Here is a 57671-nt window from a genome sequence, read left to right as displayed (position 1 = left end):
ATCGTTGAACGTGCAGTTCGTTCGACCGTTTCAGCGACGGTTTCAAAAGGACTTATCTGGGTAAATTCCACTGACTTTAATTCGAGCGTTCGAGCGGTCAAAGTGCATGAGATTTTACTTAAGGAGTTTGGTTATACCGACTCTTTGATCTTGGAGGAAAGCCAGAAAGGAAAAGGGGTGAGCATTAGCGTATGTGACCGAGTGACGACTGTGAAACAGATGCGAGAAGATTATGCCTACGCGAAAAAAGAAGAGAGAAACGTTGAAACGACCGCTAAGCATCAAGCAATAGCGAAAGACCTTCTGACTAGCTTGTATGGCCAATAACACGGACTGAGCGCCGCCCATTACGACTTTAAATATTAAAAGGGATCTATTATGTCTGTACTTGCTAACTACTCTAATCACAGCCTTTTCTCAGTCGAAGAAAAAGATATCTTGAACCATGCCGCGAGCATTTTAAAATCTAAGTTGTTTGTGTCAGAGCAGACGCTACTCAATTCCCCTGAATTGGTGAAGTCATTTTGTCAGACTTCACTCGCTTCCAATGAAAGCGAAGTGTTTGGGGTGATCTTTCTTGATAGTCAGCATCGAGTTTTACGCACAAAAGAGATGTTTAACGGCACTATTGACGCCGCCTCCGTTTACCCGCGTGAAGTGGTCAAGGAGTCACTGGCCACAAATGCAAGTGCAGTCATTTTTTATCATAATCATCCCAGCGGTGATGCCACACCCAGCCAAGCCGATCGACGTATTACTCGACGACTGACTGACGCGTTAGCCTTGGTTGATATTCGAGTACTCGATCACTTCGTGGTGTCTTTTGAAGATGTGGTGTCGTTTGCGGAGCGTGGTTGGATATAACCATTAGTTAGTGAAAAATGTCTCTCATTCACGCCTATTCTGGCGTGAATGACTTCGGTAACGTAATGCAGTAAACTAAAGACAATTAAATAAGGTTTCTATTATGTCTGAATCAAGCAAAGTCACATTAAGCGTTGAAGAGCTGATCAACCTAACCGCTCATGCTGCCACTCAAGAGCAGTTAAATGATACGCGTAAAGAACTCGATCAGAAGATCGAAGCGGTTCGGAATGAGGTCCTGGGGGTTCGTAATGAAGTGAGTTCCCTTAAAAACCTCATTATTGCAACAGCCTTCGCGATGATTGCGACGGTAGCCGGTGCCGCGTTTTGGGTTGGTAGTCATATCAACGTTTAATGTTCAAATATGTTTTCTGAAATGCCTCTTATCCTAGAGGCATTTTTTTTGTCCTCGTTATGTCCTTCGATCGCTTCAACGCTCGCGCTAAAAGACGTTGAGCCAAAGGCTCGACCGCAAGCGGTCGTCAAGCTGGCTCTCAGTAGGGCTGTAGGCCCATTGGCTCGGTGCTTGATTGTATTGCTGTGTATTGATGTCAATTTGTGGTTACGTGGCTGATAGGGCTTAATTGGCGAGTTTTTTATGATGATCGTTTAAAGCGGATTTGAAGCACAGCGTCGTGATAAGGGCTTAACTTGGGCGTTACCCCTACGGGGCAAGGCTTTTCGCTTGTATCTTTCATCTATGGCCTAAGAGTGGCATCACCCCGGTGAGTCACTGCGTGCCGCCCCAGAATGTGCCTATCTAAGTCCCTATCTAAAAGGATATCGCTGCAATCCTGAACGCCTGCGCCTCGTCATTCTTCCTCGTTGCCGCTCGTCGTGCCTCCTCACTCCTTTCACTGACTGAACGAAAGAATCTGTAAGATGGATTTTGTTTTTCGCCTGTCTTTTTTCCTTTGATTTCTCATTACCGTGTCGCGGTCTTCCTGCTTAACGTCCCAAATCAGAACCCCCAAAACAAGGGTATATGAACGCTTCGCGCCCTTGTTTTGATGAACCGTGATTTTGGGTCGAGCAGTCAGGCGACAACGGGAATGAAAAATTAATCAAAGGAAAAACTTATGACAGACTCAATCCTTAATCCATCAACAGCTTCTAACGTTCAATCCGCGACAAACGTATCCCCGTTTGAGCCGTCAGGCTCATCCAAGAATGAATTTTTGAAGCGCTTCTCTGGTCATAAGTTGCGTAAAAATGCGAAGGCTAAAATTACGAAGCTGTTGGAATATGCTGACACGTTGATCTTAAAAACTCAGTCAATGGGGATGGATGATTGCTTTAGAAGTAATGAGCCTGTCACGATGGATAAATCCGAATTTTGGGATTGGTACGAAAAGAACTACAGCGACATGGTTATTTTATTAACCATCCGTGAAGGCGCTCTAGTGAAAGTGCAGGTCTGTGACTGTATCTATCATTTTTCTAATGATGTGGTGATGACGTTCTCTTTGGATGGAGAGGAGGCGCAAAGCACTATTATTGAGGGGGAATGCTCAGAAGTGGAGGGCACCGAAGAAGTGAAAGAGCCGGTGCAGCTTGCCCCGTTCGACCAATACGTACACCTGGAAAAGACCGCCGTTGTGAAGCAAGTGATTATTGATTGGAGTGAATCCAATTTATTATCTGATGGCAATGCGTACACCCTTGATGATTACAACAAAAAAGCAAGTCAAGAAGCTATGGAAGTGGGCCGCAATAACGGTTACACCAAGACGATGATGTATATCGAGTTTGATAATGGTGACTTGGAGCGATTTAGACATGATATTGATGCGGATCACCCAACGCTGAACCACTATTACGCTGCTGTGACTGAGACAAAATTGATGGGCTTGTCTAAAGTGCGCTTTACGTTTGAGCAAGTGACAAAGGCATTGATTGACGGTTATCTTTCCCCGCTTAACAGTGATGAGAAAAAGCCAACACCGCCACCACAAGATAACACCCGAAAAGTGGTAGCGCTGGGAGACTATCAAGAGCGACAAGAAGCGAAGCGCGATAGATTAGAAGAGCGTGCCGCTAAAGCTGAAGCGGTCTCTAATGAGCGATTTAATACCGCGAGTACATTAGGGAAAATGTTACCGTTCGGTCAGCCAATCCTGGTTGGTCACCATTCAGAAGCGAAGCACCGTAAACACGCGGAGAGCATCAATACCAACATGCGTAAAAGCGTAGAGGCTCAGGATAAAGCGGAATATCTGAGCCGTCGCGCTGATAGTGTAGGCTCTGCCGGTATCGCGTCAGACGACCCAGAAGCGGTTGAAAAATTGAAGAAAAAGCTCGAGGGTTTGATTAAAAGTCATGAACTCATGAAAGCCGTTAATAAGATCGTTCGCTCTAGTCATATGACCGAGGAAGACAAGATCGAATATTTGGTTAATACACACGGACAGACAGAAGAAAGAGCAAAAAAATTATTACGCCCGTGTGAGTTTTTTGGAAAGTTTGGCTTTGATGCATACGCACTACAGAATAGTAATGCCAATATCCGAACAACTAGAAAGCGTTTAGAGCACTTGGAAGCGTTGCATAACGAAGCGCCATTACAGGGTAACGGCGAGGCAATGGGGACGGCTTGGGAGCTGTACGAAGAAGAGGGCCGCATTAAGTTTTCATTTGACGGTATTCCAGCCGAAGAGGTGCGCAAAAAATTAAAAAGTAACGGTTTTAAATGGTCACGATACTCTAAAGCGTGGGTGCGTAAACTGACGCCCAACGCGGTCTTTGTGACAAAAAGACTCATTACTTTATTCGATTAAAACCGAATGAGATGCCTCTTAGCCTGGAGGCATTAGTTTCCTTTGTGATTTCCTTGAACGCTGTGGTCGCGCTAAAAGACGTTGAGCCAAAGGCTCGACCGCAAGCGGTCGTCAAGCTGGCTCTCAGGAGGACTGTAGGCCCATTGACTCGATGCTTGATTGTATTGCTGTGTATTGATGTCAATTTGTGGTTGCGTGGCTGATAGGGCTTAATTGACGAGTTTTTTATGATGATCGTTTAAAGCGGATTTGAAGCACAGCGTCGTGATAAGGGCTTAACTTGGGCGTTACCCTTCGGGCAAGGCTTTTCGCTTGTATCTTTTATCTATGGCCTAAGAGTGACATCACCCTGGTGAGTCACTGCGTGCCGCCCCAGGATGTGCCTCTCTACAGCCCCTATCTAAAAGGATATCGCTGCAATCCTGAACGCACTCCTCTCACTGCGTTCGCTACGCCTCGTCGTACCTCCTCGTTGCTTTCCCTACCTTTGAATAAGTTCGAGTAAGGCTTGTTTTCTTATGCGCCGATTTCCTTTCACTCGCATCATTTACGGGCTCGCAGGCTGTTAACCGTCTCTCCCCACAACCTGATTTGCAAGGGTAAATGAACGCTGCGCGCCCTTGCAAAGCAGAACGATGGTGAGAGAGCGGACAGCCAAGCGGCTCCGAAAAGTGATACTCAAACAAAAGGAAAATCCTCATGGCGCAACAAAATTCAAACCTAACTCTCTCTAATTCAAATTCAGTGACCAGCGTTTCGCCGCTGGAGCACGAAAGCTCACCAAAAAATGATATCTCTAAGCGTCTGCAACCAGTAGAGCCAAGTCGTGATGTTGCCCTATCAGGATCAACCTCTGTGGAAAATATTGTCGTGATTGCCGCTCATGTAAAAGCAAGAGCCAGGCATTCCAGTGTTTGGCTAGAACTGACGGTTTTATTCCCAGAAACAGAACTCAATAAGCCGTACTGGGGACAAGGCATCGCGAGAGGTCATGTGATTACTGAAACAAATAAGGTAGGGCTGAATAGTCGTGCTGTAGTCATAGGATGGGTGACAAACAACCATCAATACATCGAAACATAAAAGAGTGGATCATCCCCTTAATTATAAAATGGAGACTTAAAAGATGAAATATCTCTCACACTATATTCAAGACAAACAAACTCAGGCTTTTAATGAGGCAGGGGCGTTCTTTGCTTTTTCTAATCAACAGTTCGATGATGAAAAAAAAGAGGGCGTGAAATATGCGTCGCTAGGTATGGGGTTAATTTGCCCAGTTGATAATGCCAAGCAATTAATGACTCGTTTAGATTCCATCGCTCAAGAAGGGATCGCCGAAGATATCAAAGAGAACGGGAAAAAGGCGATCATTCGCCGTGAGTTATTTAATCACGAATGTTTCTACACAAATGATATTTGTGATTGTGTGGAAAAACTCGAAGGCTATGGCATTTCATACGATGAGATTTATGAAGTGTTTAATCACATTCGTAAAACGGAAGACGTTTATTAAACGTGAAAATTAAAGCGCCTTGATATTTGCTGTCTCAAATATCAAGGCATGTTCAATTACATCGGAGTTAGATTTAATGAACATTCTGAATGCTACACAAGATAGAGAAGAAACGAAAGCAAAATGTTACGTTTGTACGGCCGTTCCGTTTTCGTTGGGTAAAGTGGTCTATACGCAAGGTATTGAGCAGTTATTAGATAATAATGTCGGTGCTAACTTGTCGATTTATTTGCAGCGTCACCAAAGTGGAGATTGGGGAGAGACTTGCATTGAAGATAAAATCACCAATGACGAAGCAACCAAAACAGGCGAGAGAGTGATATCGAATTATACGATTTGTGATCAATCGGTTTGGATAATAACTGAACGTGACCGCAGCGTGACCACAATTTTATTACCTTGTGAATATTGATATCTCAATGGGATGGCATAAAATGAGAGTCCTATTATTAGGGCTCTTTTTTATGATGAAACCATTACTTTATCTTTCGTTGTTATCGCCGTGTTTCAGTTGGGCTTTTTGCTTTGAAGAGGCAGGGCGATTTTATAATGTCGATCCACAGCTTTTAAAATCCATCGCCACGGTAGAAAGTAGCCTAAAGCCGAACGCGTACAATGAAAATAAAAACCAATCCGGTCAAGTCATCAGCCGTGATTTTGGATTGATGCAAATTAATTCCCATTGGTTTGATCGACTATCCGAATTTAATGTGAATGAAACAAATATCTATAATCCTTGCTTTAATGTTCATCTTGGCGCATGGGTATTAAGTTCTAACTTTTCTAGTCATGGTTATAACTGGAACAGTGTCGGCGCGTATAATGCGGGTTTTTCCAAACGCACCGAGAACGCCAGAAAAATATACATCCAAAAAGTCCAATCGGTTTATTTTAATCCTAACGTTAAATAAAAGACCTTGCACCATAACGGTGCAAGGTCTTTAGCTTTTCCTCTCGCTTTCTTCCTTCAATTTCCAGATCCCCCGCATCCCTCGTTCGTCAGATTCATTCGCCACCTGGTCGGCTTTTGTCTTTCGCGGTCAGTTTTTCCCGTCGCTTTGATTAAGGAACTCAGATCATTCGTTCTGAGTTGTTGGTTAGTTGAGTTGGTGACCACACACCACGCCAAATCGAGGTTCGATTTGAATGGTTGTCTGTTGTAAATAACTGATAGTTAAGGTGTTAAGTTTTTCGCTTTTTTCATGCTGTGGCATTTTTGATCACGTTTTTTTGTTCAAAAATGCCCCTGTAAACAGGAGCTAAAAATGAAAGAAATGCCGCTTACTCAGCGATTTATCGAGCGTGTAAAGCCGACGTCGATCACACAAGAATACTATGATAGCAAGGTGTCTACACTGTATTTACGAGTCTACCCATCAGGAAGGCGAGTTTTTTTTGTTCGTTTTCAGAGTGACGGATTGAGAAAGAATTCTAAGATAGGCTGTGCGTTAGAGTGCTCACTGCGCCAAGCAAGACGCAAAGCCTTGCAGCTTGTTCATCAAGTTCGAAGTCCGACAATAGAAATATTACCCACAATAACGGTGCAAGCATTCGGACAAGAGTTTTTTAAGCGTTATCCACGTCACTGGAAGCCTCGTACTTTGAAAAAAAACGAAAGTGCTTTTCGTCTTCATATCGCTCCTTACCTTGGAGGTAAGGAGGTGAAATCCATTGATCGAAACGAAGTAGAGCGGTGGTTTGCTCAGTTAAGTCATGTGAAAGGCTCAGCTAACCAAGCGTTAGTCTTGATGTCGGTCATGATGCAGCAATGTGAAACGTGGGGTTATCGTCCTAAAAATACCAATCCTTGCCGTGGTTTCAAACGTTATAAAGCCGGAGCAGTCGAACGCTACCTTGATAAAGACGAATTACGCCAATTATGGGGGATCTTAGACTCGTTAGAGAAAGATAATCCAGATAAGGTTATGATTATTCGACTTTTAATATATACAGGTTGTCGCTCATCGGAAGTCAGAACCTTGCAATGGAAAGAGTACAGAGGTCGTCACTGGCATTTATTAGACAGTAAAACGGGGGCGAAAACAGTGTACCTTTGCACACAAGTCAGGGCTTACCTTGACGCATGGCAATCAGAGAGTGATTACCTGTTTCCGGCTCCTTGCAACACTCAACCCATATCGATAAACCAGTTGACTGAATTCTGGAGGAAAGTTCGCCAGTTAGCAGGGTTGGAAGGGGTACGCTTGCATGATTTACGTCATACCTATGCGAGCCTTGCTATTCAGTCGAAGGTGAATTTAGTCGTATTAAGTCACCTTTTAGGGCATGCGGAAACGGAAACTACCTTGAAGTATGCGCATTTAGGGCGTGAAGATGTGTGTCAGGCGGCCACGCATGTGGCGAGTGTGCTAGTGAAGGGGATGCGCTCATGAAATCACTGTTATTCTCATCGAAGGTGGTTCAATCACTTAACGCCAAAGCTCGCACGTATACAGTGTGGGATACCAATAATCCTGCGTTAGGGGTTCGGGTGTATGCGGATGGTCGTCGTTTCTATGTGACTTATTTACCCATTCCCAATAAGACGTTAGCGGCAGTGGGGCAATTCACCTTAAAGCAAGCCAGAGACCACGTACAAGCTTTGCAGAGCTCTTTTTTAGAAAAAGAGGCAAAACCTATACGGTTAATCCGTTTTGATGCGTTAGTGAAAGAAGAATGGACGGAGATGGTCTTAAAGGAATGGAAACCCAATACGCAAGTGGGAGCGTTAAGTGCCTTAAGAAAACATTTGTTACCAGAGTTTGGTCGTTATCCCGTTGGCCGTATTGATTCGTGTCATGTACACCGTTGGTTTGATGAGCTTAGTCAGAGTTACGCAGGGGCTGCAAATCGTAATCTTGATGTGCTTCGCTCTATCTTCAAATATGCGGTTAAGCAGGGCTACTGCATGAATAACCCTTGTGATGGTATCCAGCAAAACAGAAAAAAGAAGCTCAATCGTTTTTTGAGTTTGGATGAGTTGGCACGATTCCATAAGGCGTTGATGGTGGTTAGCCAACAAGGAGACATGGAAGCGTGTTGTTGTCAGGTATTAAGCTTGATTTTGCTTACAGGTTGTCGTATTTCGGAGGTAACAGGCTTGAAATGGTCTTTTATTAAAGGCAATGAGTGGTACTTACCAGACAGTAAGACGGGGGCGAAGGTGGTGTATGTTGGTAAGGAGGCGCAACAACTTCTTTTAGATATCCCAAAGCAAGCTTGGTCGAAACATAGTGAGACCCACGATGATGTTTTTGCTCCTTTGCGTCGTTTTGTGAGTCGTGCAACTAAGGTCGGGGTGATATGGCAACAGGTGAGAGCTTTAGCGAATATCGAAGATGTCCGTATTCACGACTTGCGTCATACTTTTGCCAGTTATGCAGTATTAGAAGGGTATCCTATTCCTATGGTGTCGAAGTTATTAGGTCACGCACGCATTTCATCCACGCTTCGTTATACACATGTAGATGATGCGCAAGTCTCTGAATCCGCAGAGAGAGTAGGGGACGTTATCACTGAAATCATAACCGTAGAAAGAGAAAGTCATTCTAAGGTTAAGAAGCGTAAATCCAGAGATCTTAAAGCCAAGCCAAAACCGAAAGCATCCAACATAGTGACCGACGAGCAGATAAGGGACATTAGAAATGAACTCGATTTTTTATCTTGGTAAATAATGAGCGAGTAAACACTATAAGCTGCCTAATTGGTGTTAGGTGGCTTAGGTGTTGAAAATTATTTTTGGAAAAAAATGAGTTTCAGGAAACCTAATATTAGCAATTCATGAATAACTTTTTATAAGGCAAATTTGCCAATTAATACGCCTTTGTACAGTGCGAATTTTGTCTGATTATGTTTAATGGTGCATATCTTATAAAATCAGTGCAACCTCTTGTATTTAGAGTTTTTATAATTGAAGTATCGCGAAATGGGTAAGAATTACATTTTTCGAGAGCTAGAGTGCCAAATGACGAAGGAAGAGGCCGCTGAACTGTGTTTTAAAACTGTGAGAACAGTCACAGGTTGGGATGAGGGAAATCCAATCCCGCCAGAGTGTAAAAGGCTTATGCGAATGGCCAAAGGTCGGAACTCAGCGTTAGTGAAGACTGGGAACAGTTCAAAATGTTATATGACAACATGGAACTGCCGACAGGCCAAGTAGTGAGGCCACAACAAAAATTAGCTGGAATTGCTCTTTTGGGAATACAGTCTGAATTAGAAATCAAGACTTCTACGTATTTGTTAGGGCTTGCAAGGGCGATAGCAAATATCAAAAAGTAGTATTAGAAAAGTGTGGATTTATTCGGGCTAGTTCTAAGTCAAATCAACAGTCACTCAAAAGCAAAGATTCTTACTGATAAAGTGCCATCGATTGGAACAAAGAAATACCTTGTTTGTTGGTTTAACCAATCCTCCTTTTTGGTCATATCAAGGAGAAATAAGAGCCGGACTCATTGAGTTCGGCTTTTTTTTTGCAAAATATCAATAAAACCATGAAATAGTAGGGTTTTATTTTCTATGCACTATTGAATAGCTGACATATAGCCCTCATTTAATCATGGATAAGGAGGTGCAACATGATGCATGACTATGCAATTTTTAATCACTCAAGAGCTAACATAGGCCGTTACTTAGGTATTGGCTCTATGGTTTTATCAAGCACCATTACTTCTGCTTTAGTGGCTGTTTCTACTTGGACAGGCAATGCTATGTATGCGGGAGCTGGTATTACTGCTGCTGTCATTTATTTGGGTTTTCACTGGTTCTTTAACCGAACGCTTTGGAAGCTAAAATGGTTTGAGATTCCAAACATTCAAGGTGTTTGGACAGTCGTAGGTGAAAGTTTACGCGAAGGCGAAAACCAAAGTAATCATGAAGATAATGTTAGATTTCATTGGAATGGTGAATTGGATATTGCTCAAAAATGGGAAAAAATATCCATTACACAAGAAACATCACAAAGTAAAAGTGAAAGTTATACAGCGACCCTAGAGAAGTGTACCAAAACTACTGGTGGTAGCGTTTTACACTATAGCTATAAAAATTTCCCGAAAACTGGCGAACATCATGAACTTAAAGGTCATGGCGGTTACTGTGAAATTACATTTGATGAAGCAGCAAAAACGGCTACCGCTAGCTATTTCAATAGTAGTGGCCGTCGTACTTTTGGCAAAATGTATCTTACAAAAAAGGTTGTATAAATGATTAATTTTGAAAACCGCCTAACTAAGCTGAAAGAACGACGTCATGGCAACTATTCTGACGATGTGTTGAAAACTCTTGGTGCGGAGTCGAGCAAAGCGACATTCGATAGTCTTCAGCATCTAGGGGAAAGCTACGAGTCCTTAGTGGAGAGCGCTCCAATAAAATATACAATCGGAGCTATGAGCCAAGTCGACCCTGAATACACAAAAATATCTAGACGAGAAGGTGAAAGAGTTGCTGATACTTTGACTGGCTTACTGGAGAATGACGGAAAAACAGTAACATCAAGAATGCAAGGTTCGGTTCCTCTTAATATACATATTAAAGGGCATTCGGATGTAGACATGCTTATGATTACAATGCCTGTTGTATTGGTACAAACTCCGAAAAGCCCAAAGGCTAGTTACTTCCCAGCTAGTGATTCTAGACCTATGGAAGATATCTTGAAGGAGTTACGTTTACTATGCGAAGAGCGATTAACTAACAAGTACCCGGCAGTAGATGTTGATTGCGGCAACGCTAAGAGTATAGCTATGGAAGGCGGTAGCTTACAGCGAAAGGTAGATATTGTACCTGCTTGCTGGTTCGATAGTATCGCGTATCAAGAGTCTCAGGATGAGGTTGACCGTGGAGTAGAAATTTATGATAAGAAAAATCATAAATTAATAGGAAATTCTCCTTTTAAGCATATGGATTTAGTTGAAAAAAAGGATGCATTTTACGGTGGTAACCTCAAAAAGCTTGTGAGGTTGTTGAAAAATTTAGTCGCTGACATGCCTGATGCAAAAAATGCACAAGCCAAAAAACTCTCGAGTTTCGACCTAGTTAGCATTGTGTACTGTATGGATGACTTGTTGATATGTAGTTCGTATACACCTTTATTATTAGTAGACCGTTTGTTGACTAAGCTAGACCAGTTCATCGAAAGTCCAATGTTGATCGAGTCTCAAAAAGTGCCAGATGAGTCAAGAGTCATTTTTGATAATGATTCTAAGATTACAGCACTCGGAGTAATCCGCGAAGAGATTCAATCTTTGAGGGATGCTATCTATAGCGATCTAACCGGCGGTTCTAACTTCTTCGATGCTAGACGACTTAGTGAAAAACGAATAGCAGTTTAAGTGTATGTGGAATGCTAAAATTGAGCTGCTATTTTAAATAGCTTCAAGGACAGGCCATTTAACACTCATAACTATGTCGAATTTACCCCCGTGATACAACACGGGGATTTACGATGAACAACATTAGAAGAATGGATAACTTCTAGTAGGGCAAAACCCCATAAACAGGATATGAATGAGTAAAAGCACTAAACAATCTTGGGGCTCTTTCGAGTTAGAAAGTGCCACGAGTCAAAATTCAGGTTCAAACGTGCCGAACGCAACAAGTTCATCGTCAAGCCAAGCAATCTTAAAGTCAGGGATAGGTAGGTCAAAGTGTTTTGCTAAATGAGCAACAATCCATTCCTTTACAAGCCCTGCACATGTTGCGCTGCTGCCTTTTACTACATATTGATTACCATCATCACCCTCGCACAAGTATGGGTTCGTTCTTCCTTGTGCCATTTTTCTAGTTATTGTTTCTATTGCTATCACGATAGTGTCACCAAATATAGTGAAGTTATAAGTGCTTGATTGGATATTACCACAACTAACTATATGAATTAATTAATCGTCTCTAAGGGTTTATTAACTTAATGTGCATTGGAACTCCATGCCCATTTTCTAACGCGGTTTTAGCATAATCTGAACTTTCAATTTTAAAACCATGTCGCTCGAAGTAGGGTATCTGTTCATTCGAAGAGGTCGTTAGGGTGATTTTACTAATACTATGCTCTTTGCAGTAAGATTTTATTGATTTTAGGTGTTCCTCGAACAACCCTAAAGATCTGAAGTACTGTAGAGCATATTCTCTATCCTGTGGCGGGACTGGTTTATAAGGGTCATAAAAACAAACATCCGCTATGAACAGGTCGTTGGGATACATACGACACAGTAGTAATTGGATAAAGTCCCGCGCATCTATCGTAGGATCTTGGATATTGGCATAACAGAAAGCTATATCTTGGATTACCTTACGCTTTATTTCTTTTTCAACTTTTTGGTAGAGAAATGGCGATTTTGAATCAAAGAGTGAACTAAGTTTTTTCGGGTTCACTTTGGCTTTCGATTCGACGTATGTCATCCATGCCTGGGCACCAATTTCGAATAAAATTTCAGGCTCTCGTTTAGCTATTTTTTCGACGTCACTTGTACCTAAAATTTCAAATTGTAGTTTAGAATCAAACTTATCAGATATCGCTTTTTGTAAAAAAACATCACTTAACTTCATGACGAACTCCTTGCACTATTAAAAATAAGACTCATATGGGTTTTCTGTCTCTAATTTGTCATAGCAGCTTCTACAAAAACATTTCCAGTTTTCAAGACCTTTCATATTTCCAAAATCTACGCTTTGCATTTCGCTTTCAAGCTCTAGTTCTGAACAATTTTCACACTCAACAGTAGGTTCGTAATAGCCACAGACATAACAAGTATCAATGGAACCTTCGATAACGAATGAGTCTTTTTTACATGCATTACATTCCCAGACTTTGTCGGTGTTAATTCCTTCATTTTTTATACGAGATTTTGCTCTTTGTTCCAGTTCATCGACATAATTATCGAGTTTCATTATTTCGTGAGCTAAAGGAAAAGGCAGATGAGAAATTATGTCTTCATCCAAGTGTTTTTGGCAGAACTCGGTATAAAAGCCAACTAGCGTAACAAAGTTTGATTTTATCTGTTCGATTGACAAATTGAATTCAAAATGAACAATTTTGTTCCTTAAATCTGATGCGGTTTTTATGGCTGAAAAGTCAGAAGCGTCTAATTTAACTTTTGATATGTTTTCTAAGCGACTAATCGCAAGCCACAGATCTACAGTATTCCTAGGTTTATCAATGTTTGAGTAAATCAATACATCTTGAGTCCGCCTCAAGCGTTCCTTTAAACAGGTTTCAATAGCTTGTACCAACAGTAAAATTGCAAACTTCCAATGTTCCTCTGATTTTTCTGCCTTTACAGCTTTCGATATCGACTCAATAAAAAAACTCTTTGAGTTTTCAAGTAGTGTCATTTTAAGTTTCGACAAATTCACCTCAGATTTAAATAAAGGACAACAATTGTTAGAAAGAAAATTTATATATTCAAGTGTGAAGAGGTTCTTTCTATTCATGGGATTCTACTAGAAATTTGATATTACGAACAATGACTTATATCTAAAAATGAAATGGTTTAGCCTAAATTATAGAATTCCGCTCTTTAGCTTGAATTCAGGGGAAAACTAGCGCGCAAGCTTGCAACTAGGGCAGAGTTGCGTAAGTGTTGATAGATAGGTCGAATTTACCCCCGTGATACAACACGGTATTTACAACAAACAGCATTGGAATAATTGATAACTTTTAATAGGGGAAAAGCTCATGAATAAGATGTGAATGAGTATCTGTTCTAAATGATAATGGGGCAGTAATTGGTTAGATTAAATAGTCTAAATTGTTTTTGGACAGAAACGAGCTAGATTAATTACTCGAATCCAGCTAACTCAGATTAGAAAAAGTAACTGAATTATAGTGCAAGCCCTAAATGGTTAGCTCTGTTAATTTGACCCTCATATTCAAAAATAGGGCCAATTCCATAACAAAATTCATGTCTGTTCTTAGTTATTAAGTGTAGTAACAAATTTAATTTACTACAATTTAGATTCAAATCGGGGGGAGGATTCCCCCCGTCCTTTTGTAATCTAAACCGCAGTATCTTCCAATATATTTCTAGCAGACCATTTCCACCGTATCACTACATATTCCTTTAAACAGTGTTTTAATACTTAATCAGCATAGTTATTTGTCTTTCCTTTTTGCCATCGGCTAACTTTTGAAGCTCTCTCAATTTGATGTTAATTCTAGAATCTCTAGTGAGGTTATTCTTCTTCAACCATTCTTTTAATAATTGCAATGTATCAATGTTTGTATTGATATCACAAACATCTACAAAGTTAGCTTTTATAACATTAAAAAGCGAGGACGTTTTGTTTATTTGTAATTTAAACTTGTCAATTAAATTAAGTGCAAGAATTTTATTATCCATGTTATCTTTCAATAGTTCCGTTATCAATATTTCAAACTCACCTTCAATGTCAATGATGTTGAAATTGCAAACAATGTTATTGTCCAAAGAGTTAATGAAAGACGCTTTAGCAAAATCAAGACTTTCTGCAATACGTTTTACAGAACGCTTACTTATATTGCTCCAATTAAGGAATGAAGACATTTTACCATGTGCTTTGCTAATTAAGGTTTTATCTTGCTGTTCAACTATTAAATATTCGATAAATGAGTCGTATTTACTTGTATCATCGTTGATTTTATTTAATATCAATTCCCATTGTTCAGACTCTGAAATGATGGCTATAGCTTTATACATATCGGAGTTTTCAAAAAATGTCACGTTGTCTGCTAAAATATTAATCAGTTCTGGATATTCCTCTACAGAATAAAGTAAAAAATCGTTATATGATTTTTGTTCAGAATCTACTTCATAAGGTGATAGATTAGCTAAAATGTTAACAATATTTAATTGATAGCTCCCTTTAAAATAGCTCTCTTTGTGTGCCATGTTAGTGAAAATATATTTAGCAATCGTCGTTTTAAAGGTAGGTAGTGAGTTATCAATTGAGGATATTTTATCAAGCCATTGCCACGGTAGTAAAACATATGCTTCATTACCAGGGTATGTATTAACTAATGAATAGAATACTGATGTCATTTGAGTGAGGTATTCTTCTGATAGATCATGTTTCACCAAGTCAATTATGTTTAAATAATCTAGATAGTGTGTTAATTGAACGTTATTAACTGCTAACTTAAGACCTGAGCTTTCAATCCAACTTGCAAGTTTGCTGCTATCATTATCTACTCCGTTTAGGATTTTTATGAATTCAAATAGTGCCGATGAAATCTCAGTGTTAGCCTGATTTTGATTAATATGAGTCTGCATTTGCATCAATAAAAAATGCATTAACTCTGATGAACTATCGGCATTCTTCTTAATTAAATCCCCTCTAACTATAAAGTTAGCGAGTGCCTTACTTTTCTCAAATTCATCCGAAGTAATAGGCTGATTAATCAAATTAGCTTTAAGGAATGAGGTGAACGAATCAAATAATTGAGTAGTAAAAGTATAGTTTGCAACTGTTTCGTGTGTATAAATAAAGTCGAAAATGAATTCTAAAAACTCTACGCTCGCAGTGCCAGTCCCTATACATTCTTTATACAACTTTAACAAACTCATAAATTCATCTGTATTTTTAGACTCAAAAGTATTAAGCGCATATGTATCTAATTGAGCAAATTGAGTAATTGCATTGAAGAGTAACTCCTTATTACCCGTAAATTCTTCTTCAGTTAAATATTTGTCAAATATTGTTTCTTTAATTAATCTAGAAACGTTTAGTAAATTATTTTTTTCTTTAAAATATTCTTGATGTTTTTTAACTAAGTGTATAAACCAAACCTGTAATTCTTCATTATCAAAGAGTGGCAAACTTGTAATAGCTGAAATGGTTGTGGGTTTATCTATTTCAATAAATATTGAAATTAATTCTTCAATTCCGTTTTCTGCACTTTCTGCATCACTACTGTAAGCTAAATACTTATGCAAATCATCTGTAAACCTTAGTAATATTTTTGGTGAAAATAGAGTGGTAATTGTTTTTTTATCAAGGGTTTTTAAGGCTTTAATGTATCCATCACGCTGTAAGACCTCATTATCTTCGTCAGCAGTAGGGATGTTAACAAAAGTGTTGAGTAAGCCGATAGTTGCTGCATCTACATAATTGGGATGTTTATCTATGTTTTTAATTAACATCATAACAATTTCAAATAACTTATCTGGTGAACAATAATCACTTATTGATTCTTTATCTTTACTTAAAACATCAAAGTATCGACTTTTTGCTTTACGGTTGTTAGAACTCGCTATAGAAAAAACTATATCTATCACTTCAGAATCAAAAGAATATAAGGTTTTTGGATTAATCCTGTCAAAGTGCTCAATAATAAAGTTCACTATTTTTCTTTGATGGAGAGGAGAAATTGATGAAACCAATTCCACAAGGCTTGGGATATATGTAGTAAAATCAGAACTATAACTTAAGTTGTCTGTGATTTTACTAATAACTTCAGATATCTCCCCCTTCTCGTTATTAATAAAATCATTTAACAATATCATATTTCTAGTTTTTAAAGCGTTTGACACTTTGTTATAAATTTCATTACCTACCACACCACTGTAAGATAATTCGTCCAAATAAATAAAAGCTTTAATTAATGAAGAGTCATAAATTTCTGTTCGACTGACAAACTCCTCAACTTCTAAATTAATAACACCACTTTTAATTAATCCTTTAAAGTATTGGTGTGCATATTTTGGAATGTTTTCACCTAAGTCAATAGATGTTGCTTCTGGGGCGACTAACTCAAAGTGATTTGTTCTTGTTCTAAAGTGATTAACAATCCAAGTTGGAAGTTCAGGGAACTTTAGGAGGTTTTTTTCCAATCCATAATAGATAGATAACATGTACACTCGGGCATATGGCAATATATTTTTAGAAATAGTGCCTACCCTTAATCTCCTTTCTTTTTTTTCTAATTTCAAAGCATGCTCAAGTTGCAAAGTAAAACGGTTGAATATATTGATCGCTTCACGAGGAGTCTTTATTGAGCTGGCAAGTAAAATATCAATTAATGAATCTAGTTCACCAGAGTCTTTAAAAAGATTTTTTAATGGGTGACATTCACTTTCATTATTTATTTTTGCAATCAAAAACTCTCTCAGATCTAACTGACTTTGTGGTGGAACACTTATAGTATGTGAGAATATTTTTGAACAAAAATCCTTTGCTTTCCATTGAACTTCTTTTTCATCTATTCCTTCTGATTTATCAATTGCAGATTCATAAAATGCGCGTTGAATATTATTTAAATCACATGGAATAATGAATATAGCTTTACCTAAGTCAATAAACGTTCGTAATTCATTTAAAGTATCAATAATTTCATCATTATGTTTCCTATCAACATCTTCAATAACAATAACTAATTTTTGACACTCTGGATTCCCATTGTGTTCACTTAAAATATTTCTGAAAACTGACTGTAACTGCTCTGTATTAGAGATGGAAGGGAGTGAAATTGTTCTCTCTGATGGGGTGATATGAAATTTAAAAAGTGTAGGCAAGCTTTTAAAAATATTCTTTGATAATGCTGAAATTAAGGATGTTGAAGTTAGTGATATTAGAAATGCTTTCACCGCAAATATAAAATTACTGATAATATTTTGTTCTATTGCGAAATCAATTATGCCAGCTAAAACTCCGACAATAAGACTGCCGTATAGAATGGTTTTTATAACCCCCAAAGTTAATAGCGTTGTGTACTTAGGAAGTTCTTTGATAAAACTTGCAATTCCTTCATCGAGTTTTTTTTGATTAACTTCTTTTTTGGTAAAACTTGAATACACTAAATCACTAAACTTTTCATCCAATGATGAAATTTCATTTTCATATACCAATGTTTCTAAGAACTTTTTGTCTCTAAAATCTCGATTTCTTTTGTTTGTTAACGCATAAAAAACGTTTCGAAACAAAGCGTAGTATGTATTTTCTTTTTCATGTCGCCAAATGTTGAAATGAATGACTTTTTTATTTGTAGAGCCGTTCCACCTTTCAAATAACAAATTTGTAATGGTTGACTTACCACTACCGTATTCTCCGTTCAAACATATACAGCTAGGGATATTATCTTCTTTAAATAGGCTATCAATTTTTTCGTCTAATAATTCAGAAATGACATCATGGGATAATTTGTCATCATTAACTGTTGAAACTGGTACCGTCTTGATTTGCCAACTACTTTGAAGCCTATTATTCATTGATGTACTCACTTAGAAGATATGAAAAAACAGTAGGAACTGTATGTAATCGTTCAAATAAAACACTATAAATCATTTAGTTACAATCTGATACTACTTAGTAATTGTTTTTACACAGGTTGTTAGTTCATTACTTGTACCGAATGATGTTAATGTTAGGGTGAGGTCGTGAACGTTTTCATACAGAGTCATGCGGTTACCCTGTTGCTAATGGGCTTTCGGATTATATTTGATTGGTCAAATATATATGAACAGAATGCGTTTGAGCTTTTGCACTAAGCAATAAAGGGGCAGAAATTAGATAACTCGTGCCTAGCTAATTACGGATTTAAAGCCAAAAAGTGATCAAACTTTATTGGAATCGAACAAACTATTTTACATCTGACAATACTTTTTTCGCGTGCGTTTTTCGTAACAAAGTGCCCCTGTAAGAAGAAAATTGGACGTTAATTCAAAAGTAGTGTGGTCAAATATACACCCCATCCCCTTTCAATAGGGGCTTTTTTTATGGATAATTCAACCTCTTAGCGAAAATACGAACCAAAGAAAAATAATTTATTTAGTGCCCCTGCGCTTTCAGTTTACCGCCACACACCACGGCACATTGATTTCAATGTGAATGGTTGTCTGTGAGAAATATAAAGACAATAAAAACAATAGCTTACGGTTGGTATTGGAGGCAAAGTAGAGCGTGAAAAAATTTTCAAAATCTCAACTAATTAGCCGCTAAAATCCCAGTGTAAAAATATGTAATCACATTGAATTATCATTTACGCCTTTCTGTGTAAGGGATTGTGGTGATTTAAATCTAAATTCAATGAGATTTAATTGAATTGTTATTTAACCCTTTAGCAGTAAGGTTGTGGCGGTTTTTTTGAAACTAAGTACAATGGGTTTACATTGAGAAATTATTGGATTTCATTGAGGTTTAAAGGTGGGCTTCATTGACATTCATTGAGGAGAAAAAGCTAAATTATGTCACGTTCTTACCCTTTACAAAGCTCCCTTCGAGGGAAGCTAGAGCAAGATTTTAAGAAATTCAGAGACAGAGAAAAGTTAAGTGATGCCGAGGCAACTCGTCAGCTTTTTACCTTGGCGTTGCGCATCAAACTGAATGACAGTGACGATGAGCGGCCGTCGAACCGTGAGTTGATGGAAGAAACGTATCGTAGAGTTAGGCAGGTACAAGGCGTGCTAAATTTAAATTTGGCACATAGCTTTGATGGGGAGGGATATTATAAGAATAAAGCGGATTCGATTGAGCAAAGAAAATCCAACACCGCTTTGGTTGATAAAAGTGTCGACGAGTATCTTGAAGGCGAAAAAAAAGGGTAGCCAGTGGCTACCCTTATATTATCGCTCTAACTCTCTGTCGATTTCTCTGTCTTCCCAATGGCTCTCTTTCTCTGAGTGATTCAATGCCATCTCTTGCTGAGGTGAATATTCTTTTGGTTCAAAGTGGTCGAGCGATTGGCTGTCGGTTTCTTTTTTCTCATTGTAGTTGAGGGTATCTAATTCGCTCTCTTGATGAGAAATATGTGGCTCACTTAATTCTACGTTATGTGCGCTGTTATCTCGCTCTAATTTGCCAATGCACGATTTAATGTCCTCTTTAAGATTATCGTCTGACATGAATTGAATGTCTCGTCCATTAAAGTTCTCGACGATTTTCTCAATGTTGTTCGGGTTTAAATCGTGGTTGCCGTGATTTAATACAATAATGATGTTCTGTCTCAGTTCATCGGTGGAGATGTTTTGAATGTCGTTCTTATGATTGACATTGATAATGTCAATCTGCCCTTGGGTTTGGTCTCGAATTAAAAACGAGTGTTCAATTGAGGTACTGATGATGGTGGTGTTTAAATTCTCTCCTTGATGGAATTGGGTTAATTGTTTGGACTTTGTGCCTAGGGTTCTTGGATTAATGTCTAGGGAGGTGTCTTTATTTCCTTGAGTGTCTAAATAGGTCACTTCAATGGCTTTAGTTTCACCTTCTTTATTGTGGATGTTGGTTAACATCGCAGGATGAAGAGATCTATCTTCGGATGAATAGACCGCTGGGTGGAACTTAACCTGGTTATTTTCAATGTTATTGACACCGAGCTTGTTTAAGTACGTTTGGGCCAGCGTGTTATCCATCGGTAAGCTTTGATTGATATAATCTTTAGCCCTTTCTTCAAACTGCGCAATATGCCTTGGGGTGGTGCTCAGTAATTTGTCGTGTTTATTGTTTTCCTCCAATTGATATTTATCTGGCTCATTGAGCATCTTGTGCGCTTCATTCATCGCGGCTTTATAATTCATTTCCTTATGACTCATGATTAGGTTAATCAATGCGCCTTTTTCGCCTGTGGTGTAGTCTTTAAAATACCCTCGATGCTCTCCAGTTAAGGTGACTTTAATCGCCGATTTACCAATGCCAAAGGTTAAATAATCCCGGTCTGATTTGGATTGATTCGGCTGGCCTAATAACTGAATGGCGAGGCTTTCGGTGTATTTGGGTAGTTGCGTATTGATGTGCTCCTTAAATGTGTTGTAGTCAAAGTCACCGCTTTTATTTTGGAATCGGACGTCCTCATGAGGGAGGGCATTACGGTTAAAGTAAGTGGTGTCTTTGGGTGGGATTTGGTTAAGGGTTTCTATCGCACTGGCTTTATGGCTCTCTTTAGAAAGCCAGCTTTTGACCAGTTGTTTGGTGTTGTCGGTATAGAGCCGAATGTGCTGACTGGCACGAGTCACATCGATACCGGCGCGTCTTAAGTTGGTCAGTGCGCCTTTGCTTTGTATCGCGCTAATGACGTGTTGATAGGTGGACCCTTGCGCCATGTCTGCGGTTCGACTGTAGGCGTAGTCCCAGTGCCCGTCTTTAAGCGCATTAGGGTTAAGGTTGAGTGTTTGTCCTGTCTTAGATTGAGCGATAACACGGTCTGTATTCGCTTGCGTGATGCGGTACTCCACGTTGGCTTTAATGCCGCGCTCTTTATCGGTAAAACGGGTGATGATTTTATCGCCGGTTGAAAGTGGCTTTTCTGACGTAGAGAACAGGGTGGTGAAACGGTGATCACGGTTACGCGGTAAGAACGGCCTTGTCTTACCTGTACTTGCGTCTTGAAGTGTTACTACGCCATGCTCAGAATCTACGTGAGTGATTGCCGCGAACTCACCGGGCTTGGTGCTCAGTATCAAGCCTTTTTGATACGGCATCATGGTGGTGAGCTCTTCCCCCGTCGCGCCGATTGAGCGTAGCCTCGTTGCGATGACGTTCTCTTTGCCTAATTCACTCTTTTTCATCAAACCGACACGGATGTGTTCGGTGATGGTGTCTCGCTCCTGGTTGGTGTACGCGATAATCAGTGTGTTGTCTCGCGTTTCGGGGGTGCGCTCTAAATAGTCTTTGGCGACCACATAAGGCAGCTTCTCTGTGGCGGTGAGCTGCGCTCTGCGTCGGTCTTTGTCGTTTTCATTCAGCGTAGAAATGACATGTTGACTGTTACCTTGAGTATCAGGGGCTTGCTGCTGGAGTTTATCCAGGGCGCTCTGTGGCTGCTTATCAATGGTGTTTTGCGCCGCATTAAGTAGATTATCGTTTTGCTGACGGATGATGTCGGTCATGTAAGCGGTATCGATGCGGCCTTGGCTTATGGCCAGCTCAAAGGGTTTGCCGGCACTGAGCGATAAAAGCTGCTCTTTATCGCCCAATTTGGCTGTTTTGGACTGACTGTCATTGACCAGCTTTGTGAACTCATCGGCTTGCTTGTTGCTGACCATGGAGCTTTCATCGAGAAAGAACAAGGTGTGTTGGTAGTCGCTGGCATCGCGGTTTCCTTGTCGGATGTCAGAGAGCAAACTTTCCAGGGTTTGCGCTTTCACGCCTTTGCTTTCGAGCTCTGCTACCGCTGCGTGTGTGGGCGCAAGACCGATGACACTTTGCTCTGGTTGCTGGCTGGCTTCTTTGACTAACTGGATAAGTTCAATGTTCGATTCAAGCATGGTGGACTTACCTGTACCGGCTAACCCTTGGATGGCCACAAAGCTGTCTTTGGTGGTTGAGATGAGGGTGATGGCGTCCTTTTGCCCTTGGGTTAGGCGAGGCTTGGTATCGAGAAAGTCTTGCACCTGCTTAGGCGTTGCAAAAGGTTGATGTTGGTCTTTACCCTCAGTGATATTTTGCAAGATGCGCTTTTCAGTCTCCAGCGCGGCTTGCGTCGTCCAGCGTGTGCCGTCACTGTACTCTGCAGAAAGGGTGTCGCTTCGCTTAGTCAGCTCTGTTTCAACCTGCTCTTTGGTAATAGAGCCACCGGCTTCTTCAAAGGCGTAACGCACCGCTTCCACCACTAAGGCTTTTTGGCTAAACGCCGCTTCTCGCTCTGAGAGGTGGTTCAGGGCAAAGCTGACCGCTTTTTCGATGAGTGGGGCGTTTTGCGATTTGGCCAGTGCTGACAGCGCCTGACTGACATCCTGCTTTAGTAAATCTTGGGTGGCGTCGTTTAGGTAGCGGTCGTTGACGTTTTGCGTCTGCAGTACACGCTCAATGGCTGACGGGGAGAGCTGCTCTTTTTCAAGTGCGCTTTGGGCTTTGTCTGGTTTGTCGGTGAAGATATCAAGGCGCTCTGTTTTTTCAGTCAGGTCGTTTATCAGGGGCTTAGATAGGGTAAACGCTTTGCCTGACAGCAAGGTATGGGCTTTTGGCTCAATATGGTGGGCGCCGTGAACGTAGTCGTATTGCAGCGGCGCGTCTTTTAGGCTCTCTAAGTTGACGCGCTGCGTTTCCCCTTTGCTCTCAAGCGTGAGGCTTTCTTTGTCAAGGTGAGTGACAAGGTAGCTTTGGTTCGCGTCCAAGCCAGCAGGGAAGTGTTTTCCTAGCGTTTGAAGGCGTTCGCCTTGGGCGATATTGAGACTTTGCGGTTTATTGATTTGCATCTTCATGTGCTTAAAGGCGCGACTGGACGGGTCAAAGGTGTGTGATTGTCCATCGCGTTTGCTGAGTGCGGTCATAGTGTTGCTCTCTTTGTCGATACTGGCGATGACAAAACTCTGAGGTTTGTTTTTCTCCCAATGGGTGAGTGTCATGCCGGGTTTGTAGTGTTGGACGAGGGGTTGTTGCGCTTTAGAGAGGTGGTGAGGGGTTTGAGTGAATAGGGTGGTTTCGTGTCTGGCGAGGGCGCCGGTATTTTTCAGTTGGCCCCGTATCGCTTCGGTTAACCGCCGCTGCTCGACGCTGGAAGTGGCAATCACTTGCGTGTTGGCTTTATCGGGGAGATCGGCGTACACCCGCGCTATCCTATAGGTATCATTGTCATGCAGTTTTACGTTGGTGTTGCTGGCTCGCTTGCCAACCCAAGAATGACTCTCCACATTGCCTTTTTGATACAGCGAGATAGCGTTATTGGCTTTAAATCCCTGACGGCTTGATACGCGGTTAAGCATCACCACTTTACTGCTCGATTGTTTGGCTTTATCGGTGAGGGCCAACAATTCATTGGCGCTCATCTTATTGGCGTCATCGATGAGCAAGACATCTTTATTGGTCAGCGGCGTATCGCTTTGCAATAAGCTGTGGGTGGTGTGGCGCTGCTCTGCTGAAAAGAGCTGACCGACCCAGGCGCTGAGAGTTTGGCTCTTGCGCTGGACGCTCTCCATGCCCTCAGTCTTGGCTTTCACGCTTTGAGAGACCAATTGGACACGTTTACCGCTGTGATTGCCTACATTGAGTAGCTGCTGCGCAATACCCTGTGATGAGCCGTGTACATTGACCACATGGAACTGTTTGGTGGAGTGGTACAGGTCGGTCAGTATACGCTGCTGGTTTTCAGGGATAGCGAGCTTGTTGAGCGTGTTCGATTCAACGTGGGTGCGCATGTGATGCGCCCGACCTTGGGTGCTGTCGATAAGCGCTTTCTCGTTATCAATTAAGCCTTTGGTGGTGTATTGCCCTTTTTGACTGAGTCCTATCAAGTCGCCTTGTTTAATCATTTCATCCGCGACTTTTTTGATATCAAGGGCGTTGAGTTGCACGCCGCCTTTGGTGAACTCTGAGGCGGTGAGTTCAATGATTTTTTCTAGGTGTAACGCGGTGCTGTATTGCCCTAGATGGTCAATGGCTCTGCTGATGGCGGCTTGGGTTTCACCAAGTGGTGGGGTGTTTTGCGCTTCTTTCACTTGTTGCGCCATGGTGACAAGCTCTGCGGGGTCATACCCTTGCTCTTTTACGGTGCTTTGCCACTGTTTGTTGAGGCTGTCACTGCTCTGGTAGGTTTTGCTTTTACGAGTATCGAGGGTTGCGACATCTCGCGCCGCGCGAGAGTCAAAGCCTAAATCGAGTGTGCGTTGGTCAATTTGTTGTTTGCGAGTGGACGACACATCAAGAATAGGCTGAGGGACACCGCTGATTTCGAACTGACCGTTGCCGACGCCTCGCGTGGAATAACCGAGGGTTTCTGCCTCTTTAGCTAATTGGCTCTGGTACAAGATCCCGTAGTATTTTTGGAAGTTGTAAATGCGCTCGCCAGTGCCGTTAATCACGCCCCCTTTTTGTTTTAGGCTGGATGCAAGCGTGCGAAGTTTTCCTTCTTGATCGCGCGTCATGTTAGCGGCTAGCGCGTGAGAGTGGACCTGTGGGTCGTTTTCACGGCTGGTCTTATGGCGCACGACTGCGAATATCATCGAGTCGGTGTTGTGAAACTCGCGTGCTCCCTCTTTGTTGATGGTAGTGAATTGTGCCACGTCTTTTTCTAGTTCTGTTAAGGCGAACTTCACTGCGTTATTGTGCGCTTCAATAAGTCGATGGTCGCCACTTACAAGCGCAAGAACGCTGACGGTTTTAGGTGCAGAAAAGGTCAGGTCGAAGCCCGATTTGTGTTTTTCTCGTTTCCCTTTAATGGTTTCACTACCTAGATTGCCAGAGAGCACCGATTCTAGGGTGGCTTGCTCTACGGGTTTACCCGCCAGTCCCGCTTCGATGGCCAGCTTGCCATGCCAGAAGGTGTTTTCTTCCTGGTCTTGCTCCTTGAGGTAGTCGTTATCGCCCGCGTCTTTTTCTAAAGAGACGTCAGGTAGGTCTTTGGGTTTTTCTTCGCTGAGGTAATATTTGGCAGCGCCAGAAGCGGATTTCAATGGGCTAATAGAAAGCATGAGTATTTTCCTTGTGCAACGCAATCGCCGCTAGCAGCAAAACTGAGCGGTGGTAATAACGGGAGACGGAATTACAAAGCCTTGCCATTGCAAGGATTTGAATAGTGATGATTCGAGATGATAAGGCTCTATGTACGTTTCTAGTGCACTATAACTAAATGTTTAGTGGTGACTAAGATTGAGTCAGTGCACTTTTTGACACGATGAATCTAGACAAACTCGATAACATGAAAATATCTAATAGACTTGGGATGCAATGACCTATTTCTGTCTTGTGTGGCTATCGACTATTTGGTGCGCTATTCAACCATATCGCCCGCTTCCATCTCTATTTCCGGCGAGATGGCTTGCTCTTCAATGGTGCGTTGCGCTTGCTCCTGGTACTCGTGATTGTCTTGAGCCTTTGACTCGACCATCGCTTGCACGGTGTCACTTTGCATCGCTTCTTTCATTTGGCTTGCCTCGTTGAGCATCTCTTCTTTTGAATCGAACTTGGCTTGTTGTAGGTCGAGAAGGGGTTGCTGCTCTTCTTTAGATAGGTGAAGGCTCGGTGCGACGCTTTCGTAGTAGGTGGCTTGGGCATAGGCCTCCTGCATAGGCTGTGACAATGTCACGCTACGTTTGTTGAAAGAAGGGCAGATGTCTTTCATGACATCGAACTCCAAATCCAGTTTAGTGATGAGATCGACACCTGGCGTGCGTAGGTAACACTGCAAATCATCCAAAGCTTGGATCTCACTCGGCGAGACCACCGGTCTTGTGACCGTTTGATGGCCCAATGACACGCCATCACGCAGCGTGTTCGCACCGTACGACACGTTTTCTTTAGAAATATCGACTTCTTGCTCCCCCAAGTCTTTGGAAGAGATTTGCGCCATTTGTGCGGAAGGAGCACGAAAGAAAAAGCGCGTGTTCAACAAATCAAACATCTCATCGGCGGCGTTCTTGCCATAGGTTTTCACCAACTGCGCGTACGATTGGATACCAATTAAGTAGCACCCGCCAAATTTTCGCACTTCGGCTATGATGGACCCCAATTCTGGCAGTTTGTGAAGGCTGGGCATTTCATCCATCAAGACCCAAATGCGGCGGTCTTCATCGGCTTCTAATCCTAAAATGGCGTTGGACGCGATAGCCAACCACATGGAGATGAGCGGCCTAAGTGACGCATGCTGCTGCGCGTTACTCGATAAGAACAAAAACCCGGTCTGCTTATCGTCTTGCACCCAGTCTGTAATAGAAAACTTCTTCTGCAGCGCTTGGTCTCGATGCTCATCATCAAGACCGTCTAAAAAACGCATGCTTTTCATGTAGGTGGCCAACACCGATTTGATGGAAATCGCGGTTTTCTTGATGTCCTTCGATGCCAGGGCGGCCGCCTCGGTGCCTTCAAGAAAATTACCCAACGCTTCAAGCTCACTGGTCAAAATTAAACTCAATAGGCGTGCGGTCGTCGCGGATTTATTGTCCTGGCTCATGCGAAAGGCGGTCGATGAAAAAATGGTGCGCGCTGAGTCAACCCAAAATGGATCACCATCGCCGTGTTGTGGGATGAGGGCCGCCGCCATGTTCTCAAAGTCAGGGGCGTCTTTCGCGTCGCACCACACGTCCCAATTCGCGCATCGAGCATCAAACGGATTCAATATGACGTCGGTCTCAGGGCGATAAAACTTACTGGTGAACACACACCCTTTGTCGTAAATGATGGCTTTGTCGCCACGCGCTCGTATCCATCGCACCAGTTTGCGGATCATCACTGATTTACCCGCGCCCGTGGTGCCATCGATGAGCAGATGTTGCACCTCAAACGATTGTTTGAGCAGCGCATGGCCATCAATCTTAAATTTAGAAATGGTGCCATCGCCATAACCGCGTTTACGGTTCACTTTAGCGCGCTTAATTTGCATCTTGGTTAAGACTTGTGGCTCAACCAGGCGAAAACCACGCACATGAAAGTCTTCACTCTGTTTCTCGCCTTGCTCTTTGAAAAAACGCTGCAGCAGATAAAAGATGAAGAATCCGACCAACATCGAAATGAGGTAATAGACTTGGAAGTTTCGCCACACCTCGGCGTGAATATCGAGAAGCACGACATTTTCAAGCTGAGACGCGAGCGTGGACTGGTAGCGCTCACCATCCCACACTGTGGTCACCAAGCTGTCTAATGGTTTGCCGAACTTAGCGTATAAAATGTTCCGCCAGTAATAGAACTCCCCCCAAAAGGCGTGACGCGGAGCTTGCCACAGTGTTAGTGCGAGGGTAGCCAATAACATCCCAAAACCAATGAACTTGATGAGGGTGTTGTTGACTTGAAAGAACATTCGAATGGAATGGAAGGTGACTTGGCCACCTCGGGTAAAATGGTTACTTTTCTTACGGGTACGCATCGTCGCTCCTTATTTAAGAGTTGGCGTTGAAGGTAAAGTGGTGAAATGAACGTGTTCACTGCCATTCAAAGGAAAGGCTGTGCTTACGCCATGATTTTCATTGGGGATTTGATACACTGTGCGACTGATTGGATAAACAGAGCGCTTTGATGAGTCAAAATTTAAAACACTACCTAGCTCTGGATGAGCTGGTTACCCATTCACTGCTGACGCTCTATTGCACTATGAGTCAGCAAGGCGGGTTTTGGACGGTCAAGAAACGCAATGCCTTCTTGGTGAAATACCTCAAACCGAAAGTAAAGCAGGCTCAATTCTCTGTGTGCAAAAACGACCTAAAAACCATGCTCAGTATTGGTCGCCAAACCAGAGGCAATCTTGAGCAAAAGTTGTGGACGGTTAATCAACTGAACCTTGAGTATCAGGCTCGATTGTCACAGGCGGATGAACTCTATCTCATGCTGACAGACCTCAATGAGCAGCACCAATTTCCTTCCGAGATCGACCATCCCGACAAAGCGAGCGAGGAGGAGATCTTGTACATGACCCAGTCAGAAATTGAAGAAGGGTTTGATAAAGACAATAACCAAATCAACCCCTTGGTGATGACTGTCAAAACGACGCGCCTCAAAGCGCTGATTGAGGCCGTGCAAGCCCAAGGTGTCTATCGCGTAGAAATCGAGCATGTGGATGATCATGAAGTGATTCACTTACTCTTGCATCGCATTTCCTCCCCCAAAAGTGAGTGATAAGCGCGTTGTTGGACAATGACCTCTTTATTTCTCCCCCTCTGTGCCATCTCAGCTTTTATATGAGACCCAGTTAACAAAGCATCACTACTTTCAAATGAATTTTGACACACACTTCGACAAGCATTATATATGCAGCCGCTTAGTCATATAAAAACTCAACAATAAATAGGCTTAACATGAACCCAATGATTAAAACATTACTGAACATTCGCACTTTGCGAGCATTCTCTCGAGAATTAACTTTTGAGCAGCTTGAAGACGCACTGGATAAATTAACAACCGTGTATCTGGAACGCCAGGAAAGCGAAGAAGCTGAACGTGAAGCGCGCGCAGAAAAAGAGGCCAAAGTGGCTGAAATGGCAAAACAAATGTCAGAGAGTGGAATAGGGGTAGAGGACTTACTGGCCGCGCTCTCTGGACAGCCAAAAACAAAAAAAATTCGTCAATCAAGACCCGCGAAATACCAATACACTGATGAGAGCGGCACTGAAAAAACATGGACAGGGCAAGGTCGCACACCTTCGGTCATTCAAACGAAATTAGATGCGGGTCAATCCATTGATGATTTTTTGATTAAGCGCTAGTTTCTTTTACTCAAACAATGGCCTACTTATCATAGCCAGGCCTGTAGGGCTTATTTATCACGAGAGATAAGCCCACAATGACCCAATATTTCGACGAGAATGCTACCTTACTGAAGTCAGAGACGGTATTTATAAGGGCTGAATGTTGAAGACTGTTTCTTAGGCCATCTCTTATTGCGTCATGTTACTTGGTAATTAAGGTACGACAGAATCGCTTGGTGATCACACTTGAAGCCAATCATCTGAAACACGTTTTTGGACAAAAATGTGCCAGCGCTTTCTCTAAATTAGCAAACCATCAATAACTACAGGTATGGCAAATTTACTTGTGAAGTGCTAATGCGATGAGTAGCATCGCACTAGCAAAGGTATTTGTATAGGTGCGCACTAAGTGACGTTACGTTAAATTGGACATATTTTTAGCTACATCCTCTGCACCTCTCTGTATCTCATCTATCACAGAAGATACGGAGTAAAGTTGTTCATTTGTATCTATTGAAGATACTCTAATTTTCCCCATTGATTCGGAGATTTGATTCGTCAGCATGACATTCTCAGAGACAACTCGACTTATCTCACCCGTTGATCCAGATGTCTTGGAAGCTAAAACCCTAACCTCATCAGCCACAACAGCAAAACCACGTCCATATTCACCAGCTCTTGCTGCTTCTATTGCTGCATTTAAAGCTAGTAAGTTCGTTTGATCAGCAATGCTGCCAATAACTTGGACTATATTTTCAATTTTAGTTGAGAGTTCATTGAGCTTATTTATTAGTTCTACGGAGCTTTCCACTTGTTGAACCACACCTAATGATTGTTCTTGAGCTTGGTTTATTGACCCCTTACCATCAGTTGCTACTTGTTCAGTTTCAACGGCTGTCGTGTAAGCAATCGATATGGCATCTTTTGAAGCCTCCTCTTGAAGAACATCATGCGTAATATCAGTAGCGAACTTAACCACTTTATACACTTCATTTTTATCATTGAATATTGGGTTGTAAGATGCCTGTATCCAAATCCTGTCGCCTAGCTTTGATTTTCTTAAAAAACGCCCACTAAATGCTCGCCCACCTTGCAAGTCTCTCCAAAAACTAGGATTTTCTTGGTAGAACTCATCAAAACAAAACATTTTATGATGCTTGCTCATGACTTCATCGCTTGAATAACCTAAAGCATTCAGGAATGCTTCATTTGCATTTAGAACTTCTCCAGAAGTTGAAAATGTGATTACTGCAAACGTTCGATCTAATGCACTTAGTAAATCACCATCTTCAATGCTCCTTACATGTTGCTCGGTAACATCATAAGCAACCTTAGCCACTTTTATAACTTTACCTTCAGAGAATATCGGGAAATAAGCCGCCTCAAGGAATATTTCTTTTCCAAATTTATCAAGTCGGGCGAAAACTCCACCCTGTTTTTTTCCTGAAGCTAAACCGACCCAAAATTGTGAGTATTGTGGTGATGACACTATTTTTTCTGAACAAAATAGAGAGTGATGCTTGCCTATGATTTCTTGCTTTTGGTATCCAACACAGGATAAAAACAAATCACTGGCATTTAAAACTTCCCCTTTAGGCGTAAACTCAATGACAGAAAGAGAATCGTACAGCGAATCAATAAAATCTTGATTAATATCTATTTCTTGTTCTATTTTTTTTCTTTTTAAAAAACACAAATCACCCATAACCATTTCTTTTCATCACTTAATGGTAAATGTATTAACACAATAGTTCCACCAAAGATATCAGACCAAAACACATATAACTCTTATGTCAATCCCATTTTAAAATGTCCTCTTTTCTCCCAAATAGAAATGTCACCTTTGGGAGAAAAGAATCAAGGGTAGTGGGTTACTTGGTATGACTTGCTTTGAACTAACAACTGCACTCTGATACCTATTTTTCGTACTTTATGAGCTTTGGGTTTCAGATTAGTTATGTTTAGTCAAAACCCATCCGACCGAGAGAGTGGCTTTTTTGGCGAAACTAACAATGGGGCATAAATCGTTTAGAGCCGATGATCTAACTCTTGCGTTCCACATGCCCTGATATTGCGCAAAAACGATCAATCTTTATTGGAATCGACAACGACGGTATCTTGCATTGGTTTTATCCAAGCGTAATCAAGCAAGCTTGGCGCCTCGTCAGTCGCCTAACTTCGGTGCCAGTGGCGGGGGGAAGAATATCTTCGTTGTTATCACCCATGAAAAAGGCACGCCGTGTGACGTGCCTTTTTAGAGTGTGGTTGAAGTTAAGGAAGCTAGTAGTTAAAGCCCACTAAACGGTGCGATTGCGGCACTTGGTCGTAACACGGGTATTTGGTTTGTAAGCCATACATAATCAAACCTGTTGTATAACTAAACGCAGCAACACCATCAAACTCATCGAAAGCTTTTGGATCGTGTTTTAAATCTCTTTCTAATGCCTCCCAAATGATGTTCTCTATGAACTCGGTCGGGTTTGTCGCGTTGTAACTGACTGTCTTCAAGCTGCCGCCTGCTGGACAAAACCACGGCACCACATTGGTCTGGATTTGTTGGTTAATACTGCCGATGTGCGCGGCCTGCATTCCCCATAAAAACGCTTTGAGCTTAGCGTGCTGTTCGGTGCCAGGTTGGTCAAGGTAGCGGATGAAATAAGAAAGGTTGTCGACCTGTTCCATCTTCTCTTGCTTATATTCTGATAAGTCATCCGATTGGTATTTGGTGTTCAGTTTTTCGATAAGCTGCTCTAACGCGGGGCTTTTGTGCCACGGCTGCGCCATAGCCGGTAGGCTCACCAACACACTGAGTAAACCACCTATTATCCATTTCATATGTCACTCCAACCCTCACTAATATAGGCACCATATTAACATAATTTACTATGTGTTCAAATATACAGCGCTGTGTTTTTAACCATTATCTTTAGGCGGCATGAGGGGATAGCCCGCAGCGGGATAATTGGCCACTTCAGTCGATTTAATGGGGGTGGTATCGACTTCCGCCTCGACTTTCTTTTGCACTCCATGATTGCCTTCGACGGTCGGTGTTGGGGCCGTTTGCACCTCATTTTGCAAATGTCCCGCGTAGAGTAAAGCATTCCCTTTCACGTTATGGTAGGTGCTGTCGACAAACAACTCGCCACTCTCATTGACCTTAAACATATCAGCGGCCACCTCCTGTGTTTTGGCTAACGATTGTTCAGCGCCTGTATTAGCCATCGTTGTTTGCTCAGGCGTGAGCGTTGGCGTTTGCCCTAAGTCCTTGGGTTGATACAAAGATTTGAGCTCATTGAGTGACGCTTTTGAGGTGTTGACGCCATATTGCTCCTGAAAGCCATCGGTACGGGTGTAATCCTCAAAAGCGCGCCTAACGTCTTGCATGTCTTCCGGCTGACTGGCGTTCATCAAGCGTGCCATTTCTTCTGTGTCTCCGCGTGTCGATTTCTCTAAATATTGCTGGAAACCGGTGATGGCACTGGCACTGAAATTCACCGTGTCGTTTTTCAGTCTCGATTGCATGTGGCTTAGACTGTCGACCTGTGCGTTCGATTCATTGACCGCGGCCGCGGTTTGTTGAGTGCGCTGCGCATTGATCGCAAAGTCGTGCGCGTATTGCTCAGCTTCACTGCGATTTTCTTTCGCATCGAGTGTGCGGCCTGCGCGCTGCATCTCCGTCGCCCCTTCACTGTATTGCGAAGTCGCTTGGGCTAAGGCTTGTTTCTGCTCCGCATTCATGTGACTGAATGACTCTCTATCCTCCTCACTCCAACTGGCACCGGCTTTGGCGCTCGTCCCAAAGAATTTCGGGGTGCCCACTTCAACGCCGGCATTTTTCGCCGCCACATACGCCTGCGCTTGATCATGCGTCCAGCCCATGGTCTCAGACACACTTTGAATCGCCGAGTCCATTTTCGAATGCGACTGACTGATTTGCCCTTCGGTCGACATCGTTTGACCGTCGCCATAAGAGCGGTTTTTGCTCCAGTTGTCGTTCCAGCGGTCACTTTGCTGGAAGCCTTTCGAGAAGCTGTCGTTGAAACTGTTCATATTCTGCGTCTGCGCGGTTTTTGCGTCCGAATATTGATCGTTGACGCTGTTTTGCAGCATGTTCGAGGCTTGCGCTTGCCATAAGGGTTTGGATTCCGCTTCCTGCGCGTTATACAGCCTGCGGCCATCTTCATTTTGTAAGCTCGTGATGCTTGACCCATCCCGCTGCTGCGCGGTGTTCATCCCGGTTCTGAGCAGCATGTTGTCATCAAACTTGTTGGCTGAGGTGTTATTGAGGCTGTGGTTTTGCATTTGCAGATTACCAAAGTCCATGTTACCGGTGGAAGACGCCGCAGAGACGCGGGCGTTGGTACTGTTGATCATCCCCGCCAGTTGGTAGTTCATGGCTTGCGCCGCGGCCACGCCCCCTTGCAATATTTTCCCCGCAAGCACTGGAATGGTCATCATCAAAAATCCGGCCATGTAGCCGTAGCGCATGTGCAGCTCATCAATCGCATTGCTGTTCGATAATGAGAGTCCTCGCATTGGATTCGCGGTCGCGCTTGAGTGCGACTCAAGTGTCCACGTCATGATCGCATTGAGTATCGCAAACAGGGCCGGCCAAGTGGCGAGGTAGGCGAACGTCTTGATGTAGTTGGTCAGAACCATCTTGGTGAGCGCCGGAATGAGCGCCGCCGCAGCGACCATGAACCCTAAACAGCTAAACAGGGTAAAGAGCATCGTATGCAACATCGGGATAAACTCTCTGGCCTGCATGCCAAGGGTCGCCCACATCGAGGTTTGCTGCATCTTGTTCGAGGTGTACGCGTAATTCATCGCACTGGCGGACGGGTCGAGGGTGTTAATGCTGTAACGCATCGCGTTCATCGCCATGTTGTGCTTGAGGACATCGACCGCGTTGTTGCTGATACCAATGAATTTCTGATAACTGTTCGACATCGCATTTTTTACGTGCGCCTTATAGGTCGACGCTTTGTCGCCGTGCAGGTAAGTCGCAATCAAATCGAGCTCAATCGCCGCGGAGGTGGTGAATTGGGCCTTGATGTCAGGGTACACCTCTTCGCAGGTTTTAAAGGTTTGGTTGAGGTCGTTGAGTATCACACCGCGCAGTGGGCTCATGTTTTTGGTATCTAAGAAAGCAAACGTGTCCGGCGCGTTCATGAGTGCGTTCCAGGTGTACTTTTTATTGATTTGGATGTCGCCAATAATGCAGTTTTGGAAAAAGTCATTCCATAACCGGCGCAGCGCCACGTCTTTTAAATCACTTTGACGCGACAACTGATACAACTCGGACCCAAACATCATGCCGGTGCGACCGTAACGCTCATCGTCGGTGGTGGTAAAAATGGACTCGATGGCATCGGCTGTACCGACCATCATGGTCGAAAAGAACCACGTCGGCAGCGCGATGAGATAGGGCACGTTGGCCACCGAATACCCCGCCGTTGGCTCGGTCTTATCGATGACTTGCATGGTGACGGTTTGTTTTATCAACATCGAAGGCACCAGGGCGAACACAATGGCCCAAATGTAGATGTGTTTGGGGTTACGTGTCGCCACAAAGTACGCGTAGGTCATCGCGGCGCCTATCATCAAAGAGATGGACATCATTGAGGCGAACGATTGGCTGACAAAAAAAGTGGCGATGGCATTGAGCGCCTTTTGTATCGCCGCGCCTTGGGTGTAAGTGTAATATTCGAGTGTCACATTAGCCTCCAAAGGACAGGTTCTGCAGCAGTTGTTTGTTGATTTTGCTCATCGCTTCCGAGTCGCTCTCTTTATACGCCTGCGTCAATTGCTCTTGGGTCAATATCACACGTTTCGCTTTGTCTGAGAGTCCATTGGTGAAGTCGCGAGCGCGGTCGATGTCTGACATGATTAAAGCGATGTCCTTGCTGTCCACTTGCGTGTGGTTCAGTGACGTGGTCACCACCGTCAGCATGTTTCTGAGGTAGCGGGTCAGCAACTCAACCGAGATGACGCGCGCGTACGCCGAAAAGTTCGGGTAACGGTTGCTTCTGACTGAGCCGATGAACACCGCCAGCACCGGCGTGTCGGTGTACTCCAAAAAGCTTTTTTGATTGTCGGTGAGCCCCGTATCATTGGCGACACTGATGTATAAGGCTTCTAACGTTTGACGAATACGCACTTCGAGCCCTTTGTCTTGCGCTAAAGTCAGCTCTTTTTTCTGCGGAGACAAACAGGCTTTCTCATCGGTGTTATCACACTTGTAATACTCAATCTTCCCCCCTTTGAGCATCGCGTCCACCAAGTTATTGTTGTCCGCTAACAAGGAGGCGTAGTATTTGGGGCGACCGTTCGCGTCATAAATATACGTCCCTGACAGACTCATCAAAAATTCAGCCAGCGCTTTATCTCCGGCTAACCAGCCATTTTTAAGCGCCGCTGACCAAACGATGTTGTGGCTGGTCTTGGCGATGTCTTCCAACCCAGCGCTGCCATCCGCGCGAGCGCGTGCGACCTGTGCGTTCGATTGACCGCCCACACCACACTCCACTTGCGCGCCGACCCAATCATCAAACACGTTGCCTTTGGTGCCGATGGTGGCGCAGACGTGCTTTTTCGCCGCCGGACCGCCAAAGGTGGCGGCCAATCCACTGACCCCCGCCTGCGCCGCTTCACAAGAGTTGATCGACTGATTGAGAAACTTATCGGCAATGTTTTGCAGGTTGTCACGAATTTGTTTGATTTGTGGCGCCCAGACTTGAAGCGCCAGGTCGACCGCAAACGGCGCCGCGTTTTGCACCACCGCTTTGCCAAATTGCACGAGACCGTCGGCGTTGATATGAGAAAATCCCCCCATGAAGGCGTCAATCCCGCCACAACCCATTGAGACCTCGGGCAAGTGCACGCTCATGAGCTGCGCACTTTTTATGGGGGTGCGAGCATACAAAGAGCCGCCATTGTAATAATTCGCGGCTTGGCCTTTGAAAGCATTGGGATGGGTGACATTGGCGTTGTAACCGAGACCATTAAAAAAACCGTCTAACGACGAATTGACGCCGCCGGCGTAGGAAGCGCCAGTGAGTAACCCGCTGAGCATCAAAGCGATAAGACGGGCTCGCCCTGGTGGGGTGTGGTGAGGTCGGATCATCGTATGGCCTCTAAGGTGTCGGCATCGCTTAAAATGTGGCGAATGCTGGTTTCTAACTGCACCTCCGACACATCGCCAATAGACACGCGCACAAACTTCTGAGAATTGACGTTTATCAAAAACGTCGCGGGTACCGTGATGTTGCGGGGATTGTCAAAAAACATCTGACTCACCGCGGGCGTCGCCGGAATAGGGACGGGGTAATGAGGAACGGCTTGGCCATCCAGCGAAAAGGCGTACGTCTGCAGTTGTTGCTGATTGGTCACTCGTTTGAGTTTCGGTGCAAAACGGTGGCAATAAGGGCAATCACTGCGAAAGAAGAACACCATCGCGTAATCGTCATTGGGCGCAGCCTGCACCGTAGCGAAAGGCGAAAGCAGCAAAAAGAGTAAAGTAAGGGTGCGTATCAACATGATGATGTTCTCTTGGTTTACCGTCATTTAAGGACGTGAAGGCGCAAAACAGGGGAGAGATTTGAAGCAGCAAGACTCTGCGCGCTAAAAATCGGGCGTTTGATAGTCATTGGCGACGTTGTAGAAACGCCCCAACAACGCGGTTTGTGAAATAAACCCGTAAGCGAGCGGCTTCATCTCACCCGTATTGGGGTTGACTAAAATCAGGGCAGGCGCATAAGGCACCTCGACTTTGTTGTCGTTATTGCGGTTATCTCGAATGCCGGGGACAAAGGTCTTATCACGCGATAATCCTAAAATCTCAATCCCGTGCGTATCGGAAAAGGCTTGCAGCGACGGGGCCAATTGCTGACTGAGACTGTCTTGGCCGTCATACACAAAGAAAAAACCCCAACCTTCGTCGCGCATGTGCGCCACGGCGTCGATTTTCTTCTCCCGTTCGAGCTTGTGATAGGTGCCGCGCGCCGCAAATTCAGCCGGGCGATCTTTGAGGTAAGAGAGCTCAGGGTGTTGGAGTAATACCTTTTTGAACGTCATGCCCGTTTCACTGGTGCGCTCACCAATGTATTGGTGAAGTTGCATTACTGTCTTGAGCTTGTCCTCGTCTTTCGAATGGATGGTGGCGTCGTTGAGCGCTTCCTTGTACGTCTCATGAAACCAGTCCATCTGTTCGGTAGCGCTCATGATCCTCGTGGTGGTATTGGGCTCAAGGGGTTTTGGGGGCGGCGGGGTTAAGGTTGGGGCCGCATGGGGCTCGTTATACCACTTCCAACCTTGCGGGTTAGACGAGGCTTGGGCGCTGAACGCGCCCATCACTCCCAACATCAGGGCGACCCTCACCAAAAGGGTCGAAAAAGAGGGCTTCATTTTCATGGCTAATCCTGTTTTAACGAGCTTTCTAGACGATTTTTGATCTCATCTGTATTAGGCAGATCCATATCCGCATGCATATCTTCATAGAAATCAGTGAAATCAATATGTTCGAAATTAATGCTTTGTAACTGCTCTGGGGTTATTGGGTCGCATATTGGATTTTTTGCCGAACCAAAGTTGCTACCTAATTGGTTTTTATTACCTTGCTCTTGAATGATGCGTGCCATTTTGCTGTCGTAGACGCAGTAGGTTTTCTTTTTACGGGTACAAGCTCCTAATACCTTGCTTGCGCAATAAGAACCTAAACTAATAGTGAGTTTCTTCTCTTTTGCCTGACCGAGCGCCTTTTCATCTTCATTGCATTGTGCAAGTCCTAGGTCGGTTCCCCACCCTCCGTCTTTGCAGCAGTCGGCGAACCCGAAAAAACCGTCAGTACATTTCATTGCTTTACCAGTAAACATTGTTGGTGGATTCCCTAGGGATTCCCCCGCAGCATTTAAACCAGCGAGCGCAGCCGCAGATTCGTCGAACTCTGAATTTTGAGTTGGCATTTCGCCATAGCAATCCCCGTCAAGACAGAAAGAGGTTTCTCCGCAAATGAGGTTAGTGGTACTGCAAGTTTGCTCAGGACAAGACTTATTAAATTCCTTTTCAACGCAAACCCCATTTTGTATGAGGCTGCATGCACTTGAGGTCGTCGTACAATCTGTAGGTAAAGAAGCGCAAGAATCGGTTAAATCACATTGATGGTCGATTTTATACTTCCAACAACCCAGGTAAGTACTAACACCATTAAGGACTCGAGTTCCCGCCCCTTCCACACAAGTGCGGCGAGTTTGTCGACATTCAGGCAGTAATGTTGAGCAACTGGACTGCCACTTAATGACGTTCTCTCTAGCTTTGTAATGAATGGTGAATGTGCCGTTAAATAAGCCGTAATCATTGAGAAGATCAATCGTGATACTTTTTGAGGTTCCAATACCTGTCGCTTGATAAAAAGGTGAGTATTTTTTTAGACAGAGCAAACGAAAACCACCGGATAAGCAACTATTTCGTTCTGCTGATGTTGTGTTAAAACCACTGGTGTAAGGCTTTGTATGTATAACAATATTGTTTAGACGAAATCGAACACCATTATTCATAGAAGAAAGGCATCTTAATCCTTGACACGTTAACACGCCTGGGAAATTAATCCCTGTCACCTCTGTGACGCCTTGAGGGAGTGAATAACGAATAGGTGTGAAGCCACTATAATGAAATGAAACACTTCCGGTTTTTATGTTTTGTTTTGATACATAAGGAGTCTCATAACAAGCAACGATGTTATTCGTAGGAGCTTTACAACTTCTTGGCTTATTCTCGATGATGCATTGCGTACCACTGTCACAATCTACATATTCGTTAGAAATGCCATGCGTTATGTCATAAGCATTTTCTTGGCCAAGAAGAGCAAACTCAAACGCGGGATCATTTTTGATGTCAGGTCGGCCTTTATCGAAACGGGTTTGCACGGCTTGCGCCTTATCATTGGACTGATAATGAGTGCGCGCGTTCGCGTCCATATTGCCGTCGTTCAGCTGAGCCTGCTCAGGGTTACGCAGATCATTGTCACACCCTTGCCCCGCGCAGTAATCCCCCACATCGAGCTTCCCCTTCGCCGTTGAAGGGATATTTTTCTGTGCGCTTTTCACCCAATCCACATTGTCGTAATAATGGTCGCCTTGGCTTGCGAATGCGCCGCTAACGATGGCCAGGCTCGCGATCAATAGAACGTGTTTCACGGCTGCCTCCTTAAGACGGCATTCACCACCTCGGGATTGTCACCACGGGCCAATTGATTCAGCGCATCGGGGATCGAGAGGTTGCCTTTAATGAGGTCATAGTCCGTTTCATTGCACGGCTGCTTGGGTAAGCACTTGCCGGGTTTTACCGCCACAAACGTTGGCACTTCAGTCACCGAAAAGGTCCGAAACCACTCAGGGTTAATGGCAAAACCACTTTGAATGGGTTGGTCTGGTTGATGGGTTTTCAGTAGCGATTGAATGCGCCTTGCGGTCGCCGGAAAACCGCTTGGCAACACACCGCGTATCACCAAAGGCACTTGCCATTGCTCACTTTGTTTTAAAAGCGCGCGCAAGGACGCCTCTGGCATGGTCAAAGACACAAACACCATGACCCCCGTTGGGGCGGCTTTGGGGTTTTGCGTGGGTTCAGGAATATCAATGACGCGCTTAAGGTGTTGCGGCTTGAGCTTATCTTGCCAAAAACGTGCCATGGCTTTCGCATCGGATGCTATCTCATCGCTGGCGCGTTGCTGGGATTGAAGATGACGTTCGAGCTCTGACGGCATGGCTGTTTGCACCATCGTTTTTTCAAGCTCGGTGAACGCTTGAAGCTCTTCTTGAGTGTACGCGTGACACAGCGTCGCCGCGCACAAGGCAGCCGTGGCGACTAGGGAGTGCAAGGGGGACATAAAGACCTCAAATAAATAAAAGCTCCACGCAAGCGTGGTACTCCTTTTGACGGGGCAGGCAAGCCTACCCAGCCAAAAGCGAGCTCAGGTTAAAAAGCGCCAGTGTCGTGGTGACGTTCATCCGTCACTGTCAGCGCGATGAATTCAGTACGCTAGGGCATGGCCTTATTTCACTCATCCCAACTTGTCTTCTGTTAAGTTGGGAGTATTGACATAAAGCCTGCAAATATTCATCAAGCGTGTAAGCATGATTCTTTGACCAAGGTACTTCACCTGTACTGAAAAAGTGGGTCTGTTTTTCTATCTCTTCAATTAACTCTCGATACTCATCAAGTTGCCTTTCTATCGAGAGATGATGCTCAAGGTTAGAGAGCGAAATGAGGTCTTCAGGAATAATTTTGAGTTTTTGACAAAGTTTTAATAACTTAGTCTGCAAGATAAACAGGGACATGAAATCCTCCGATAGGTGATATATGAATTTTTATGGGCCGCTAGAATGGTTATTTAAATCTGAGTCGGCGAGGGTGAAGTTTGAAAACTTGCTTAAGGTTGCGCATGACATCAATGCTATAAACCCACTTGCGTTATATGACTTTATTAATTTGATCCTGAAACCTATGCAATCAGAGTTAAACTTGATAACTGTAGAGCTTGGTACTGGTGCTGCAAAACCAGTTGGGCTTAAGGATTTGTTTACAGAAAAAATGGAACCTTATTTATACGAATTCAGCAGAGCCCCTATAAATTCAAGTGATCGTAAATTAAAGATAAATTGTGATATTGCCTTTACTCGCCCTTGGAATAGGCAGCGGTACATTGATAACTTATGTTATTTATCGTCCCGTAACCCAAATAGAGAGCCTGTGGTTTGGCAAGAAGATAGCAACCACTATGTGACACTAATTCTTCCTTGGCGGTTCTTTTTGGTAGGAACGGGAAATCATTCGATAATGGCGGGTATTGCGACTGGTCGAGGCGAAGTTTCCCCCCAAGAAGTCGAGGACGTATCTCTACTACTTTCAAAATTTCATACAAATGGAAAATATTGGTTTGACTCAAAAACCAATAAAAAGGTTGATAGAGTGAACAATTATCGAGGAGCCGCTGTATTTGAGATTGGCCGCTTACTGTCTTCTTAGATTAGCTCGCCGATGGAAGACATGTTGATATTGCGTTTTGATGGCTTCTAATGATTGATAGGTATAGGGGGCCCCCCCACCTAGTGAGTTCCATCGCTTTCGAGGTAAATGATCATTTATCGCTTCATCATCAATACCGCATTGTCGGTAATATTCAATCAGCGCGATATCCAAACACTCACCTCGGCCATGGCACTGACTGCACCACCCTTGATCGGCCACTAGGTAGCCATAATGCTGAAACACGCCAGGCGCACAGGCATCACACACCTGACTAGGCAATGGAGGCTGCGTCTCATTTTCGATGGCCTGATGCACGTCACTCGGGCTCAAGGTATAGGTAAACAAAGGCATGAGCGCCTCATTAATGAGCGCTTTTTTCTCATGCCTTCTCAGCTTGAGCGGCGCGATCAGGGCGGATAATTCACTCTGTCGATAACGGTGATTCTCCGCACAGTGAGAGAAAAGCAGTCGAACACCGCTTTGCTGACCCTGTGCCAAAAAAGCCGCAAGCGACGCTATGTTAGGGGGCGTGTTAGTTGATAATAATGACAAGTTATACTCCTAGATGAGCGAAATCATGGCGATTGAACGTGATTGCTCTGCTGGTTTGTCTTGCCCATCACATTGGACTAGGCTGTGATAAAACTCAGGATGACGTATGACCGAGGGGAATGATTGAAGAATTTACGCAACAAGACGTGGCTAAACTGCATTTTTCACACCGAGTGCTCTACCAAGGGGTTTCAAACGTCAAAGAGAAGTTGATTCACTCCAACGGTCCTCATTGGCATGTGACGACGGTTCGATTATCCGATGTCGTGGGGAGCTTAGACCCTCGATACGCTCGAAAGCTTCAACAATCCCCCCTGTATTACCTTCCTGAGCATGAGAAGCGAAATGTCTCTTTTCGTAATATTGATGGCGAACTTTATATTAATGATGGCCACCACAGAACCATCATTGGCCGCGTGTTCTTAGAGGCTAATGGTTTCGAGCCCGTCTTTCACAATGTGGTGGTGGGGCATTACACTGGCGGATTAAAGCATCGATTACAGATCTTACCGCGGCGTCTGAAACGCCAAGGGATAGGCGTTTTCAATCGCGGTTATCGATTGGTAAGACGGCGCCTCACCTCTTAACCCCCATCGCGCTTTGGGGAGCTGGCGCTCTATGGTGTCCTCCTCAATGCCGCATTGTCGATAATGCTCAATTAACGCGGCATCAATGCACGGCCCATTTTGATGACACTGACTGCACCAACTGCGTTGTGACAAAGGCTCACCATAGTGAACAAACAACCCGGGCGCGCAGCGTTGGCACAATTGGCAAGGAAAGTCAGGGGGCTTAGCGCTGTGGATGGCCGTCGAACAGGCGCTGACGCCGATATCAAACACCGACATAGGCCGAAGGTACGTTTCGAGAAGGCGCTCTCTTTCCTCATCCGATAACGTCAATGGTTGGAGTAATCGCGCAAGGGCGTTTTCGCGCGCCTGTCGCGACGCGAGGTGGGGAGGAAATTGAAGCCGAACCCCTCTCTGCCGAGCGAGCGATAAAAACGCCGTCAGCGCATCATCAGGCAGGCGACGCCTCAATAGGAATGTGTCCAGGGCGCGACGCCCTTTGAGTACAAGAGACATTCATTTCTCCTTACGTTCAGGTTAAAGAAACACGCAATTGCGCTTACGCCACTGAACGTAACCGAAGTTATCGCCCGTAGTGGGGTTATCGTGGCCCATTTCCCAAATGGTGGTCGTCGTGGTGTAAGGGTGACACCATGCGGCGTCCGTGATCGGCGCGCTCATTTGATAACGGTATCGAGACTTGGGTAATATTGGCGTCGGGTATTGATAACAGACCGCCCCATCTTCGCCGCGCGTCTCCCACACCATCCCTTGCCGGTGCAACTTGTAATTGAGCCGCTCCATAATGAGGGTACCCGCTTGTATCGGGGTGTCTCGGTAGTTGGTGTTGCCCGTTAACGGGTAAGCGCTGCCTTGAGAGCCCAAACACCAAAACAAAAAATCAAACGGGAGCACCACATTGGTCGTGGTGGCAATGGACTCCGGTACGCACGCTAACTGCGCAATGGGGTTACCAAACAAAATCGCTTCGGGGTTTAAGATAAACGCCAGCTCGTCGTCATCCCACAGAGGGTCGACCTCGGTCAGGTAGGCCACATCAAAGTTATCGGTGGCCATGCACGCCGCCGATTGCATCAATTGCAGCCAGTAGATGAGGGGGTATTTGTACCAGTGCGCGTGATAAAACCCGCCATCACTCGAACCGGAATCGCGCGCGGTGGTTCGACCGCCAAGTTTTTGCTGATTGGCGCCGGCCAGTTGCATCCCCATGTTGACCATGCAATAGGGCACTCGCGTCACATCGGTCAGCGCGTACGGCTCCCAATAACCAATGTTTAGCCCAATTTGCATGAAAATCGGCGGCGGTTTTGGACAAAAAGAGATCGGCATTGTGGGGTTGTTGGTGTCAGGGTAAATGGACGGAATGAGGGGCACAGAGCCCAGCGTCATCGGAAATAGGCAGCTCCAACACACGTCGGTGATGGGGTTGATAAATCGGCTGACGCACGCGGGCCCTCCGGCCTTCGCGGTCGAACTGACCAACAAGGCGCCGCACAGGGTCAGTAATCCGAGGAAAGACGATATTTTCATGGTTGCGATCCCACCACAATGTGTTGCACATCAAACTCTTGAACGCGCCATGCGTGCCCCGACTGCTCGACAAGACTGGGCACCGCTTGGATGTGAAGCCGGTCGCTGAGCGTCCCTTGTTGGTCGAAGTACATGCGGGTATTGAATCGTTTGGCCGCCTGATTGGGGCTGCCACCGGTTAAAATGTAGCGAAGGGGCTTGGCATGCTCTAGGTTGGCTACGAACTCGACTTGCTTGGCATCACGCGCATCAAAAAAAACCAGCACGTTTGAATACTCAAACTGCGGTAATTTTGCGCCCGTTGGCCAAGTGCGGGTATCAAAGGGATTCACTCGCGTCCCCGCTTTGGCAAAGACTCGCCCCTGGGCATCGGTTAAATCCTTGGGCACCGTGATGCTGGGATCCACCAAAAACGTTTTGGGGGTGGTCGTGGTCGATAAGGAAAGCGGCGGCGGTGTTTCCACGCTTTGTTTCACTTGCTCAGCAAACTCGGTTTGCATTTGCTCAAGTTTGCCCGTTGCCTCGAAGTGTTTAAGCCGCGCCTCTATCCACGTCAGCATGTCGATTTCGCCAATCGGGAACGTCGGTCCCATTCGACCTAAGTCCTTCGCCACCGCCCCTAACGAAAGCAGCAGGGCGAAGATCATCATCAGGTGTCGCATACTGACTCCTACGGCTCATAGCGCTCAACAATGGCACGTTGGATGTGCGCGGTGATGTCCGGTGTGCCGCCGACGACCGCGGCGCTGACCAACACCACTTGCCCTTGCTCAGTGGCGTAACGCGCCACTTCTTCGTTCATGACGCGGGCAAAGTGCGCCAATTTATCCGTTTGCTCCGGCAGAGAAAGGGGGGATTTCAGCAATTCTTTATGGTATTGGTCGAGGGTGCTTTTTACGTCCATGCTGACTAAGGGAGGCGGCGACTCCAACGCTAAGGTGGTCACCACCGAGGAGGCAATACTCACGCACGCCACTATAAATAGGCCATGTAAATCAAACGTCATGGGAAACCCCTTGTGCTTTTTGTTGAAGCGCTTGCTGATAGTCGGCGATTTCTTGACCGTAGAAATGTTGCGCGGTCGCGTCTATCGCTTCGATACTCGGCATGCCTTGTTTCACTAAGTTTTCGCAGTATTCAAATTCGGTCGCTTCGGTGCTGTAGCACGCTCGCGTAAACGGATCGGAAAACACGCGGTGATAGGTGGTGTGGCCACCGGCTTTGATGCGCACGCAGCTGTACCCAGCGTCCCCAGCCCGTGGGAAACTTTTGATGATCCCTTGCTCCATTTCGTTGAACGCCTTGGGGTTGTCTTGCAAAAACTTTTCAAAGCCTTCGCCTTGGCGCAGCGTAATGTGAATGTCGGAATTATCGTAAGAGGCGCGCGCTTCTTCGTTCACAAAAAAGTCCCCAATACCTTGGGTCACCGTACAAAATGATCCCCCAAATTTACGCGCGGTTCGATAACCGGTGTTAATGAAACTGCGCGTCTGGGCGTTGGTGCCTGACATCAAGCTCCACGCCTCTTCGATGATGCACATTTTGGGGGTTGAGCGAGAGCCTGAGAGGTACATTTGCTGGTTGATGGACACAATCAGCGCAAACACCACCGGACGCAGCACATCTTCAGGGAACCCTTCAAGCTCTAGGGTGGTGATATCCACCGTGGGATCGAGCATTGAAGGCTTATTGAACGTGTCGCCATAAATGCCCTTTGCGCAATATTTATTCAGTTGTACGGCGATGTCTCGAATACGGCGATCGTGGCCATGCTCATCGGCCAACGTAAACAACTGCGCTTGGACGTCATCCACAATCGTTATGGTGCCATTGTCCTCCCACGCCCGTAAAATGGCGTCACCCAACACCGCCATCTGATAGCCTTCCAATTCAGCATGAGGCGACGCGATGGTCGCGAACAAGGCGGTGATGTTGCTGAGCGCTTCTTTCATCGGATCGACGTTCTCTCCGTCGACCGGCTCGTGATGCGCGCTGTTTTTGACTTGTTCTAGATGGGTAAACGGATTTAGGAAAATATTGGTGTGATTGAGGTAGGTGCCCCCGAGCATCAGGGTGAGCTTTTTGTAACTGTCCCCTTTATCGAGGATCCAACACTTCCCCCCTTTGGCGTAGACGCTGCGCACCAAGCCTTGGGTAAAAAAGCTTTTTCCCGCCCCCGAGCCGCCGGTTAAGGCGATGTTTTTGTTGTCACTGCCACAATGAAAGGGATCAAAAAACGAGATTTGCCCACGCATCGTCGGCAGCAACATGCCACTGACCAGGCGTTTAAAATCGAGCACCATCGGAAAGAAATTGACCACGTTGGCACTTTTTAACGTGCGAACGCGACCCGCTCGGCCACAATCCTCCCACACGCCTTCGCTCATTAAAAACGGCAGCGCACTGAGCACGCTTTGACTTTGCATCATGATTTGCTCTTTGATGTCGAGTCCCGTGGCCGAAAACGCTTCTTTGGCCGATTGCACATCGTGGCGCTGCTGCGCTTTATGGGTAAACAAGGTCAAGTTCAACACCATCGAGCACACCGAGGTCGCTTTGTCGGCCAACCCCTTTTGCAAGGCCGTGCGCTCTTCCAACTCTTCACCCGCGGTGGGTGAAAACATGGCCATCGGGGATTTCAGTGTTTTGGTCAAATCATTAATTTTCTTGTTGTTCTCGTGCTCAAAATTCCCCGTGACGTTGTGACGAAAACTCAACGACAACACATGTGGGCACGTCAACATGCGCGAGACATTACGAATCGACGCAAACGCTTCGGGCATCGCGTACAACCGAAAGTCGGTGGGGGCTCGAGAGAGTCCCATGCACACGGTGCGCCCGCGCGTCTCTTGACCGAAAGGATTGGTGTGACGCGTGGCAATGTGATCCCGTTTGATGATCATTTCGGTATCCGGCGACAGCACTTGGCGGTTGATCGGGTCGAACGGGTTGTAGTCACGCTCAATCGGACGGTCTTGCTTGGCATCAAAGTTCAAGAGATCACCCGCAAAGGTAATGAGCCCTTTGGGGTCGACCCGCGCGGTCTCAACACCGAGTTGCAACAGCGCCGTTTCCATCGCCGCGCGCACGTCATCCAACTTGTCGGTCTTTTTCTCTTTCGTCGACACGAAGAAATACGCGTCGTAATCGCGCAAATCAAACTTATGTCGCTGACGATGGAAAAACCCTTTCGCCGCAGAAAACCCCGCGTAGCGCACTTCTTCTTCGGCTAAACGCTGGCAAATACCGCCTCGCTTGGCCATGATGTCCCCATTGGCTTCTAAGTAATGCGCGACTCGATTGTGACCGAACATCGACAGTTGATAATCCCACTTATCACCTTGAGGGAAATCCATCACCATCTTGTTGAGCGACATCACCAATTCGTCGTTGGCCCCACCAAGCACCGTCAGCTTAAGCGCAAAGCCATACGATTTTCGGTTATGAAAGAGTTGGGTCTGCGCATCAAAGTCGCGGTACGGCAATTCATGATGGAAGTGGTTTTGATGCTGATTGGCGTCGGCGACTAAACCGCCAAGCCCCAACGAAGGTTTACGTTTCAACAGTTGACTGAGCATGCTTAATCCTTCCAGATGGCATTAGCGGGACGCCCAGACCAACGACTTTCATCGAGTATCACGTAAATATCCGTGGTGTCGACGTAATGCCCGAGCGTGTCCGTGAATGGGAAAATGGTGATCTTTCTCACCGTATCTTGAGTGCGCTTAGGCACCCCTTGACGATCGCGCCGTGGCAACGTTAAGAACACATTGTCAGGGGCCGCCTGCACTGCAGACACCGGCGAGGTCCCCATCGGTTGGCGCCGTATCTCATCCATGGTGGTGCAACCGGATGTGCCGCCCACCTGCGTACAACTGAAATCTTCGCCCAGGCCTGCCGCGCAGCCACCGAGCAACAAGGGTAAAAACACAATGAGTTTGTGCATGACGTTTCCTTATTTTTGACCAAACGGCGACGACGGCACTTGGATGCCTTGCGCGCTGATTTGGTTCGCTAATGGGTTCTGAGTCACGTTGCTGATCACTTCCATGAGTTGATTCGATTGAGAAGACTGCTCTTGGGCTTGGGCCTGTTCATACTCGGCCGCTTCCAGCGGGTCGAGCGGGAACCCCTCTAGAAAGACGATGTTGACCACCGAGCCTGGATTAATTTCAACAATGGGGTGATACATCTCTGCCAGTCCGATGTAGTAATCGGCCAACTTCGCACCCACCGACGCGGTGGCATTCCCCAACAAGTTGAGGCCAATGTCTTGCCCCGAGACGCTGCTCGTTGAGCCAAGCGCCGAGGTAGACGTGGTTTCCGACAAACCTTTACCGGCTTCCCCAAGCCCCGTCAAAATGCCAGAGATACCAGCCATCTGTACCACTTTGCCATTTTTTAAAATGGTGGTACCGCGAATGCCGTTACGACCAAAATTGAACACCGTGCCTTTGACCGCCACGTCTAAAATGTCTTTATTATCGAAGATGCAGCTCATGCGATGAGTCCGAACGATGCCCCGTGACGACGAGATCTCCCCGTAGGTCGCCCCTGTGATGGTGCAATCTTTGAGTTTGGAGGGCTGACCATTGGGTAAGATGCCGTTGTTCAAGGTTTGAAAGACCATGGGGGTGGTATCGCCTTGCCCTAAAACGCCCGCATTCGCGTCCGCGCCGCCCGTCACGACCGCCGTGACAAACGTGCCCGTCGGAACATAATTGTCCGTGGTTCGGCGGGGGGCTTCAGCCTCTTCCTGCCACGAAAAATCGGTGCTATCAAACTGATGCTGAGCAAAGGAGCGCTGCTGGCGTGGGGGGTAAGCCAGCGTGTCGAGGTTGGGGTTGTTGTCTGAGGAAGGCAAAGGCCGAGGAGGGAGCCTCGCTTGTCCAAACGTCTCATCGCCACCCACCAGGGGATACGCAGCCTCACCGCCATCATTGAACCCATCCACAGGCGGTGAAGCCGGGCTTTGCATCGCCTCCATCTTCGCTTTCAGCTCGTCCACCGTGCTTTGCATTTCACGTCGCACCTTGTCTTCCACCAAAGACGCGGTGTCCAACTTGGCGCTGCGGATACGCTGCTCGGTCTCTTTCTTAAACCCTTGCATCTTCCCTTTAAGATCGCGCATCTCTTTGGTGAGCGTGGCAATCAACATCTGTTGCTGAGTGAGGGCCGACTGGTTGTCTTTTTCTGTGAAGCCTTTATCCACGATGGCCCCAAACTCCACCGCTGTCGTGGGCGCCACTTTGACCGTTTTAGGACGGGTGTACTGGTACACCCCAAGGACGGCCAACACGAGAAACAAGACAATCACGGACGTAATGTGTTGATTACGTTTGGTGGTCTCGGCGTTGATGTCTCCGCCACGGTCAAAATCGCCCTCTTTATCGCTAAAAAAGCGCTCTCTGAATTTATCGAACATCGCTCACCCCTCCACCCGTGATCAGGTAAAGCTGAGTGCTCTCGTTGGGGCCAAGCGTTAAACGGTCGAGCGCCGCACTGCGCGCCGCGTAACTGTAAAACTGCGCCGTGGTCAACGTGACGGTCTCATTAGAGCGGTTTTGGACCTCGTAAATGATCCCCGAGTAGTCTTGCCCGACAAACACCACTTGCGGAATAAGGGGTAAAGCGCCCTCGTCAGGCGGTAACGTTTCAGGGTCGACCGGATGCACAGTGAAACCGGAAATTGGCGTCCCATCGAATTGCCAATGCATCATTTGCTTGGTGAATTCGGCCAGCGCTGAGGGGTAATCAAACGCACGGTCAAACACTGAGGGTTGTTGGCGCTCTCTGTCCGAGGGCAAAAACTCCGTCACTACCGACGGCGTCGCTTTCGGGCTCACAAACAGTGAGAAGACCCGCCCCTTACTGGTCGTGACGTGAACATTGAACGGCAATTGAATGTTGATTTTCAGCGACACCGAGCCTGTCTTATCCTTTTGATTAGCGGTCGTGGTACAAAAGCCACTGGGGCAGGTGATGTTGACGATTTTATCGTCCTTGACCATCAAACGGTTGATGTTAAGGGAAGACAGGGTGACGGGGATGGTATCCCCATCGTTAAAATCAATTTCTCGTTTCGCCACGTTGTCGGCCAGCGATAACGGGCTTGATAAGGCCGCCAGTAACGGCACTAAGGTCAGCAGGCGTTTCACGAGGGTTCTCCTTCTCTTTTAATGCCAATCAGCTCCAAAACCCCATGGGGGTACGCCATTTGCACGACATACGTGACTTTCTCAGGCGCTAAGTCGCGGTCACCCACAGACTTGTAGAGCGTGCCGGTCTGTTTAAATTGCATCGTTCCCAACGCCACTAAGGCGCCATCTTTATCCGCCACAAATCGACTGGAGATGTTGCTGGTCGTGATTTGTTGCGCGTCCGACAGCAAGGTCGGTTGAACCGCCGACCAGGACTCAGCGGGCACATAATCGAGCAGTAACCCGTATTGACGAGAGACGCTGGCGGGGGTGATGTCGTATTTCAGGTGCAAGAAGTAACTGCCCATCAACATCAAATACGATTCATCCACGTCACCATTGGACACCGAAAACGCTTGTGAGAGCGTCGGCGGAACCAGCGTTCGGCTCTCTTTGAGTGAGAGATAGGTCAACGCCGCCGCGAGCACCACACAGGCGAAGCTGGCGGTGAAAAAGCCCACCGCCAAAAATACGTTGAGCATCTTACTCATCGCCAACAGGTCTTTTTTGTTCGAAATTTCCATACGACTCCTTAAGACAACCAATAGCGTTTAATCGCCGGTGGGGTATGTTTGAACAGCATTTGATTAATCGAAGCGCTGCCCCACCAATAAAGGGCGTAGGCGACGATGTGTTCACCGTATTGCGTTTTTATGTACCTCAATCCCATAAACCAAGCCGCCGCGAGGACAAAGCCAATCGCGTAGTGTTTGGCAAAAAAGCCAAGCGCAAAGATGCACACTGCAGGAAGGAGCTCTTCTCTTGGAAGGCCGCACAGGCGTTTGCCTGAATTGAGGTACTTAGGGATCGCGTAATACTGCGCTTTATTTTCCATGTCATCGCCGCCTTATGATTACGCTAAGCCAACCAGTGGCTTCACCACCTCCCAGAACATCATGCCGCCCGCAAAGCCGCCTACGGCGCCAAACCAGTTGCGCGAGGTAATGCCGACCACCGCCGCGCTGAGCGCGGAAAAGCCGAGCATCGCGGTTTCAATCCCCGAATCATCGCCCGCCGTATCTTTCACCATGGCTTTGCCTGAAGTGAATAAGTCGGCGGCAAGAGCCGGCTGGGTCAGGGCAACCGATAGAATGGCCACGCCTGCCAGCAATGGCAGGGGTTTAAGAGGTATTTTTTTAACTTGCATAGGAAAATTTCCTTACTTTTAAGGTACTAGGACGCCGCGACGCGGCGCCAAAAAGCGACCAGCCGAAAGACCGGAAGAGTTTACTTACGCGGTTAAGCGCAAAAGAGAATAGATAAAGGAGGGGAGATTAAGGTCACCGGCCACTGAGGTGACCCTGAAAAACGGATAACCCTAAGACACCAACGAAGACGTAACGAACTTCAATCCGCGATTACGACTCATGTGTTGTTTCCAGTTTCGAGGGCTTATTTCGGCATTCTTGAGTTTACGATAGCGTTTTTTTTGAGCATTACAGGATATTGGAGGCGTGAGATGAGCCGAGTACTGGGCTTGTTTTTGAATGGCAACTAAATGAACGCCTTTACAATAAAAAGGAAAAGAAAGGCGCTCAGTCAGAGGGAGTAAGGCCGCGAACGCCATGTGCTCCCCCCCGACATGACCCAACTTTTTAGCGTCAATAAAATCGCCTTGTTCAACAAAACGACCTAACAAATCCGTCGCTTCATCTTCACTACAATACCCATATACAATTTGCATCATGCACACTCCTTTTTAGGACATTCTTTTTCTCTTTAACAAAAGAAAAAGAATGGGCTCTCTTTCAAGAGCCGTGCTACAAACTGGCTTGAGCATTCTTGTAGTAGAATGCGCACATCCAAAGGATGTGAGGTCTGGTATTCCCAAGTAACTCTGTTTCACCCCTCAACAAGCACGCTTAATTGAGTAGAAAAACAGCCTTGGACGTCGCCCCAGTGATGGCTCCTGAATTTATTAGGCATATTACGCACGCCTGCGCCCCTCTGCGGCGCTTTCTGCAATAGTGAAGGCAGCCCACCTTCGAGTCTCATGATGAGACTTCACTCCTAATCTGAACTCACACAAGGAGCGAGATAAAACTAGATTTTGTCGAGCCCATTATCGGGAGACAAAATGTCATTCTGCTTGTCAGTTGGTAAGCGATAAAACGCACGCAACACAAACAGAGCTTCAATTCGTTTGCTTCGACCATACGCCGATGCTGACCCTTCCAAGCGAATATTGGTCTCATGATCGAGCGCCACGGTTAGCTGGGTACTTTTGCTAATTTCTTGTTTCATAAAAACTCTATCCATACCTGATCGTTTGATCAGTGTGATGAATAATAAATCAGTAAAATACACAAATCAAGACAAACGTACCTAAAATAAAGACGTATGTACTGAAAACAAATGAGATCATACTTCAAAATATTACGTATGCAGATTAATGATGAATACTGTTGGTAAGAAGATAGAAAAACTAAGAAACAACGCTAAATTAACAAAAGAAGCCTTAGCGAAAAAAATAAGAGTTTCGCCTGGAGCTATATCCAAATGGGAATTGGAAATTTCAAAACCCAAAGCTGAGAGCGCTCAAAAACTAGCAGAGTATTTTAAGGTCACCCTCTCGTCTTTAATGACGGATGGCTCAAACCTAAAAACACAACCTCAGATGGTATCGATACCTTACTTCAAATACATATCAGCAGCAGCGGGGTCTGGTGATATTCCTTTTTTAGAAGAAGCTGAGGAACTATTCATTCAAGAAAGTTTAATCAAAAAGCCACATGACACTATTGCCGTAAAGGTAAGTGGTGATTCAATGGAACCGTCTTACACTAATGGATCTATAGTATTCGTTGATCGATCTATAACAGAGATCTCAGATGGCAGTGTTTATGTTTTTGTACATGATGGAATGGTTCGGCTCAAAGAACTAGAAAACACTCCTAAAGGGCTAAAATTAAAAAGTCATAATTCAAGGTACAAAACAGAAGAGATTGAGTGTGAGTATTCAAACGTAAAAGTAATAGGGGAAGCTTGTGGAAAACTACAAATGTCCTGCTAAATAACACTTTTGTACTTTCATCTAATTAAGTATATACATACGAAAATCTGAAGCCTATAATTACACTAGTTTTGAAGTAAAGTGCATTACATAGCACGTTACTACATAGCCTTTTATGTAGTGTATTTTTCAAAATTAGAATGTGTTAGACCTCCAATCTAACTATATAGCATTTGCAAAAAAGCTAAATCTCCGCAAGGGTTTAGCTTTTTTTGTATCTGAAATAAATGTTTGATCTTCTTATTGAATCTGATTATAGTTAAATCTAGCTTGGAGTGGAATCTAAGCAAACCTTTAACTTGCGGAATCAAAACCATGAAAAATCAACCTAGTTGCATTCTGCAACTCATTCAAAATAGACACAGCCAGTATTCACATTCAACCAGTGTTCAAACACATTTATGGTCGGATGTAGAAGGTATGTGTCATGACCTCATCTAATCAAACCCTAAAGTTTCTCGAACACCACAACCAACTGACTAATGCAGTTGCTTGCGATGAAAGCATCCCAGCAGATGAGAAATCCTTATTGATTGCTATATCCACCTTTTACAACCTTTCTAATCAATGCGCGTTCCCAAGCCGAAAGCAGATCGCAGCAAGAATGGGGCGTTGCGTCAATTACGTCACTGAATTAATCAGTAAAGCAAAAAAATCCGGACGACTAATATCAACCGCTCAATTCATTCTGATTGAAGGCGAGTCGGCACCACGACAAATTGCTAACAAGTACGAGTTTGTCCTTGAGAAGTTTGGACTGTTCTACAGCAAAGCGAAAGCAATGCTCAACCGTAACCTAAGAAAGAAGAGCAAAGAAAGCAAAGCAACTCAACAAGCAGCTTCTTCTAGAGTTGATCATATTAATCAGCTTCTCGATGAGGCCCAGACTTCTGATATACCAGAATGGGAAGATTACACTCCTCCTGAATAACCCCTTTAAATTTCATTCATACCGTTAGTTTGGTAGGACTCAATACACCTGGAATAAATCCAGTGTGATATTCTTCTCAAAATACGATTCATCACCAAACCCATTAAGTAAAAATTCCTCTGAAATTCCTCTGAAATTCCTATCACAATCGCCAAAAACTCATGATCTCCTCTCCCCCTAAAGATTTTATTACATGGATTCCTAAAGAATTATTGAAAGGGAACCCTACAGATAAACAGGTAAGCAAAACAAAAGAATCAATATACATAAGAATTAACTAACAAAAGATCAGTCATACCTGATTTGTGTGTGGGGAACTTTCGTGAGGAACGAGCGAATAGTTATCCATCGCCCAAATCCGACAAGCGTAGCGCGTCAGTTCAGTACGTATGTTTAACTTGATCGATCTATAAAAGAAGTGGCTTTACAGTGACAGTGCCATAAAAAAAGATTTGCGATATTCCGCTTGCTCACCCTCCGACTGGCTACGCCAGCTACGGGATTGCGCCGAGCGGTGAAAGTACTTAAATAGCTAAAATCATAATGCTTGAATAATGGGCGTCACTGTGTCTTTTTTGTTTAGGATGAAAAGAGTGTGATTCGCGCTTTAAAGCCGTAATTAATTTTCTAGTTACTTTGTAATTTCAAAGGCTATATTATTGTTTTTATGGGGAATTTTATATTTCGACATGCATGGGAATAATAAAAGCTAAGTTATTTGATTGATTCTATATAAAACAATTGCAGTTAAGGTTGTTTTTTAGTTTTTATCATTTATTATGGCGCTATAGTTTAGCGCTTTGAGGTGGGATATGTTTTCAGAAATCAAAGAAGATTTTAGAGAATGGTTAATTGTTAAAAAAGGGGTATCTAAGAGAGTTGCAGGCGATACGATTAGTCGGTGCAAAAGGTTAGATGAAGAAATATTAGACTCAATTGATCTGGCCGTTTCTTCTGTCGATAATTATCTTCTAGCTATGTCAAAAATCAAACATTATGCCAGAGAAAATGGAACTGAAAACGGTGCGAAATATGCCATGACAGGTTGTCTTAGGTCTGCAATGAGAAAGTATTGTGAGTACCGTAATCCGGAAGATATATCCTATTTTCCAAGTGCTTATAACCTTTGATTTTTGGTGAGTTTATGTCATTTAAGTTTATAGATCTCTTTGCGGGGATTGGTGGAATTCGGCTTGGTTTTGAGTCTCAAGGGGGAGAATGTGTTTTCTCTTCTGAGTGGGATAGGTATGCCCAACAAACATATGAGGCCAATTTTGGTGAGAAGCCTCATGGGGATATAACAAAAATAGCCCCAAAAGATATACCAGATCACGATGTTTTATTGGGAGGGTTTCCTTGCCAAGCTTTCAGTATCATTGGGAAGATGAACGGTTTTGAAGATACTAGGGGAACCCTTTTTTTCAATATTATTGAGATTCTCAAGGTGAAAAAGCCTAAAGCTTTTATGCTTGAGAATGTAAAGCAACTTAAAAGTCATGATAAAGGGAATACATTTAAAGTCATTTTGAAAGCTTTAGAGGAGCTAGGGTATAAGGTCCATCATACAGTTCTCAATGCTTTGGACTTTGGAGTACCACAAAAGCGCGAGAGAACTTTTATTGTTGGTTTCTTAGATCATGCTGTTTCTTTTGATTTCCCTGTTGGGAATAAGACTTTTGATTTGTCAGATGTTCTTGAGCCTGACCACTTAGTTCCAGATAACTTTTTTGTTAGCGATAAAATTAGAAATGAACGTCAAAGTAATCTGTGTAGGGAGGCTCCTATGCCCAGTATTTGGCACCAGAATATTTCTGGTAATGTATCTCCTTTACCTTACTCTTGTGCGCTTAGATCAGGTGCTTCTCATAACTATTTATTAGTTAATGGTTATCGGAGGCTAACTTCTAGAGAGATGCTAAGAATACAAGGTTTTCCTGAATGTTATCGGATAGTGGTCTCTCATACTCAACTAAAGAAGCAAGCTGGAAATAGTGTTGCTGTTCCAGTAATAAAAGCTATAGCTGAGCAGGTAGTTATAGCCATGCAGTGGAAGCGTCAAAATGTAGCCTAGAAATGAGGGCGATGCCCTCATTTAATTCTATAGATTATGGTATTTATCTATTTGACTGTTATCCAATCTTCATTGAAGTTAATCTCTTCTATGACAGTATCAAAATCTAAGGGTGCAGGTTTTTTTATTGTAAATCGTAGAGCATTATCAGGAACATTGTAGATTACTGTGAACTGACTTCCGTCTGGTTGCCACGTAAATCGGTGCTTACCATTAACAGAGCCTTCAAAGTTACCATTTTTATTCACTGCCCAATTTATGATTTTAGGATCTATTTCATGAGCTTCTTTTTCAAATAGCGTGTAATGGGTTAAATCATCAGAGCGCAATAAGAAGCTATGAGTAAGATCTTTATAATTAGACTTCGCTGTCTTTAGTCGTTCATTAAAAATGGAAATTACGGCTTCACCCGTGCGGTCGATATCCTCTAAAGGTCGGTCTATACCATACGAGAAATTTATATTGTTTCTACCTGATATTATTCGAATGATTTTTTGTGAATGCGGTTTTTTTGATTTTACGGTTTTTACCGACCAACTAAAGTCATCTTTGATAACATCGGCAAGGCCTAAACTTTTCCCAAGTTGTGCCCCTCCGATGCTATTGGCAAAGATTTCTTCCCATTTTTCCCCAGTTAATCCCTTTTCGCCAATAGCAACAAGATAGGCGATATTCTTACCTATTTCTGTTAAGTATTCTTTAGGGATTTTGTTTAATGGGTACGGTCTTTGGGTATCTTTACTATCTCGAATTCTTGGTTTCCCTAGCATAATATCACCTTTTATTTTTAAGGGGATTAATACCACTGGAGTAAGTTTAACTCAATGATTTTCTGAATATTAACCTTGCTATTGTTCAAATAACAAACATCTTGGGCTGCATTTCTTGAAGGGGAAGAACCCTATAGAAGTTGATGTTGCGATCTTTTGTTACCTAACTGTAACCAAATTAGTAAGCTAGATTTTTTACAGTGAGTAATACTAACCTCGAAAAAGGGCTTTTTATGACCCCTGAAAATTACAAATCTAAATTTACCTTCAATGATAAGGATCTTGCTCTTGATATCTACAATGCATATACAACCAGTGGGAACTCACGTATAGCCGGTGGCAAAATTACGATTGCTATTAAGAAATATAAAGTGCATCTAATGATAACGATGATTCGCAAGATTATGAACGAGCAAAATCTCGACATTACACCTAGGGTGGCCCTCCGGTTGCAAGAGAGGCTTTTCAATCGTAATGTTGCTTATCCTACGTTAATCTCTGAATTTGCTGAAAAAGGTCGAACTGCGAGCAATAAGAGCGATGTTTTTGATAAGATCGATGAATTAGTTGATATGTATGGAAATGAAGCTAGGTCGGAAATGATTAATATTGAGGCAAAGATAAAGGAAATCAAAGCTCGCGAAAAAAAACGAAGTAAAGACTTAGCTTTATTTGATTTAGCGTAACTTTACCTAATCAGCACCTAAACCAACCTTTTAGCTAGCGCAGCATTACTCATCGCGCTAGCTCTCTCAAAATCATCTAATTTCTCCCATCTTTATTCATTGTTACAATGATTAAATATTGAACCACCGCATCCTTTAGTGATTG

51 protein-coding genes and 1 pseudogene (1 of these 52 running past the window's edge) are annotated in these 57671 nt (G+C 44.5%); 23 read left to right on the top strand and 29 right to left on the bottom strand.

The genetic code is table 11. The annotated features are described in order from the left end of the window. From SJY39_RS08980 to SJY39_RS08920, 13 genes and pseudogenes are all read left to right on the top strand, one after another. On the top strand, nucleotides 1-327 hold the 3' portion of the coding sequence (locus SJY39_RS08980; RefSeq protein WP_102281390.1) for a hypothetical protein. It extends 105 nt beyond the left edge of the window; the window shows 327 of its 432 coding nt (coding positions 106-432); its start codon lies off the left edge, out of view; the stop codon is at nucleotides 325-327. 51 nt (nucleotides 328-378) lie between these two features. Next, a complete protein-coding gene (gene radC / locus SJY39_RS08975; RefSeq protein WP_390241847.1) occupies nucleotides 379-864 on the top strand; it encodes a DNA repair protein RadC in 486 nt (161 codons plus the stop codon). A gap of 103 nt (nucleotides 865-967) precedes the next feature. After that, on the top strand, nucleotides 968-1219 hold the full coding sequence (locus SJY39_RS08970; RefSeq protein WP_016766833.1) for a hypothetical protein: 252 nt from the start codon (nucleotides 968-970) through the stop codon (nucleotides 1217-1219). 724 nt (nucleotides 1220-1943) lie between these two features. Further along, nucleotides 1944-3641 carry a DUF3560 domain-containing protein gene (locus SJY39_RS08965; protein ID WP_390241846.1) on the top strand — a complete coding sequence of 566 codons (1698 nt, stop codon included), beginning with the start codon at nucleotides 1944-1946 and terminating at the stop codon, nucleotides 3639-3641. 699 nt (nucleotides 3642-4340) lie between these two features. After that, the gene (locus SJY39_RS08960) at nucleotides 4341-4724 is read left to right on the top strand and encodes a hypothetical protein (RefSeq protein WP_102535539.1); all 384 of its coding nucleotides are present in this window, start codon (nucleotides 4341-4343) and stop codon (nucleotides 4722-4724) included. A 43-nt stretch (nucleotides 4725-4767) separates the two neighbouring features. Then, nucleotides 4768-5154 (top strand): hypothetical protein, encoded by a 387-nt coding sequence (locus SJY39_RS08955; RefSeq protein ID WP_390241845.1) that lies wholly within the window; start codon nucleotides 4768-4770, stop codon nucleotides 5152-5154. Nucleotides 5155-5230: 76 nt separating this feature from the next. Beyond that, on the top strand, nucleotides 5231-5566 hold the full coding sequence (locus tag SJY39_RS08950) for a hypothetical protein (RefSeq protein ID WP_016766862.1): 336 nt from the start codon (nucleotides 5231-5233) through the stop codon (nucleotides 5564-5566). Nucleotides 5567-5618: 52 nt separating this feature from the next. Next, a complete protein-coding gene (locus tag SJY39_RS08945) occupies nucleotides 5619-6065 on the top strand; it encodes a lytic transglycosylase domain-containing protein (RefSeq protein ID WP_390241843.1) in 447 nt (148 codons plus the stop codon). A 354-nt stretch (nucleotides 6066-6419) separates the two neighbouring features. Further along, nucleotides 6420-7547 carry a tyrosine-type recombinase/integrase gene (locus SJY39_RS08940; RefSeq protein WP_390241842.1) on the top strand — a complete coding sequence of 376 codons (1128 nt, stop codon included), beginning with the start codon at nucleotides 6420-6422 and terminating at the stop codon, nucleotides 7545-7547. Further along, nucleotides 7544-8824, top strand: a complete 1281-nt coding sequence (locus SJY39_RS08935; protein ID WP_390241841.1) for a tyrosine-type recombinase/integrase — start codon at nucleotides 7544-7546, stop codon at nucleotides 8822-8824. The genes SJY39_RS08940 and SJY39_RS08935 overlap by 4 nt, the downstream gene beginning before the upstream one ends. Before the next feature lie 240 nt (nucleotides 8825-9064). Next, nucleotides 9065-9432, top strand: a pseudogene (locus SJY39_RS08930) (regulator). 296 nt (nucleotides 9433-9728) lie between these two features. After that, nucleotides 9729-10352 (top strand): pancortin-3, encoded by a 624-nt coding sequence (locus tag SJY39_RS08925; RefSeq protein ID WP_390241840.1) that lies wholly within the window; start codon nucleotides 9729-9731, stop codon nucleotides 10350-10352. After that, nucleotides 10353-11477 (top strand): hypothetical protein, encoded by a 1125-nt coding sequence (locus SJY39_RS08920; protein WP_390241839.1) that lies wholly within the window; start codon nucleotides 10353-10355, stop codon nucleotides 11475-11477. A 231-nt stretch (nucleotides 11478-11708) separates the two neighbouring features. On the opposite strand, the gene SJY39_RS08915 is transcribed toward SJY39_RS08920, so the two are convergent. The 4 genes from SJY39_RS08915 to SJY39_RS08900 form a co-directional block, all read right to left on the bottom strand. Then, nucleotides 11709-11951: a HipA family kinase gene (locus tag SJY39_RS08915; protein ID WP_390241838.1), complete on the bottom strand. Its 243-nt coding sequence runs from the start codon at nucleotides 11949-11951 to the stop codon at nucleotides 11709-11711. An 82-nt stretch (nucleotides 11952-12033) separates the two neighbouring features. Next, nucleotides 12034-12687, bottom strand: coding sequence for a hypothetical protein (locus tag SJY39_RS08910; protein ID WP_390241837.1), 654 nt, complete (start codon nucleotides 12685-12687; stop codon nucleotides 12034-12036). Nucleotides 12688-12705: 18 nt separating this feature from the next. After that, nucleotides 12706-13572 (bottom strand): hypothetical protein, encoded by an 867-nt coding sequence (locus SJY39_RS08905; RefSeq protein WP_390241836.1) that lies wholly within the window; start codon nucleotides 13570-13572, stop codon nucleotides 12706-12708. 641 nt (nucleotides 13573-14213) lie between these two features. Further along, entirely contained in the window at nucleotides 14214-18323 is a 4110-nt protein-coding gene (locus SJY39_RS08900; protein ID WP_390241835.1) for a P-loop NTPase fold protein, read from the bottom strand. Nucleotides 18324-19298: 975 nt separating this feature from the next. Between SJY39_RS08900 and SJY39_RS08895 the strand changes: the two genes are divergently transcribed. Further along, nucleotides 19299-19658 carry a hypothetical protein gene (locus SJY39_RS08895; protein WP_016790675.1) on the top strand — a complete coding sequence of 120 codons (360 nt, stop codon included), beginning with the start codon at nucleotides 19299-19301 and terminating at the stop codon, nucleotides 19656-19658. 18 nt (nucleotides 19659-19676) lie between these two features. Here the strand turns inward: SJY39_RS08895 and traI are convergent, their stop codons facing one another. Together traI and traD are read right to left on the bottom strand one after the other, a co-directional pair. Further along, nucleotides 19677-25454 (bottom strand): conjugative transfer relaxase/helicase TraI, encoded by a 5778-nt coding sequence (traI, locus tag SJY39_RS08890; protein WP_390241834.1) that lies wholly within the window; start codon nucleotides 25452-25454, stop codon nucleotides 19677-19679. 299 nt (nucleotides 25455-25753) lie between these two features. Next, nucleotides 25754-27841: a type IV conjugative transfer system coupling protein TraD gene (traD, locus tag SJY39_RS08885; protein ID WP_390241833.1), complete on the bottom strand. Its 2088-nt coding sequence runs from the start codon at nucleotides 27839-27841 to the stop codon at nucleotides 25754-25756. A 149-nt stretch (nucleotides 27842-27990) separates the two neighbouring features. Between traD and SJY39_RS08880 the strand changes: the two genes are divergently transcribed. Together SJY39_RS08880 and SJY39_RS08875 are read left to right on the top strand one after the other, a co-directional pair. Beyond that, nucleotides 27991-28587, top strand: a complete 597-nt coding sequence (locus SJY39_RS08880; RefSeq protein WP_390241831.1) for a DUF2913 family protein — start codon at nucleotides 27991-27993, stop codon at nucleotides 28585-28587. A 179-nt stretch (nucleotides 28588-28766) separates the two neighbouring features. Beyond that, nucleotides 28767-29174, top strand: a complete 408-nt coding sequence (locus SJY39_RS08875; protein ID WP_390241829.1) for an H-NS family nucleoid-associated regulatory protein — start codon at nucleotides 28767-28769, stop codon at nucleotides 29172-29174. Between the two features lie 397 nt (nucleotides 29175-29571). On the opposite strand, the gene SJY39_RS08870 is transcribed toward SJY39_RS08875, so the two are convergent. From SJY39_RS08870 to SJY39_RS08830, 9 genes are all read right to left on the bottom strand, one after another. Beyond that, nucleotides 29572-30861, bottom strand: coding sequence for a methyl-accepting chemotaxis protein (locus SJY39_RS08870; RefSeq protein ID WP_390241827.1), 1290 nt, complete (start codon nucleotides 30859-30861; stop codon nucleotides 29572-29574). Between the two features lie 575 nt (nucleotides 30862-31436). Next, nucleotides 31437-31991 carry a hypothetical protein gene (locus SJY39_RS08865; protein ID WP_390241825.1) on the bottom strand — a complete coding sequence of 185 codons (555 nt, stop codon included), beginning with the start codon at nucleotides 31989-31991 and terminating at the stop codon, nucleotides 31437-31439. 78 nt (nucleotides 31992-32069) lie between these two features. Further along, nucleotides 32070-34874 (bottom strand): conjugal transfer protein TraG N-terminal domain-containing protein, encoded by a 2805-nt coding sequence (locus tag SJY39_RS08860; protein WP_390241823.1) that lies wholly within the window; start codon nucleotides 34872-34874, stop codon nucleotides 32070-32072. Between the two features lies 1 nt (nucleotide 34875). Further along, nucleotides 34876-36282 carry a conjugal transfer protein TraH gene (locus tag SJY39_RS08855; protein ID WP_016790720.1) on the bottom strand — a complete coding sequence of 469 codons (1407 nt, stop codon included), beginning with the start codon at nucleotides 36280-36282 and terminating at the stop codon, nucleotides 34876-34878. Beyond that, nucleotides 36279-36695 carry a type-F conjugative transfer system pilin assembly thiol-disulfide isomerase TrbB gene (gene trbB / locus SJY39_RS08850; protein WP_372330685.1) on the bottom strand — a complete coding sequence of 139 codons (417 nt, stop codon included), beginning with the start codon at nucleotides 36693-36695 and terminating at the stop codon, nucleotides 36279-36281. Before trbB ends, SJY39_RS08855 begins: the two co-directional genes overlap by 4 nt. 84 nt (nucleotides 36696-36779) lie before the next feature. Next, a complete protein-coding gene (traF, locus tag SJY39_RS08845; RefSeq protein WP_390241820.1) occupies nucleotides 36780-37568 on the bottom strand; it encodes a type-F conjugative transfer system pilin assembly protein TraF in 789 nt (262 codons plus the stop codon). A gap of 2 nt (nucleotides 37569-37570) precedes the next feature. Further along, nucleotides 37571-39349, bottom strand: a complete 1779-nt coding sequence (traN, locus tag SJY39_RS08840; protein ID WP_372207722.1) for a type-F conjugative transfer system mating-pair stabilization protein TraN — start codon at nucleotides 39347-39349, stop codon at nucleotides 37571-37573. Next, entirely contained in the window at nucleotides 39346-40041 is a 696-nt protein-coding gene (trbC, locus tag SJY39_RS08835) for a type-F conjugative transfer system pilin assembly protein TrbC (protein ID WP_371706888.1), read from the bottom strand. Before trbC ends, traN begins: the two co-directional genes overlap by 4 nt. A 130-nt stretch (nucleotides 40042-40171) precedes the next feature. Next, nucleotides 40172-40492 carry a hypothetical protein gene (locus SJY39_RS08830; RefSeq protein ID WP_280620627.1) on the bottom strand — a complete coding sequence of 107 codons (321 nt, stop codon included), beginning with the start codon at nucleotides 40490-40492 and terminating at the stop codon, nucleotides 40172-40174. Nucleotides 40493-40514: 22 nt separating this feature from the next. Between SJY39_RS08830 and SJY39_RS08825 the strand changes: the two genes are divergently transcribed. Beyond that, nucleotides 40515-41180: a DUF6710 family protein gene (locus SJY39_RS08825; protein WP_280620628.1), complete on the top strand. Its 666-nt coding sequence runs from the start codon at nucleotides 40515-40517 to the stop codon at nucleotides 41178-41180. On the opposite strand, the gene SJY39_RS08820 is transcribed toward SJY39_RS08825, so the two are convergent. Then, nucleotides 41166-41735: a hypothetical protein gene (locus SJY39_RS08820; protein WP_390241816.1), complete on the bottom strand. Its 570-nt coding sequence runs from the start codon at nucleotides 41733-41735 to the stop codon at nucleotides 41166-41168. The genes SJY39_RS08825 and SJY39_RS08820 overlap by 15 nt on opposite strands. 119 nt (nucleotides 41736-41854) lie before the next feature. On the opposite strand from SJY39_RS08820, the gene SJY39_RS08815 reads away from it, so the two are divergent. Continuing rightward, entirely contained in the window at nucleotides 41855-42322 is a 468-nt protein-coding gene (locus SJY39_RS08815) for a hypothetical protein (protein ID WP_390241814.1), read from the top strand. 519 nt (nucleotides 42323-42841) lie between these two features. On the opposite strand, the gene traU is transcribed toward SJY39_RS08815, so the two are convergent. The 12 genes from traU to SJY39_RS08755 form a co-directional block, all read right to left on the bottom strand. Further along, the gene (gene traU, locus SJY39_RS08810; RefSeq protein WP_076645888.1) at nucleotides 42842-43855 is read right to left on the bottom strand and encodes a conjugal transfer pilus assembly protein TraU; all 1014 of its coding nucleotides are present in this window, start codon (nucleotides 43853-43855) and stop codon (nucleotides 42842-42844) included. Beyond that, complete coding sequence (traW, locus tag SJY39_RS08805; protein WP_390241811.1) at nucleotides 43852-44517, bottom strand: type-F conjugative transfer system protein TraW; 666 nt, start codon at nucleotides 44515-44517, stop codon at nucleotides 43852-43854. The genes traU and traW overlap by 4 nt, the downstream gene beginning before the upstream one ends. A gap of 8 nt (nucleotides 44518-44525) precedes the next feature. Beyond that, a complete protein-coding gene (locus SJY39_RS08800; RefSeq protein ID WP_016768853.1) occupies nucleotides 44526-44861 on the bottom strand; it encodes a TrbI F-type domain-containing protein in 336 nt (111 codons plus the stop codon). After that, nucleotides 44851-47433 carry a type IV secretion system protein TraC gene (traC, locus tag SJY39_RS08795; protein WP_102449662.1) on the bottom strand — a complete coding sequence of 861 codons (2583 nt, stop codon included), beginning with the start codon at nucleotides 47431-47433 and terminating at the stop codon, nucleotides 44851-44853. Before traC ends, SJY39_RS08800 begins: the two co-directional genes overlap by 11 nt. A gap of 2 nt (nucleotides 47434-47435) precedes the next feature. Beyond that, the gene (gene traV, locus SJY39_RS08790) at nucleotides 47436-47801 is read right to left on the bottom strand and encodes a type IV conjugative transfer system lipoprotein TraV (RefSeq protein WP_016787044.1); all 366 of its coding nucleotides are present in this window, start codon (nucleotides 47799-47801) and stop codon (nucleotides 47436-47438) included. A 9-nt stretch (nucleotides 47802-47810) separates the two neighbouring features. After that, entirely contained in the window at nucleotides 47811-49280 is a 1470-nt protein-coding gene (locus SJY39_RS08785) for a TrbI/VirB10 family protein (RefSeq protein WP_146458011.1), read from the bottom strand. After that, the gene (gene traK / locus SJY39_RS08780; RefSeq protein WP_372330692.1) at nucleotides 49270-50013 is read right to left on the bottom strand and encodes a type-F conjugative transfer system secretin TraK; all 744 of its coding nucleotides are present in this window, start codon (nucleotides 50011-50013) and stop codon (nucleotides 49270-49272) included. The genes SJY39_RS08785 and traK overlap by 11 nt, the downstream gene beginning before the upstream one ends. Then, nucleotides 50010-50579: a type IV conjugative transfer system protein TraE gene (gene traE / locus SJY39_RS08775; protein ID WP_016768462.1), complete on the bottom strand. Its 570-nt coding sequence runs from the start codon at nucleotides 50577-50579 to the stop codon at nucleotides 50010-50012. Before traE ends, traK begins: the two co-directional genes overlap by 4 nt. A gap of 8 nt (nucleotides 50580-50587) precedes the next feature. Then, nucleotides 50588-50890: a type IV conjugative transfer system protein TraL gene (gene traL, locus SJY39_RS08770; protein ID WP_016768463.1), complete on the bottom strand. Its 303-nt coding sequence runs from the start codon at nucleotides 50888-50890 to the stop codon at nucleotides 50588-50590. Nucleotides 50891-50908: 18 nt separating this feature from the next. Next, nucleotides 50909-51202 (bottom strand): type IV conjugative transfer system pilin TraA, encoded by a 294-nt coding sequence (gene traA, locus SJY39_RS08765; protein ID WP_372147604.1) that lies wholly within the window; start codon nucleotides 51200-51202, stop codon nucleotides 50909-50911. A 171-nt stretch (nucleotides 51203-51373) separates the two neighbouring features. After that, entirely contained in the window at nucleotides 51374-51739 is a 366-nt protein-coding gene (locus SJY39_RS08760) for a hypothetical protein (RefSeq protein ID WP_390241856.1), read from the bottom strand. A 359-nt stretch (nucleotides 51740-52098) separates the two neighbouring features. Further along, nucleotides 52099-52299: a TraY domain-containing protein gene (locus SJY39_RS08755; RefSeq protein ID WP_017096185.1), complete on the bottom strand. Its 201-nt coding sequence runs from the start codon at nucleotides 52297-52299 to the stop codon at nucleotides 52099-52101. Between the two features lie 148 nt (nucleotides 52300-52447). Between SJY39_RS08755 and SJY39_RS08750 the strand changes: the two genes are divergently transcribed. The 4 genes from SJY39_RS08750 to SJY39_RS08735 all read left to right on the top strand — a co-directional run bounded on the left by SJY39_RS08750 (nucleotide 52448) and on the right by SJY39_RS08735 (nucleotide 56070). Next, nucleotides 52448-53068, top strand: coding sequence for an XRE family transcriptional regulator (locus SJY39_RS08750; protein WP_102340854.1), 621 nt, complete (start codon nucleotides 52448-52450; stop codon nucleotides 53066-53068). 427 nt (nucleotides 53069-53495) lie between these two features. Beyond that, nucleotides 53496-53999 (top strand): hypothetical protein, encoded by a 504-nt coding sequence (locus SJY39_RS08745; RefSeq protein WP_102449658.1) that lies wholly within the window; start codon nucleotides 53496-53498, stop codon nucleotides 53997-53999. 812 nt (nucleotides 54000-54811) lie between these two features. Beyond that, nucleotides 54812-55129 (top strand): hypothetical protein, encoded by a 318-nt coding sequence (locus SJY39_RS08740; protein ID WP_372137147.1) that lies wholly within the window; start codon nucleotides 54812-54814, stop codon nucleotides 55127-55129. Nucleotides 55130-55143: 14 nt separating this feature from the next. Then, on the top strand, nucleotides 55144-56070 hold the full coding sequence (locus SJY39_RS08735) for a DNA cytosine methyltransferase (protein WP_390241804.1): 927 nt from the start codon (nucleotides 55144-55146) through the stop codon (nucleotides 56068-56070). Between the two features lie 47 nt (nucleotides 56071-56117). Here the strand turns inward: SJY39_RS08735 and SJY39_RS08730 are convergent, their stop codons facing one another. Next, nucleotides 56118-56840, bottom strand: a complete 723-nt coding sequence (locus SJY39_RS08730; protein WP_372137149.1) for a hypothetical protein — start codon at nucleotides 56838-56840, stop codon at nucleotides 56118-56120. 200 nt (nucleotides 56841-57040) lie between these two features. Between SJY39_RS08730 and SJY39_RS08725 the strand changes: the two genes are divergently transcribed. After that, entirely contained in the window at nucleotides 57041-57526 is a 486-nt protein-coding gene (locus SJY39_RS08725) for a hypothetical protein (RefSeq protein ID WP_372137150.1), read from the top strand. Nucleotides 57527-57671: the final 145 nt, after the last annotated feature.

Source organism: Vibrio sp. R78045 (assembly GCF_042466085.1).
Lineage (GTDB): Bacteria > Pseudomonadota > Gammaproteobacteria > Enterobacterales > Vibrionaceae > Vibrio > Vibrio cyclitrophicus.
Note: the sequence above shows the minus strand (reverse complement) of the source record. Positions and strands in the feature narration are given on the sequence as shown.

What these genes read in the sequence shown, in the direction of transcription:
- radC (WP_390241847.1), top strand. Translation starts at nt 379, where the DNA reads ATGTCTGTACTTGCTAACTACTCTAATCACAGCCTTTTCTCAGTCGAA.
- SJY39_RS08970 (WP_016766833.1), top strand. Translation starts at nt 968, where the DNA reads ATGTCTGAATCAAGCAAAGTCACATTAAGCGTTGAAGAGCTGATCAAC.
- SJY39_RS08965 (WP_390241846.1), top strand. Translation starts at nt 1,944, where the DNA reads ATGACAGACTCAATCCTTAATCCATCAACAGCTTCTAACGTTCAATCC.
- SJY39_RS08960 (WP_102535539.1), top strand. Translation starts at nt 4,341, where the DNA reads ATGGCGCAACAAAATTCAAACCTAACTCTCTCTAATTCAAATTCAGTG.
- SJY39_RS08955 (WP_390241845.1), top strand. Translation starts at nt 4,768, where the DNA reads ATGAAATATCTCTCACACTATATTCAAGACAAACAAACTCAGGCTTTT.
- SJY39_RS08950 (WP_016766862.1), top strand. Translation starts at nt 5,231, where the DNA reads ATGAACATTCTGAATGCTACACAAGATAGAGAAGAAACGAAAGCAAAA.
- SJY39_RS08945 (WP_390241843.1), top strand. Translation starts at nt 5,619, where the DNA reads ATGATGAAACCATTACTTTATCTTTCGTTGTTATCGCCGTGTTTCAGT.
- SJY39_RS08940 (WP_390241842.1), top strand. Translation starts at nt 6,420, where the DNA reads ATGAAAGAAATGCCGCTTACTCAGCGATTTATCGAGCGTGTAAAGCCG.
- SJY39_RS08935 (WP_390241841.1), top strand. Translation starts at nt 7,544, where the DNA reads ATGAAATCACTGTTATTCTCATCGAAGGTGGTTCAATCACTTAACGCC.
- SJY39_RS08925 (WP_390241840.1), top strand. Translation starts at nt 9,729, where the DNA reads ATGATGCATGACTATGCAATTTTTAATCACTCAAGAGCTAACATAGGC.
- SJY39_RS08920 (WP_390241839.1), top strand. Translation starts at nt 10,353, where the DNA reads ATGATTAATTTTGAAAACCGCCTAACTAAGCTGAAAGAACGACGTCAT.
- SJY39_RS08910 (WP_390241837.1), bottom strand. Translation starts at nt 12,687, where the DNA reads ATGAAGTTAAGTGATGTTTTTTTACAAAAAGCGATATCTGATAAGTTT.
- SJY39_RS08905 (WP_390241836.1), bottom strand. Translation starts at nt 13,572, where the DNA reads ATGAATAGAAAGAACCTCTTCACACTTGAATATATAAATTTTCTTTCT.
- SJY39_RS08900 (WP_390241835.1), bottom strand. Translation starts at nt 18,323, where the DNA reads ATGAATAATAGGCTTCAAAGTAGTTGGCAAATCAAGACGGTACCAGTT.
- SJY39_RS08895 (WP_016790675.1), top strand. Translation starts at nt 19,299, where the DNA reads ATGTCACGTTCTTACCCTTTACAAAGCTCCCTTCGAGGGAAGCTAGAG.
- traI (WP_390241834.1), bottom strand. Translation starts at nt 25,454, where the DNA reads ATGCTTTCTATTAGCCCATTGAAATCCGCTTCTGGCGCTGCCAAATAT.
- traD (WP_390241833.1), bottom strand. Translation starts at nt 27,841, where the DNA reads ATGCGTACCCGTAAGAAAAGTAACCATTTTACCCGAGGTGGCCAAGTC.
- SJY39_RS08880 (WP_390241831.1), top strand. Translation starts at nt 27,991, where the DNA reads ATGAGTCAAAATTTAAAACACTACCTAGCTCTGGATGAGCTGGTTACC.
- SJY39_RS08875 (WP_390241829.1), top strand. Translation starts at nt 28,767, where the DNA reads ATGAACCCAATGATTAAAACATTACTGAACATTCGCACTTTGCGAGCA.
- SJY39_RS08870 (WP_390241827.1), bottom strand. Translation starts at nt 30,861, where the DNA reads ATGGGTGATTTGTGTTTTTTAAAAAGAAAAAAAATAGAACAAGAAATA.
- SJY39_RS08865 (WP_390241825.1), bottom strand. Translation starts at nt 31,991, where the DNA reads ATGAAATGGATAATAGGTGGTTTACTCAGTGTGTTGGTGAGCCTACCG.
- SJY39_RS08855 (WP_016790720.1), bottom strand. Translation starts at nt 36,282, where the DNA reads ATGATCCGACCTCACCACACCCCACCAGGGCGAGCCCGTCTTATCGCT.
- trbB (WP_372330685.1), bottom strand. Translation starts at nt 36,695, where the DNA reads ATGTTGATACGCACCCTTACTTTACTCTTTTTGCTGCTTTCGCCTTTC.
- traF (WP_390241820.1), bottom strand. Translation starts at nt 37,568, where the DNA reads ATGAAAATGAAGCCCTCTTTTTCGACCCTTTTGGTGAGGGTCGCCCTG.
- trbC (WP_371706888.1), bottom strand. Translation starts at nt 40,041, where the DNA reads ATGTCCCCCTTGCACTCCCTAGTCGCCACGGCTGCCTTGTGCGCGGCG.
- SJY39_RS08830 (WP_280620627.1), bottom strand. Translation starts at nt 40,492, where the DNA reads ATGTCCCTGTTTATCTTGCAGACTAAGTTATTAAAACTTTGTCAAAAA.
- SJY39_RS08825 (WP_280620628.1), top strand. Translation starts at nt 40,515, where the DNA reads ATGAATTTTTATGGGCCGCTAGAATGGTTATTTAAATCTGAGTCGGCG.
- SJY39_RS08815 (WP_390241814.1), top strand. Translation starts at nt 41,855, where the DNA reads ATGATTGAAGAATTTACGCAACAAGACGTGGCTAAACTGCATTTTTCA.
- traU (WP_076645888.1), bottom strand. Translation starts at nt 43,855, where the DNA reads ATGAAAATATCGTCTTTCCTCGGATTACTGACCCTGTGCGGCGCCTTG.
- traW (WP_390241811.1), bottom strand. Translation starts at nt 44,517, where the DNA reads ATGCGACACCTGATGATGATCTTCGCCCTGCTGCTTTCGTTAGGGGCG.
- SJY39_RS08800 (WP_016768853.1), bottom strand. Translation starts at nt 44,861, where the DNA reads ATGACGTTTGATTTACATGGCCTATTTATAGTGGCGTGCGTGAGTATT.
- traC (WP_102449662.1), bottom strand. Translation starts at nt 47,433, where the DNA reads ATGCTCAGTCAACTGTTGAAACGTAAACCTTCGTTGGGGCTTGGCGGT.
- traV (WP_016787044.1), bottom strand. Translation starts at nt 47,801, where the DNA reads ATGCACAAACTCATTGTGTTTTTACCCTTGTTGCTCGGTGGCTGCGCG.
- SJY39_RS08785 (WP_146458011.1), bottom strand. Translation starts at nt 49,280, where the DNA reads ATGTTCGATAAATTCAGAGAGCGCTTTTTTAGCGATAAAGAGGGCGAT.
- traE (WP_016768462.1), bottom strand. Translation starts at nt 50,579, where the DNA reads ATGGAAATTTCGAACAAAAAAGACCTGTTGGCGATGAGTAAGATGCTC.
- traL (WP_016768463.1), bottom strand. Translation starts at nt 50,890, where the DNA reads ATGGAAAATAAAGCGCAGTATTACGCGATCCCTAAGTACCTCAATTCA.
- traA (WP_372147604.1), bottom strand. Translation starts at nt 51,202, where the DNA reads ATGCAAGTTAAAAAAATACCTCTTAAACCCCTGCCATTGCTGGCAGGC.
- SJY39_RS08760 (WP_390241856.1), bottom strand. Translation starts at nt 51,739, where the DNA reads ATGCAAATTGTATATGGGTATTGTAGTGAAGATGAAGCGACGGATTTG.
- SJY39_RS08755 (WP_017096185.1), bottom strand. Translation starts at nt 52,299, where the DNA reads ATGAAACAAGAAATTAGCAAAAGTACCCAGCTAACCGTGGCGCTCGAT.
- SJY39_RS08750 (WP_102340854.1), top strand. Translation starts at nt 52,448, where the DNA reads ATGATGAATACTGTTGGTAAGAAGATAGAAAAACTAAGAAACAACGCT.
- SJY39_RS08745 (WP_102449658.1), top strand. Translation starts at nt 53,496, where the DNA reads ATGACCTCATCTAATCAAACCCTAAAGTTTCTCGAACACCACAACCAA.
- SJY39_RS08740 (WP_372137147.1), top strand. Translation starts at nt 54,812, where the DNA reads ATGTTTTCAGAAATCAAAGAAGATTTTAGAGAATGGTTAATTGTTAAA.
- SJY39_RS08735 (WP_390241804.1), top strand. Translation starts at nt 55,144, where the DNA reads ATGTCATTTAAGTTTATAGATCTCTTTGCGGGGATTGGTGGAATTCGG.
- SJY39_RS08730 (WP_372137149.1), bottom strand. Translation starts at nt 56,840, where the DNA reads ATGCTAGGGAAACCAAGAATTCGAGATAGTAAAGATACCCAAAGACCG.